The sequence below is a fragment of the Agrobacterium vacciniicorymbosi genome (genome assembly GCF_040427045.1).
Taxonomy (GTDB): Bacteria; Pseudomonadota; Alphaproteobacteria; order Rhizobiales; family Rhizobiaceae; genus Agrobacterium.
This window is the reverse complement of record NZ_JBETMF010000016.1, coordinates 1-57,671: the sequence shown is the minus strand read 5'-3', so window position 1 is coordinate 57,671 and position 57,671 is coordinate 1. Positions and strand designations below refer to the sequence as shown.

Here is a 57,671-nt window from a genome sequence, read left to right as displayed (position 1 = left end):
AAAAATCTCCGAAAGTTGGCTGATCTCTCCGAGCTCACAACCATTTTTATGACACAGGGTGGTTTTTCTGGCTATTTCGAATGGATTAAATCGAACTACAGTGGTTTTTCCGATGCGCAATACAGGCCCTATAACTGGAGTCCGGTGCAGTTCCTATCTAACAAAGATTCCGCGCTGCAAGGTCTCATAACATCCGAGCCCTATGAAGTCCGTAAAGCTATGGGTGTCGAACCGCAGGTATTCCTGCTGGCGGATGCTGGCTACAAGCCTTACGCGACCCTCATCACCACGAAACGAGACCTCATTGAAACAAAGCCCGAACTGGTGCAGCGCTTTATCGATGCTTCAATTGAAGGCTGGTACAACTATTTGTACGGCGATAACACTGTTGCCAACAGCCTGATAAAGGCAACTAATCCCGACATGACTGACGGGCATATTGAATATGCGACATCGAAGATCAAACAATTCGGTCTAGTCGATAGCGGTGAAGCTCTCGACAAAGGCATTGGTTGTCTAAGCAGCCAGCGATACACGCTTTTCTTTCAGGAGTTGGTTAAAGTTGGACTGGTGGAGGGGACACTCGACATAAGCCGTGCATTCGATACGCAATTCACGTGCAAGGGAGTAGGGTTGGCAACAAAGCAGGGGAGATAACAGACGCTAGCGCGTTGCTCTTAACCTGGCACTTCATGTGCGCGCTGTCGAGAAAAGCCCGATCGTGGCCTTTAGACTTATTCGACATCGTACCTGTCTATATAGCATTCGGCAAGTCTGCGATAACGCGGTCCAAGGGTTGACGAATCCGCGCTTTGCAAACGGTGAACACAATCTTTGCCATGATTGTGACGATCGTAGGGATCACCACAACGGGTTTGTCTTTTTCGATCAGATGGTTCCTGAGCTATACGAAACAGGGGCGCAGATGCTCGGTATCTGTTTGCGTATCAATGGCAAACATCGTTCGCCTTCTTAGTTGGAACTGCCACCTACCTTTCCTGCCTTTTTGAGATTACCTCAGAAAACAGCACGGCCTGTCGCTCGATTGCCTTTAGTTCGGTCCCATTCTCCCAGAAGTGGCGATCAGCACGAAATCCGCGATCGCTGGGCTTGTATAGCCCAAGGTACCCAAAATCGCTAGAAGTCCGTAGTTGATGGATCCAGTCTGAACGTTGATCGTAAGCAAGACCAAGGCAACCAAGCGCCACCGACAAAGCCGACAGCGTAAAGAATTTTGTCCATCAGAACCCTCTGTAAAGACAAAAGAGTGCCTTACCTCCCACCGCTGTCAAGTTCGAGCCGAAATTGTATTTGAAACTGAGGCACAGCCTTGCGTGGACAACTCTTCCAGAGCAACTGTCGGCCGGAACATCTCTGCTGCAGAAAAACCGGCCTGTGTTCTGTATGCAGAACAAGCCTTATCGTCATCGTACATGACGCTCGTAGTCTCGCTCGTTAAAAGTGCTCGGTTCTTGCGAAGGCTAGTACCCGCTATAGACTGACAATCTTATGAACACGTCAGGTGGCATGAAGTGGAGTTTAGGAATTGAGAGGATTAGAGGACGATGTCAGCAAAAAGCAGCAGCGGCGGCGCGCAATCTGGCCGTGGCTGGTATTGCTCGCTATCACGCTTATGACAATTTACGCCTACGGTCAGGCCATTGCCGCTTGGGAGGATTTGGTTAGGACGTGGGACGATCTCGTCCAGCTGTTTTGGCTCATTGTACCCGATGAACAGTTCAAAGGTTGAGGAAGGCATCGATACGAAAGTCTGTCGTTCGATATCGCGCAGGATGTGTTTTTCAAAGCCGCATCATCATTAGGCGCTACTGTCGTTCCTAGGCTTTCATGGATGACCGTTATGGCGCCGGTACCCTTTTGTGGCCTAGCAAGCTGCTGTGTGATCCAAGCCGTCCTCAGGTCGACCGGTTCGTATGCTTAGTGCGCAAGGATGCGACTAGGCGCCACATTGTGGTCGCGCTAATCGCAAGCGCACAAAGGCTGATCGAGATTGCAATACCGTTCAGGAGATAAAAACTTACTGAATCATGGTCCGCCGTCGCGTTGCCATCCGTCGCACTCATGCGACCCCACCACATCTGGATGCAGACAAGAACTACGACGCTCGGTCCTCCCAGCAAAAGGATCGCCTCGGCCACACGACGCTGGACTTTGTGAATGAAGCTAGACATGTCCTGAGAATCAATCATCCGTTTGATATATCAAAGTGATGGCCACGCGCAAACAAACTCACCTCGCTCTTTGCTTTCAGCCTACGAACGTCAGCCGACCGCCACCATGCAGGCATCGACTGATGTCACACAAACTTTATATATCTGGGGTCTCTTTAGCAACACGACCTTTCATCGGTTAGATTAACGAATATGTTCTCACTTTCCTGCGCATCAGAGCAAACGATCGTGCTATCTGATTTCAGGGTGACAGCTGCTTGGTCATCGCGTGCCAATGGCGAAGGACGATACGATCCGCAAAGGCCAGAGCTCCGATCACCGCAGAGCCCAAGAGTGCTAGCAGGACAATCGCTGCAAAGAGACGCGGCATATTCAATCGGTACTGTGCCTCGATCAGCCGAAACGCCAGACCTGCTTCCGGCCCCGCCGAGCCTGCCGTGAACTCTGCGACGATGGTACCGACAAGTGCTAGGCCGCCGCTTATCTTGAGGCCAGCGAAAAAGCCTGGAAGTGCGCTTGGAATCTGCAGAACGCGCATTATCGTTAGTCGCGACCCTGTGTAGAGGGAGACCATGTCATACTGGTCGCGATCTATCGATTTCAGGCCGCGAAGCGTGTTGGCGAATATTGGGAAGAAGGACACCAGAAAAGCACAGAACAGTTGCGCGCTTTTTTCGCTCGGAGCGTAAACAAGAATCAGTGGTGCAAGTGCCACAATTGGCGTCACCTGAAGACATATCAGTACTGGAGAAACGAACAACTCAAGTATCCGTGAACTTGCAACAAGGATTGCGACAACTACTCCTGCCAAGGCAGACAGACCAAGTGCACAAAGCGTATTTACGGCAGTGCGCGAGAGCGCTGGGAAAAGTACATCGCGATCAGCGATCAGCGTTTCAAAAACGGTTTGGGGACGTGGCAGGAAGTAGGGGGGTATTGCAAAACACTGAACAATCAGATGCCAAGTGCCTATGATGGCGAGCACACCCAGCAAAGGGATACTAAAGTCGCGTACAAATGATTTTTTTATCGATACGTAAAACGTCCATAGCCAACTACGCCTACCCAAACCTCACCTCTCGTTTAATCATACTCTTCTTAAAATTTTTAGTTGCGCCCAGTCTGTGGCAGGACGACCGAAGGACTGGTGCGCTTCAGTTGGGGGCAAATGCTTGCTCTCGGGATATTCGTCCGTGGTCGACCAAAATCATAATCCATGGCCTTGTTTCAGCAACCGGACAGTGGTTCTGCCGTCACAACGAAAAGATTGGTTAGGAACTGACAAAGAGGCGGCACATCGCAGGGTCAGGCCCGATAGCCACGTTAAAATTTAAATGTGTTGGCAGTCCAGTTGTCTAGAGTGAGAAAGCCCGCCGTTGTCAGCAGGACGGCGGGCTTTCGACCTGAACGGATTAGGCGGCCCGTTCAAGACGCTTTATATGCGCATTGTATTTAAGGCGATGGCACGTAGTTATCATTCGCCAGCGACTGTTTGGTGGCTTCGATCAAGTCGATCTCAAATTCGTCATCGACTTGGCGCGGATGCGGGCTGTTCATGTATCGCAAACCTGAGACTGTCGCAGCTTCAACAAACTTGACTAGTGCAAGCCTGTCGTCAATTTCTCCTCGCAGTGCCTTGGTGCAGATCAGAATTGCATCTTTATAGGCGCTGTCGAACTGCCCGGGCCATTGATCTACCAAATAAGATGCCGCATCCCTGCTCGTGGTAATGCGCGCGAAAGATCTTCGTTCGCCCTTCAGTTCTATCGTAACCGTACTGCCCCAAGTTCCCGCAACCATGTCTGCTCCCACTCTCATGAGCAAAAATCTACTCTTGAGTCCTTGTGCGGACCTTGCAGCCCATGGGTCTGCTGAGCCCGGCGGTGCTTTGTGTGTCTGAGTGACCAAATCCTAGTACGTAAATGACGACGTCAGACTTGGGCCAGAACCCGGGCTGGGCCACCATTGCCATCCCCATGGGGTGGGGCGCCGACGATGATAAAGGCGCCCCAAACTGCCAAGGCCTCAAGGTTATTCAACCCTTCGATCCATACCGTCCGGCTAGAAGGCATGATGCGTATTTCGGACGAGTGAGGCAGTCGGTTCAGTAAATCGCGGACAGTGGTTTCACTAGATCGGGAACAATATGAGGTGGTCGATTTTCGCCTGCCTGGTTAGGGAGAGCAGTTTTCAAACGCGGTCGAGATGATATGCTCGCTATGTTTTTTTGCGACCGCACTTAGTTGTGCATAGGTGTCCAGAAACGCTGTTCCTTCTCCAAAGTCAGAGATAATCAGGAGTCAAACCAGCCAGGAATTCATCGAAGTCCTTCGCGACTGTTCCGACTTGATCCCAACCATAACTGGCATCGCCGAAGGTCTTGGCTTTGACTACGATGTAAAGAATACGTCCATGGGTATCTGCGTTCAGATCGAGTAGGCAGTGGCCATAACCGCTATCGAATGTGAGCGGGTAAAGCCCTGTAGGCGGTCGTTCACCGGAGTTTCCATGTAGCGGATCAATGTAACGTTGACGCGCGTCGATCATTTTGCCGGGACTGGCGATCGCATTGACGTCGGCTTTCTTCTTTTGTCCATCTGGGAAAATGACTTGCGTCTTGAAAGCAAAAATCTTCTTGCTGTTAAGGTCGCGACTTCCGTACTTTAACCAGAAACTTCTAAGCGAATCTGGAAGGGTGACGCCTTCAGAGCGTTTAAATTCTTCGATCTCTGTATTCGCCACTGGCTTTTCCGGACGACCCATTTCATCGGGCTTGTCCAGCATATCCTTCAGTGCTGCATCCATTTTTCTAAGACCCTCCAATTTGATCCAGAGCCACGCCCGCGACTATGCGTGCGATAATGTCTTGCTCAATACCCATGAGCCGGGCCTGATCGACACTGACCGAAATGCTCCCCGGCGCGACGCCTATCCGCAGACGTGGGAGGATTACGATCGCACGCTCAACTAAATGGGGCGCGCAGGCCAGCCTAAGGAGATGGCAGGTTCTGCAATTTTCCTATTGTCGCAAGCTTGCAGCTTTATGACCGGAGGAAGTATTTTCCTGACGGGAGGATATTGAGCTTTGCTTTAAGAGAGATGCGACGAGCGTTTACCAACCTGGCCGCATTTGTTGATGGTTCACTGGCACGGCAACGCAATCCTTCGCACAATGCCAAAGCCCTCCTCAACGCTGTGCCTGCGTGATGTCCTACAAGTGGCTGATAAGCCGCCGGTATTCTTCCTCAGCTGGTCCGTATGTGCCACCCGCAAAACTCTTGAGTCCGTCTCTATTTAAGATTCGTATCTGGTTTCGTTCAGCATAAATCAGATGCTGGCCCTCAAGGACATGCAGCGCGGTGGTCACGCTTTGTCGCCTGACCGCGAGGATTTCCGAAATAAATGCGTGTGTGAGAGTGACTACCTCTCCGTCTGATCTGTCGTCGCACATTAAGAGCCAACGCGCCAGTCGCTGCTCGATGTTGTCGGTGGCGTTGGAGAGCGCCGTAAAGGACGTCTGTACAGACACGACCTGTGCGAAACGCAAAAGCAATGAGCGCAGGTCAAAACTCTGTTCAGCGGCATGCAAAAGATGGGCGGTTAGGATCCTGTAGCCAGTTCCAGCCACCTGCATAAAGGCAAAATACGGAACAGTGGGAACATGCATGATGGGCGAGGTTGGAAACATTCCCTCACAACCGTATATGGCTACGTCCGCCTGCCTGCCGCCGTCGACCCTTGCAACGACGGAGGCTACGCCTCGCTCAAAAAAATAGCAATAATTCGCAATTTTGCCTGGAGAAGACAATTCAAAACGCCGCGGCAGTTCCAACCACTCTAGGTGCACGGCAAGACGTGCAAAATCAGCGGGAGTCAGCGCTGAAAGCAACCTATTCGCAATCGATGATTGGTGGGGAATGCTCATGCTCATTACCTCAGTGAGGGCAAGAGCAATGACGATCTCCTAGCCGTTCGCGCCACGGAGTTGCGAACGATGAGTCGTTGTCTGCCATTGGCGTGGCGGATGTATGGCCGTCAGAGCTTCCTGTAAGCAAGGGCCGGGCAGGGGGTGTCCGAAAGCGGACGCGATGATGGGCATTTGCCGTCAGCCAGTTAGTGTAGTGAACCTGCTGAGATAGGAGGGCAGGCGGGTTTTATTAGGAGACCTCGATAAGTGAAAAGAGGCAAAAGTAGCGGATCTTAAGGTCCGGCTTACGCTTTAACCTTAACCAGCACCGCCATACGGCAGATATAGCGAAGCGGAATGACAAAAGTCAGGTACGGAGCGGAAGCCAGGCGCAGCGAGCTCCATCGGTCGTATGTCCGTAATCGGACATTTCTGTCAGTGTTGCTCGTTGATGGCCGCATTTTGAAATCGATGGGATACAGACTGTACGCTTGTGATCCTAATTCAATTTTTTGAAAGTCTGGGACCAGGGAACCTCCGGTCGCCCGTTACAATTCCTGAAATGCCTTTGTCGACTACTTACCGGCGATAACAGAAGCATAATAGCGGGACATTGCCCGGCCTAGGCAACAGCGATATTTGCTGTCGGACCATTGGGCATCTCAAAAATATCGTTAATGCTTGCGAGCAGCTGGATCGCAGCCGATGAAGTGCAGGAGTAGTAAATAGTCTGGGCATCACGTCGTGTCGTCACGAGCTTGGCGTTTCGAAGCTTTGACAGGTGCTGAGACAGGGCAGATTGACTGAGGTTAACCATCTCGGCCAATTGGCCAACGGGCATCTCAGCTTGGACAATAATCCCAAGTATGTGAAGACGTTTTGCATTTGCCATGGCAGACAAAAAGTCTGCAGCCTGTGTGGCTGTACGGTCACTTGATAGCTCGGTTTTCATTTGGTTTTCCAGTCGCAAGCGTGTTCGGTAAAAAACACCGGTATGGATTATAAGCCGCTAGTCGCCAAAGTCCCCAATGCAAACAGAATGGATTGCGGCAACGCCGATCGTGTCATCTTCCAGACATTCATGCAATTTAATAAACATAAAATGTGTCCGATATCGGACATATAACGTGGTTCTGTAGCAACTATTAAGGGCGCGTATGTGTGCGACTGGTAAAACTTCGATCAAGAGCCGACCAATGGTTGGCCCTTAGAACTTCATTTAGATCACCCCTAGACTTTTCGGGCGAGTAAATGACAGATTATCCGAACAAAAAAGCCCGGCTTTTGAGCCGGGCTTTTCCACCGATCAAAACTGATCAGCTTAGAACGTACGCTGGAGGCGAACGAAACCTGTGACTTCATCACCACGATTGTCTTCGTCGTAGTAGTTGGCAGTGAGCTTTGTGGTCAGGCCTTCGGTGATTTTGTAGTCAACCGTCAGGCCGGCGGTCCATGCATCGTTGTTGGTGAAATCAGCGTTCGGAGATATGCCTGCGCCGAAGACATCACCATCCACGCCGCGAGGACCGACGTTGCCAAGGTACTGCGCAGCTGGCGTAATCGTCAGCTTTTCGGTCGCCTTGATAGCATATTCGGCTGCAACAGCCCATTCGGACACGGCGTAGTAAGCGTTGGCTCCCGATGCCCACACACCGGAAAGACCGAGCGTACCTGGACCAACGTCAGCAAAGAGAATACCGCGAACGGCGCCATCTTCCAGATCGGTGTCGTAGCTGCCAACGATTGTTGCAGTTACAGCGCCTAGTTTCGCACCGATAACACCGGTCACACCGACATTGTTATCGCTTGTCGTGTAGGTGCCTTCAAGTTCATCAACAGAAAGCGTGGCATAGAACGAACCAGCGTCATAGGTGTAGGCAATGGAGTTGAAGAGAGTGTTCGATGACAGGATATCTGTCTCGCCGTTCAGATCATTGTCCCACTCGCTATAGAATTTGCCGACCTTCAAACCGCCAAACTCGATAAAGGCCTGCTGCACGTTAAGTCCACGATCTGCATCATTGTCAGCGTCCCCGCGAAATTCGATGAAGCCACGGACGGTGCCGAGTTCGGTGTCCGTCTTGGTGTCAACGTTGAACTGGGCGCGTGTGAAGCTGTTCCAATCCGATGTGCCTGAGCGATCGCGACCAAACTCTGTCTGGAAACGAACGTAGCCGGAAAACTTCAGGCAGGTTTCGGAGCCTGGGATGTAGAAGAAGCCGGTGCCGAAGGCGTCGCAAACACGGACGTATTCCAAAGGCTCAGGTTCAGCAGCCACGATAGCGTCTGCAGCTTGTGCGCATGTGACGCTTGCGAGAGCTGCGGCGGTGCCAATGAGAAGGCCTTTGATGTTCATGATGAAATCCTTTGAACTCGAACTACGAAACGGCGGTGGGAGGCGCCGGGATTGGTGTCTTCAATATCGTACGTGTACTTGGCACCAGCCCGCCGTCGGAGGCAAACTTTTATCTGTTTTTAGATGCCTGATCGGCTCATCGAGACGCTCAGTGTTGCAGATCGAACACGCTCTGGTGGCGTTCTCTTGGCCATACATTCCTGAGTTAAATAAACGTAAAGAACGTGGTTTGCGCATCGTGACACCTTGAAATATATTTCTGCGCAGAAGGAGAAGAAGGGACCGCATGCGTCGACGTTGCTTATGGAAATGGAAGAATCCTTGATGTGTGACAATTCATAAAGTCGCGATCCGATGAATTGTATGATCTATCGTGTCGGTTGAATATGTGAAAAAAGAAATCCGTGAGATACTGTAAGAACTGGTGCGCGCTTCTGAAATTACAGGTTGATCGATGGATTAGTATGTTGCATTCAGGCGTTAAGAGATTGTGTGATGGATCTGTGAATGTCAGTTGAGATTATCGGCCGCTCCGTTCGAACGCCGTCTGCGCGGAATGTCGAAGAGCTCTTTCAGTTGCTGAAAGACGAGCGCTCTGTGGTCACTACGGTGCCGGAGGAAAGATGGGGGCATGCGCGCTTCTGGCACCCAGTCCCAGGCATTCCCGGCAAGGCTTATACCTTTGCGTCAGGCATAGTAGACGACATTCATGACTTTGATCCGGCAGTCTTCGGCCTCGCTGTGCGAGAAGCGACGTTTATGGATCCTCAGCAGCGCCTTTTGTTGCAGCTTGTCTGGCGTGCCCTAGAGGACGCCTCGATCAGTCTACAGATGATTCAGAAGGAGCGTGTAGGCGTTTATATTGGGGCATCCAGTCTTGATACCGGAAATACCTATATGGAGGATCCTGCCGCCGGCGGTCCTTACTTTATGACGGGTAACACGCTTTCCATTATATCTAACCGTATCTCGCATGTTTTCGGTCTGAACGGACCCAGTCTGACAATTGATACGGCCTGTTCGTCGTCTCTCGTCGCGCTCGATCAGGCGGTGCGCGCCCTTCAAAGCGGTGAAATAGACACGGCGATTGTCGGTGGCGTCAATATTCTTGCGCATCCTTTTTCGTTCATCGGTTTTTCGCAAGCCCGTATGCTATCTCCGGAAGGTTTGTGTCGAGCCTACGGCGAGGGCGGACAAGGATATGTAAGGTCCGAGGGCGGTGGGGTCGTCGTTCTTCGGACGACTGAAAATTCTGTGGTCAAAAACGATCGCAGTTACGCCACGATAGTTGCTAGCGGCCTAAACTCGTCGGGCCGTACTAACGGCATTTCTCTTCCTTCACGGGAGATGCAAGCCGAACTGTTACGTTGGATCTACAGCCAACATCGTCTTGATCCTAATGATCTCGCATTTATTGAGGGTCATGGCACTGGGACCAAGGTTGGCGACCCGGCGGAGCTTTGGGCAATCGGAACCGAATTGGGGCAAAAGCGCGATACCAGATTACTGGTTGGATCCGTCAAGTCCAATCTTGGGCACTCTGAACCGGCGTCAGGCATGTTCGGATTGATCAAAGCAATGCTTTCTTTACAACACGACTTCATTCCAGCATCTCTGCACGCAGAGATACTAAATCCAGATATTGATTTCGAAAACCTCAACGTTGAGGTCAACCGATCCGGCTACGATATCCCGCGTGGTGACAGACGGCGCCTAGCTGGCATCAATTCCTTCGGCTTCGGCGGCACCAACGCTCATGTGGTAATTTCAGACCCCGCCTATCGCGTGGAAGACGCCCTTTTTGCACATGGTCCGTTCATGGTCAGTGCGCACACGAAAACTGCGCTCCGGTCGTTGCTGGAAAGCTATGTCCGCGAGTTGAAAGGCGACAGGCCCGACCTTGATCAACTCGTTGTCGCCTCCGCTATCAATCGTACCCATCACAAATTCCGTTTTGCTGTTGATAGTGCTGCGCCAGAGACGGTGCGCAAGGGTATCGAAGAGCATTTGGCTGGTCTGCCATCGGCATTGGGCCAGGGGGGTGAGGCACCAACAGGTGAAACGCGCACTGCTTTTGTATTCGCCGGTAATGGCAGCCAGTGGGCCGGCATGGCTTTGGATGCCTATCAGCACGATGCGGCATTCGCGCACCGCTTTACCGAGATTTGTTCGGCGTTCAAGCCTTGGCTCGATACCGATCTCTTGTCGCTGCTGACAGCGGAAAGCCTCAAAATCGAACTGGCCGATACAAGGGTGGGACAGGCCCTTCTCTTCGCAATTCAGGCTAGCCTTTCTGATGTCCTGATTAGCAGAAATATCAGACCAACCCATGTTTTCGGTCACTCTGTCGGTGAAATCGCTGCCGCATATTGCGCTGGAATTTTGTCGCTGGATCACGCCGTTGCCATCGTGGCTGTCCGCTCCCGCCACCAACATGCATTGGCTGGCGAAGGCAAAATGGCAGCCGTAGCCATTTCAGCAGACAAAGCCATGGCGCTCGCGCATAAGCACCGCCTGCTCGGCATTGAGCTTGCTGCCGTCAACACTTTAGCGTCCGCCACGGTTTCTGGGCCAGCCGTTGAAATCCAGGCGTATAGGGAATTTGCCCGTAAAATCCATGTGCCGGTTCACATTCTGGATATTGACTATCCATTCCATCATTCCGCAATTGATCGGGAGAAGAGTGCGTTTCTCGTTAAACTGCCGCCCTATGAGGCAAAGACTGGCGACATCAATTTTATTTCCAGCGTAACCGGCCAGGTTGTGACCGGCGACAAGCTCGATAGTGCCTATTGGTGGAATAATGTCCGAGAGGTCGTTCGCTTCAGCGATGCTACCGCCACCGCAATCAACGAAGGCTGCAATCTCTTCATCGAGGTTTCGCCGAGGTCCATCCTCTCTGCCTATTTGATGGAAAATTCCCGCCAGAGCGGCGCGGCCATCACTGTCGTCCCAACGCTGACCCGGCCTTCGCGCAAAGATAATCCGCTGTCGCATATCGTCGCCGCCGCCGTTGCCAATGGCGTATCTCCATGGCCTGCAGATGCGGGCGCACAGCGTTTTGCTGGTGTGGCATTGCCACCCCTCCCATTCGAAAACGAACCATTGCGCGCTGCCGAAACATCGGACAGCGTCAATCTGTTCGGCCGTGGGCAGAATGCCAAAAAATATACTTTACTTGGATGGCGCACCGATCCAAAATCGACATCTTGGAAAAACCATATCGATGCCAACCTGTTTCCGGATATCGCCGAACACGTCGTCGATGGGAAATCAATCCTGCCAGGCAGCGCATTCATCGAAATCGTTATTGCCGCGGCGAGTGAGCTCTACAGTGCATCAGACGTCGAACTGATGAATCTCGAAATCATTCGACCACTGGAATTGCACACCAGCAGGCTAATGGAGCTTTCTACTATCGTCTCGTCTGAAACCGGTCAGGTCGAAATACGCTCACGCGAATATCTGAGCGAAGACGACTGGAGTATTCACGCGGTTGCGAGAATTCGTAAGCCAGTGAAGGCGATGATTAGTCGCATAGGACTCGTTCACGCTGATAAGTCTGCCGTACCGAAGATTTGCAAGGTTGATGCTTACGAAACAGCAAGACAGTTTGGTCTTGATTACGGGGCATCTTTCAACCTACTTGAAAGCGTCCAGATTTCGTCTTCGCAGCAGATCTTGCTAATGGAACTGTCTCCAGCCGCTAGACCTGCACATCCTTATCTCTCATACAATCTCAATCCGATTTCGGTCGATGCCGCGTTCCACGGACTGGTCGCACTTTTCTCGACATTGACAGGAGATGTATCGGGCGCACCCTATATTCCAGTGAGATTTGGGGCCGTTCGCTATCGCGCGAACGCCGGCAACATTCGTTCCGCTCGCATTGATATCCAAAAATTTTCGCCGCACTCTCTCAAAATTCGCGTCGAACTTTTTGACGCGGATGGCGAGCTCGTTGCTGTTTTGGATGATTGTCGTTTTAGGAGAACATTCCTTAAGCTCCACCATAGTTTGGAGACGATTTCCTATCACTTTGAAAAAGTGACGAGCCGGTCCTCAGGCGCCGTTGCTAGAATTTTGCCAGATATCCTTCCGTCGTATGAAAGCATCGAGCCGGGCTCGGAGACGCTAATTCACGACGCCTCCGTCTATCGCGCTTGTTATGATATCGCATCGAAAGTGCTTAAGGCGTTCGGCGGCATCGATCACCCAGTTTTGGCGTCGCGTTCTGAGCTGAAATCATATCTGGCCAATTGCTTCATCGTCCTTGAGGATTATGGCCTAGCTCAGTTTGAAGCGGGACTTTGGCAGATTGCGCCAGATTCGGGCCTCCCGTCTTTCGATGAGATAATCCGGGAAGTGATTGCAGAGTTCCCCGCGAGCAGCGCTACCGCAATACTCGTGAATGACAATTATCACTTTGTTTTAAGAGCGCTTGAAACGCTGGCTGCTGACGGTGAAGCTACCTGTCTCTCGGCATACCGCGACTCTGAAACGACACTCGATCATTTCCGCAACAGTCTTGAGATTGCGCGCAGGCGCGTGGATGAGACCTGCCATCTCACGCAGGCCTTTCTGGCAAAGGCATCGGCTGAAAAGCCCGGTTTTGTCATCGTAGAAATCGGAGCGACATCTGTTGCCGTCAGTTTAAAACTTGCATCACTTGCGGAACAGTATGACGCGCGGCTTTTCATCCTTGAGGATGACGAAAATCTCAGGAGTACTTTGAGCACCGCTTTTGCTCGCAATCCGCATGTGAGCGTGGTTGATTTGGACGAGGCGGAGTTACCTCACCATATTGATCTCGCAGTCAGCGCCAACGGCTTTTTCTACTCACGCCTGCAAGACAGCGAGGTCTTGAGATCATCACTAAAGCACATTGCTGCGGCTGGAGCAGAACTGCTGGTCGTGGAACACCAATATGGTGTGCTTGCAGATTTTCTGTTCGGATTGCAGACCGGGTGGTTTGCGCAGGCCGCGACCTCGGATTTCCCAATCGGGAAAACGCTTTCGGCTCACGGAATGATGAAATTGTCAGCGCAGCTCGGCTTTGAGGATGCATCGGTCGTTCCGAAGGATTTTGCGGAGGGCTCTCTGTCTGTTGTGATCGCGCGTGGACATCAGGCTCCAATCCACAAGGCTGAACATCCACTGCGGCCACTTCTGACGATCGGGTGGAACGGCGCTGGTGCGCTCGACATGGGTGGCGCCGCATACGTTCATATCGATGTCGCTTCCGTCGATGACAGTGCTGATATCGATGCGGCGATCCGCCGCGTCTCGGGCGGAGCGTTAGACATTATCTATGCAGTGGATGAGTCGTCGGCAGATCACTCTCAGACCATTCAGAACCACGTCAATCTCCTTGGCCGTCTTGCTGAGGCTCTGCGCCAATCTGTTGGTTCCAATGTCGGCTCAAAACCTCGACTTTTCGTTATCGCGCCGGGCGGTGCCAGCATTACGGGAGCGGAAGTCAATCCGGTTTCGAGTGGTGTCTGGGCTTTCGCGCGCGCGCTCCAGAACGAATATGACGAAATCGACGTAGTTTCTGTCGACATGGCAAGCGCACTTCTGTCGCATGAAGCGTTGCAGCAAATCGTCAGTCTTCACGCGGAAGGCGAAAGCGAGCTTTGCTTTGATGCTGAAAGCGGCACCTTCCAGTTCCTGAGAGCCGTGCCGGGTCCATTCGGGCGCGCTGAACAACTCACGCTCTCGTACGAAGCGGCATCGATTATCCAGAAGTCGCCGGGACGGATCGAAACGATCATCTGGCAGCAGAACCTGTTACGGTCCCCTGCTGCTGATGAAGTGGTCGTCGAGATTGCTGCCACCGGCCTGAATTTCCGGGATGTGATGTGGGCCATGGGCATGCTTCCAGAGGAGGCCTTGGAAGATGGCTTTGCCGGTGCGACCATCGGCATGGAGTTTTCTGGCACGGTTCTTTCCGTTGGCGAGAATGTCGAACATCTGCAACCGGGCAACCGCGTTATGGGCATCGGGCCTGACGCGTTCTCCACTCACGTCATCGTCGCGGCTGAAGGGGTAACGCGCGTTCCCGACAATATGGGTTTGGTCGAGGCGGCTACGGTGCCCGTGACCTTCCTCACCGCATATTATGCGCTTGTTGATTTGGGCAGACTTCGCGCCGGAGAGACAGTTCTCATTCACGGGGCCGCGGGCGGGGTTGGCCTTGCCGCGCTGCAAATCGCCAAGCTCACAGGCGCGACTGTCATTGCGACCGCCGGGACCGATGAAAAGCGCAATCTGGTGAAGACACTCGGTGCTGATCACGTTTTCGATTCCCGTTCGCTCCATTTCGTCAACGACATCATGGATGTGACCGATGGCGTGGGCGTCGATGTCGTCATTAATTCGCTGTTCCAGGAAGCGATGGAGCGTAGCCTTGAACTGGTGAAACCATTCGGTCGTTTTCTGGAATTGGGGAAACGAGACTACTATGCGGACAGCAAGATAGGTCTTCGGCCGTTCCGCAAGAACATTTCCTATTTCGGCATCGATGCTGACCAGCTTCTGGTCGAAGCGCCCGCGACGGCAAAGCGGATATTCGAAGAGATCGCTCGACTTTTTGCCGAGAACCTCCTGAAGCCGCTGGCATATCGTGCATTCGCCTATGATGAAATTTCTGCTGCTTTCCGTCTGATGCAAAGCTCCGGGCACATCGGCAAGATCATCGTTACCCCACCCCAGAAGGGGAAGGATTCCGTTCTGCCTCAGAGCCGAGGCGCCTTGCAGCTTTCAGCAGGCGTCTATCTCGTCGTCGGCGGTATTGGCGGTTTCGGTCTGGAGGCAGGCAGCTGGCTTGCGGAAAAAGGGGCCTCTCATATCGCGCTCGCCACCCGTAGCGGAATGACCGACCTCGCAACCCAGAACGCAATAGAACTTTGGCAGCGCAATGGTGTGAAGGCGTCGGTCCATGCCTGTGACGTGACCGATGAGCATCAACTGGCAAGCCTTCTCACCGACTTGCGTCAGATCGGACCGATCAAGGGTGTTCTCCATGCCGCCATGGTGCTAGACGACGCCCTGATCGCCAACCTTACGCCCGAGCGCAATCGACCTGTCATACACACCAAGGTCGAGGGTGCGGCACTTCTGGATCGGCTGACGGACCAAGACGATCTCGATCTGTTTCTTCTCTTCTCATCAGCAACAACGATGGTCGGTAATCCCGGTCAGTCTAATTACGTTGCAGCGAATGGATATCTCGAGGGTCTAGCTTGCGCGCGTCGTCAACGCGGAAAGCCCGCTCTCGCCGTTGGGTTCGGTGCCATTGCCGACACCGGTTTTCTGGCCCGCAATGCCGATGTCAACGAACTCCTGTCCAAGCGCATCGGCAAGACGGCGATGAAGGCGCGCGATGCTCTTCGTTTTGTCGAGGAATATATTTCGACGGTACCAGCCACGATAAACGGCGGATCAGTGATCATTGCCGATATCGACTGGTCTGCCGCTGCCGGTTTGACGATTGTGAAGAAACCGCTCTTTTCGACAATCGGCACGAGCCCGACGGCCCAACAGGCTGCCGCCGGCGAGCAGCTGGACCTCTATGCCATGATCGACGGAAAGTCGGTCGATGAGATGGACGAGGTTCTGCACACCCTCATCGCCGCAGAACTCTCTTCGATCCTGCAAATGGCTGAAACAAACATCACACGCGAAAAAGTACTAAGAGACATCGGGCTGGACAGTCTGATGGCGATGGAGCTTGGCACCAGTTTCGAGCAGAAGACCGGCATCGACCTGCCACTCAGCGCGATTTCAGATGGGACAACTGTCGGTGACATTGTTGTCAAATTGCGTGAAAAGCTTCACAATCGACAATCTCTGGATGGCGCGCAGAATGGGGTCGAAGATTTGCTCTCCGGTCTAACACTGAAACATGTCGATGCAAAAACGCTGGCGGATGTCGCATGAACGAAGGCGATAGACCGGGCGGGAAGCCAGCAGGAACGCTTTTATCGTCGGGGATGATGGAGCGGCTGAAGCAGCAGCGCGGTCAAGCAACCGAAAAACGAAGTGAGAGGGTTTCAGCTCCTACTCATCGGCCCAAAGCAACACGCTTCGAAGATTTACCGTCCTATAAGACACTGCAGCTCCAGAAAGCAATCGCAGGCTTTGCTGGAGTGGAAAACCCCTTCTACCGCGCCCACGCATGTGCGGCGGGCGCTGAAACATTGATCGACGGGCGCAAACTCATCAACTTCGCGTCTTACGATTATCTGGCAACCAACACCGATCCAGATGTCCACGCTGCTGCGAAGGCGGCCATAGACCGCTACGGCATCTCCGCGTCGGCCAGCAGGCTGGTCGCGGGCGAGCGTCCGTTACATCTGGAGCTGGAAAACAACATCGCCGAAAACTATGGTGTCGAGGCTGCGGTCTGTTTCGTCAGTGGCTATCTCACCAACCTCACGGCGATCAGCTGCCTCATGGGCCCGCAGGATCTGGTCATACACGATGAATTCATCCACAATAGCGCGCTTGCCGGTACGCAGCTGTCTGGCGCAAAACGGTTGAGCTTTAAACACAATGACGCTCGTGATCTCGAGCGTGTCCTCACCAATGCCAAAAGTGCCTATCGGAATATCCTCGTCATCGTCGAGGGTATCTATTCGATGGACGGTGATGTGGCCGATCTTCGCGCCATTCTCGATCTTCGCAAAAATCACTCGTTCTGGCTGATGGTGGATGAGGCTCATGCTTTGGGCGTACTTGGGCCAACGGGCAGAGGAACGTTTGAGCATCTCGGTATTGATCCGAGCGAGATCGATATCTGGATGGGCACGCTCTCCAAGACGTCATCGAGCTGTGGCGGCTATATCGCTGGCAGTGCAGCGCTGGTTGAAATCCTCAAAGCCAATGCCGGCGGTTTTGTCTATAGCGTCGGCCTTGCTCCGCCGCTTGCCGCTGCGGCAATGGCCAGCTTTTCCGTGCTGCGCAACAACCCGGATCGTGTCACGAAGCTGAATGATAACGGCCTCCTCTTCCTTGAGAAAGCGCGGGTGAAGGGTCTCGATACGGGCACAAGTGCCGGTCATTCCGTGGTGCCCGTAATCGTCGGAGATTCCCTTCGCGCAGTTGAACTCAGCAATCGTCTTTTTGCTGCAGGTATTAACGCTTTGCCGATCATTCATCCGGCGGTACCTGAACGGCTGGCCCGCATTCGTTTCTTTCTGACCTGTGGTCATACGGAGGAGCAAATCGAACTAGCGGTCGAGACAACGGCGGCCCTTCTTAAGGAACTGGTCGAGCAAAAAGTCGGCGCCGCCTCGCTCGATCTCGATGCGCTGCAACGCGCCATTGTTGCTGGCTGATGGCAGCCATGCACGTCATCATCACCGGGGGGTCGAGTGGTATTGGTCTGGCCGTGGCCCGATTGGCCGTGGCAGAGGGACACAAGGTTTCGATCATTGCCCGAAATCCGGATCGTCTCAGAGACGCTCTCAAGGCGCTGGACAATAGTGCGCATACGCAAGCCGTCTGTGCAGATGTCAAAGATGCCATCGCAATCGATAATGCGATCCGAACGTGCATGGAAAAGTTCGGAGATTGCGATGTGCTGGTCACGTCTGCCGGCATCGTTGAGCCAGCGTTGTTTAACGAACTCACTGAAGCTCAATTCAACGAGCAATTTGAAACGAATTTTTTGGGCACCGTAAATGCTGTCCGGGCTGTCTATCCGCTGATGAAAACGCGAGGTAACGGTAGTATCATGATGATCGCGTCTGGTGCCGCGCTTATCGGTATTCCAGGTTACACCGCCTATTGCGCCTCTAAAGCCGCGCTGGCGTCTTTTGCGGAAAGCCTTCGCAGCGAGGTGGGGCAAGACGTCCACGTCGGCATCAGCTTTCCGCCCGATACGCTGACACCACAGCTTGCTGTCGAACTCCCTAAACGACCGGTTGCGGCACAAGCTCTCATGGGCTCTCACAAAGCCTGGCCTGTGGAAAAAGTTGCTGAAGGTGTGTTCAATGGAATACGCCGCCGAAAAAAACAGGTGCACTTTGGCTGGGAGCTTGAAGCTCTTGCTTGGTTGGGGCCATTCATAAAACCTTTTATTTACAAGAAAGTACGACGCTAAATTAGAGTTTTGTCTATGCGCGATCGCATTGGCTTGGCATGAAAACGAAAAGCCAATTACTTTCTGTAGTTGCATGTTTCGACGCACACGATATTAAAACTGGATGCCAAACGCTTTTATGCTCCACGACTATCCTGTCGAGCTGACACTTCTGTGTTTTCTGCTGACAACAGTTTTCGTGTATGCGACGGATATGTTTGCGCTTCCGAAAGAAGCTCGTGAAAAATACGCTCAGCCGCGAAGTGTTGCGCGAGCACTCGTGGAATATAGCGCACGCATCCCTGTCATTGCATTTGTATTTCTCTTTTTCTTCGTCATTTCGTGGCGATCTATGTATGCCGCGCAGGCGACCGCGAGCTTTTTTGTGATATTTACTGCAATATCGCGCGTGAAGTTTATATTCATCCGTGAGCCATTGCTGTTTTCCGACATAGCGCTGGTCGTCGATGTCTTCAAATACAAGACGATTTTTTACGCGACAAAATTCAACATTCTCTTCTGGGTACTGGCCCTGTCCTACGTGTTTGGGGTATCGGCCCTTTACATGGTCGTCGAGCCGCATATTCTCCCGCAAAATGCTGAACCGCTCTGGATATTGCTCGGGCTTGCGGCGTTCCTAACGCCCATTGCCTGTATTTTTGTGAAGCCCATCAACCAGTTTGTCGCGAGGCTTTCAGAGCGTCTTTTGAAGACGCTGAAGGTCAGGCCCAACACCGTCAGGTTTGGGACATTCACCTCTGTCACGCTTCATTTCCTGGTTTGGCTTGGCAAAAACCGTGACCATGTGGTGAATGAGATCACTCACGGGCTCCACCGCGCGATCCATGACTTGATCGACGGCGAAGACAACGATGCGCCGTTGATCGTTGTCTGGCAGTCTGAGTCCTTTTACGACCTTCGCCATATGGGCGACAACGCCCTGCATTTGCCGACCATCGACCGGTTGAAGCAGAACGCTGTTCAATGGGGACGCCTGACAAATGTGTTTGAAGGCGGATACACATTGCGCACTGAATTTGCGGTTCTTAGTGGGTTGAAGCCGGATGAGGTGCATGTGGATGCGTCTTATCCTTATCTGCGCGCGGGGCATTATTCTGAGATCGTCTGGCCCAACAAATTGCTGCGGAATGGTTGGCACACGCACTTCGTTCACCCATATGATCGCACTTTCTTCATGCGTCACAAGGCGCTTCCGTTGCTCGGTTTTGAGCACATGACCATGCTGGACGAATTTGAGCATCAGCCGACTGCGGCCAACCCTTATGTCTCGGATGCTGATCTGACTGAAAAGGCGTTGGGAATCATTGAGAAGGTGGGCGCAAACAAACCGTCCTTCGTCTTTGTTGCATCCATGGCCAATCACGGCCCTTGGGAGGCTGGTCGTACCGAGGGCTTGACGGAGCCGGTCGAAATTTATCGGGAGCTGCTGCAAAAAGCCGACGCTGCGCTCGCAACATTGATCGATGCGCTGGATAAATCAGGGCGGCCCGTGTGGTTGGCATTTTACGGCGATCATGCGCCATTGCTCAAGTCATATGCCGATCCATTTCCAGATCCCCGCACAGACTACTTTGTTGTCCCGCTCGGCACTGCCAAGCCGCATGCCCCGCTACAGGTTCACGCGCGGGAAGAGGCCCCATGGAACCTGTTCGAGACGATACTGCTTCATGCAAAACTTTATAAGGAGCGCTTTGCATGAGCCCCGTCGCCGCACCGGCGGCGCATCGCGTTTTTCTCTTTCTACAGGGGCCGTCTTCTTCGCTGTTTTACAAGATTGCAGCCCACCTGGAGGCCGCTGGCCATACGTGTTTGAGGGTCAACCTCAATGCAGGCGACTGGCTGTTTTGGCGTCGCCGCGGTGGCTTGAATTATCATGGTCGCTTTTCGGATTGGCCAGTATACATTGAGGGGCTTCTGATTTCCCGCCACGTAACCGACCTCCTTCTTCTGGGAGAGGAGCGCCCTTACCACCGCGTTGCCGTGGACTTGGCCAAAGCGCACGGTATTGCGGTCACGGTCATCGAAATGGGATATTTACGTCCGGACTGGATCACCGTGGAGCGGGACGGCATGTCTTCAAACTCCCGTTTCCCGAATGATCCTGAGCAGATACGAAGTGCAGCCGCGTCTCTCGCGACCCCTTCTATGGAACCGGTTTATAAGCAGAGCTTTCTAATGGAGGCGTTGCTCGATCTTTCATACAATATTCCCAATGTCTTTCTTAAGCCGCTGTTTCCGCGCTATCGCCGCCACGCACTTTTCCATCCTCTTGTGGAGTATGCCGGGTGGATAATGCGTCTGTCGAATTCGAGACGGAACCTGAAAAAAGCGAATGCCACGATCAACGCGCTCATAATTTCGGGGCAGCCATTCTTTGTGTATCCGCTTCAGCTTGAAACGGATTATCAGCTGCGTTCTCATTCGCCGTATTGTCGCCAGGCCGAGGCGATTGAAGAGATTTTGAGGTCATTTGCAGAGCATTCCTCACCAGACACCGCGCTAGTCGTCAAACTTCATCCCCTCGATAACGGGCTGATCGATTGGCAGCGAGACATCGAAAGTCTGGTAGGTTTTCTGGGCTTAGAAGGGCGGGTTTATTTTGTTGATGGCGGCGATCTCAACGTTCTGACGCGCCGCTGCCGAGGGATGGTAACGGTGAATTCCACTGCCGTTCTCCCAGGCCTTCGATTTGGCGTGCCCGCAAAGGTTCTCGGTTGTGCGATTTATGATGTTTTGGGCATGACACATCAGGGGAATTTGGACACGTTCTGGATGGCGCCCGAAAGACCAGATGATGTATTGACCGCGAGTTTCTTTAAACTGCTTGCCCATGCCATCCACGTCAGAGGAAATTTTTACTCGCGGGTCGGCACAAACGCTGGAGCCTACGCTATCGCTCAGAAGTTGCTTTTGAACGCTGTTAACGCTCCAGGCGCCGACTGTGAAGTTCCTCCTCGTGAAAAGCCCTACAAAAAGTTTACACAGAGGAATGAAACCTGTGCGTGATAAGTTTGGCACAGTGATTGATAAAGAATTTTCTGTGTACAGTTGGGCGTCTTTTTTGTTCTTCATTAAGAAGCTGTTGAGAGTAAAACGTGCATTCGTCTAAGACGGGGCTCGTTGCTCCGATTGTTAAGAGTAAGCAGCTTGTGTCGGGTATCGGGGAATAGGATTTGCGTCGTTTGTTGGGTCCGAAAACTTTCCGCAGCGTGGTGATGGTTGCCTGCGCTGGTGTTGCCGGTTGCGAGGCTTTGCCCAGTGCAGGCCCAAGCGCGATGCAAATCAACGCGCAGGCCGGGAAACCCGCGGTGGTTGCTGGCGATTCCATCTCGACGGTTTTTGATGTTGTGGATGTCAGCCACCGATCTGCCCAAATGGTTGCCAATTTCTCCACAACAACACTTCATCGCCGGTTTGGTATTGGCGGTGCCGCGAAGCGTGTCGTGATCGGTGTAGGTGATCAACTTAAGGTCACTGTCTTCGAAGCCGGTGCTGATGGGCTCTTCTCGACCTCCGAGAGCAAGCAGACAGCGCTCGATGTCGTTGTTCAGCCCGATGGTAGCGCAGCTATCCCCTACGTCGGGACTGTGAAATTTGCAGGGAAGACCCTCGAACAGGTACGTCAAACCATTCTGGCTGGGCTGAGAGGCAAAGCAGTCGAGCCAGACGTCTTGGTGACAAGCACCGGCACAAGCTCCCGTAATGTAACGGTGTCTGGCGCTGTTGGACGCCCGGCCTTGGTGCCACTCGGCTTGACGGGTGAAACGATTGCTGAGGTCGTTGCCAAGGCAGGTGGTCCAAGCGCCCAACCTTATGAATCCTACGTCACGCTTGTTCGTGGTCGGCAAACCGGAACAGCGCTCCTCAAGACAATCATCGAAAACCCGGTCGAAAACATTCACGTCGAGCCCGGCGACCAGATTTTCGTCGCCAAAGATCCGCGCACCTTTACGGTGCTGGGTGAGGTTTCCAAAAACAGTCGTATCGAATTTGGCGCAAACGAACTCAACGTTCTCGAAGCTGTAGCTCTTGCTGGTGGCGGCGCGTCGGATCGCTCAAATGCTGCTGGTTACTTCGTATTCCGCTATGAAGAGCCAGAGATTGTTGCAGACCTCCTAGGCGGTGAACGTTTCCGCCAGTTGCGCGACAAAGGTATGACCTCGAATCGCGATGGTCGTTTCCCCATCGTTTATCGTCTGGACATGACGCGACCGGATAGCCTCGTCGTTGGCCAGACCTTCCCGATCAAGAGCCGGGACGTAATCTATGTATCGCGCCACCCTGCAGTAGATATTGACCGCTTCCTCCAACTGGTTGGACGACCGATTGGTACCGCATATCAGATCAAAAACTTCGCGGATTGATGCTGCGTTTGGCACTTTGCTGTTGATTGGTGCGTAAAGCTCTTGGTAGACTATCGCTGTGGCAGAAGCTTTCGGTAAGAGGCATTTGTATTATCTGAAAACCCATATCCGTGTCGTAGCCGCTTTGCTCGTTCGTGAAATGTCGGCGCGTTTCGGCAGCAAACCTGGCGGTTATATTTGGGCTATCGTTGATCCCGCAGCGCATATTGCCTTTATGTCTCTTATTTTTATGGCGGTTACGCATACACCAGCTTTGGGCAAGAGCTTCCCGCTCTTCTTCGCTACGGGTTATCTCGCGTTCCAGTTCTATCAGGCCATGGCTGGCTATCTTAACGGTGCCATCAAATCTAATCGGACACTGTTGAGCTACCCAAATGTTGCGCCTATCGATACGATTGTTTCCAGATACATATTGCAGGTAGGAACAACCTCGGTCGTCGCCCTCTGTGTGCTCGGCGTAATTCTAATGACGGTCACTCAGCCGGTTAATCTCAACTGGCCTGCGATTATCGAAGCCGCTTTCGCCGCAACCTTGCTTGGCCTGGGCGTTGGTATCTTCAACAATGTCGTGGCACTGCGCTTTCCACTCTATGAGCAGATATTCAACATTATCAACCGTCCCCTATTCCTGATTTCCGGTGTCTTCTTCCTGCCGGATGCCCTGCCTGCGCCGATCCGGGATATCGTACTGCTAAATCCGCTTGTGCATGTCGTGATGCTATTTCGCAAAGGTTTTTACCGAGAATATCGTGCGGTTGAAATGGATATGTTCTATCTCTACTCTTTCGCCTTCACGATTATATTCGTTGGGCTGGTACTATTCACCAGCTCCGTATCAGTGTTGAGGAGCCGATGATCAGGCTGGAGCATGCGACCAAATATGTTCGCACAAAAGGCATCAAGAAGCCGATCATCGAGAATGCGTCGCTGGCCATTAATCGTGGCCGAAGCGTAGGGTTGCTTGGCCGTAACGGAGCGGGCAAATCGACGCTCCTGCAATTGATCGCCGGATCCTTGCAGCTAGATCGCGGCCGGATCGTGCGTCACGGCAAGATTTCCTGGCCGCTAGGTTTTCAGGGCAGTTTTCAGCCCAGCATGTCGGGAGAGCAAAACGTCCGCTTTGTCGCACGCATCTACGGTGTCGATACGGCTGAGCTGGTTGCCTATGTCGATGAGTTTGCCGAACTCGGCGCCTTTTACCGCGCTCCGGTCGGCACCTACTCATCGGGCATGAAGGCGAGGCTGGCCTTTGGTGTCAGTATGGGTGTGAAATTTGACTATTACCTGGTGGATGAGATAACAGCTGTAGGGGACGCCAATTTCAAGAAGAAATGCCACGACGTATTCAAACATCGCTTGCAGGATTCCGACGTGATAATGGTATCCCACAGTACCGGGACGATCCGCGACTACTGCGAGACCGGCGTTGTTCTTGAGAACGGCAAGCTGACATATTTCGATGACGTCGAGGATGCGATCCGAGTTCATGACCGCAATATGAAGGAAAGCGAGAAATGAGCGTCGAGAGCCAAGGCCCAGACAAGAGGGTGGAAGAGGTGAAGGTTCCGGCCAAGCGCGCCAACCTAACCGTGTTCGATAACCTCCTCAAACTCGATATCAAGCCAGAACGCGAGGGCCTACAAACCGCCAGCCCACAGAAGCGTAAGAAATTGCGCGGCCTCAAGCTTCGTCATGTCGTTATCGCCGCAGGGTTTGCCATCTTTGTCGCGGTTCCGACGGCGCTGGCGGGCGTCTACATGGCGTTCATCGCTGCGGATCAGTATCACTCTTCGTCCGCCTTTGCGGTGCGCAGCATCGATGGCAAGGCGGGTGGTGATTTGCTCGGCATGTTTACGCAAAGCACCGGCGGCAGTACCACTGGCTCGGATTCCTACATGCTACTGGATTTTATCCGCAGCGAACGCATGATCGAAGCAGTGTCGGAAACGGTTGAACTGGAGCAGGCTTTTGCCCGCCGAGGAGCTGACTTCTTCTATGCCATGGCCCCAGGCCTGCCGATCGAGGATCGGCTGGAATACTGGAAGGATATGGTTAGCGTCAATTATGACCACACTTCGTCCATCCTCAACCTTCAGGTTAAGGCGTTCGATCCGCAAACCGCACAGGCCATTACCTCGGCCATCATCGTGGAGAGCGAACGCCTTATCAACAACCTGTCGCTGGAAGCGCGCAATGGCGTGCTGAAAGCCTCGCAGGAAGAGGTGGCGCTGGCGGAAGGAAGGCTGTCGGCGGCCCGTGTGGCACTAAGAAACTTCCGCGATATCTCGCAGGAAGCGGACCCGGTCGAAGCGGCAAAGCTCGCGGCCCAGCTCGTCGGCTCGCTGGAGCAGCAGCTTACCCAGTTGAAGGCGGAACTCACGGCTGCCCAAACCCGCATGACGGCGAATTCCCCGCGCATCCGTGTCATCACGACGCGTATTAGCAGCCTTGAGAAGCAGTTGGAAGAAGAGCGCCAGCGCTTCGGCAGCGGCACCACCGGTCACGCGCAGGGCGATGATGTCGCCACACGCATCCTGAACTTCGAGCAGCTGGAAACCGAGCGTGAATTCGCTGAAAAGGCCTACACCGCTGCCCTCGGCGGTCTTGAAAGGGCGCGCAGAGATGCCATTAATCAGCAGCGATACCTCGCCACCTTCATCCAGCCCACGCAGTCGCAATTAGCGCAATATCCCTCCCGCGTCATGAATGTGGCGCTGGTGTTCCTCGGCTGCTTAATGGCTTGGGGCGTAGCCACCATGTCATACTATAATATCCGCGACCGAAACTGATTGATGCCGAAAACTCAAAACACCGCCCGCGATCTTCTGAGTGCCCGCACACAGGCGCTCGCAGAAGCCGGAACAGTCGTTGCCTTTCACATGAAGGCCTGGAAACACCCCTTCCTGCAGGAGTTCTTCCCGCATAAGCACTTCCACTTCGCGCCCTTCCAGCTCACGCCGCGCAGTTTTGAGAATAACGTGCTGCCGCTTCTGGAAGCGAAGGAAAAGCCGCTCGTCTTCGTCTGGAGCAATAACCTGCCAGCTTTCGCCGCGCAGCACATAGCCCGCCTCGGCCTCCAAATCTGGCATATGGAAGATGGCTTCATTCGCTCGCTGGAAGCCCACGCCGGTTACTCCGTGCCGCTTTCCCTCACGCTGGATGCGGGAAGACCTTTTTTCGATAGCCGCGGCCAGAGCGACCTGGAACACCTGCTCGCGCATTATGATTTCGATGGCGATGAAGCCCTCATGCAGCGCACAAGAGAGGGCATGAAGGCAGTACTCCAACAGCGCCTCACGAAATACAACGGACGGCTCGCCAGCCTCAGCGCGCCTCCCGTACAAACCGGCACGCTGAAAAAACAGGTGCTGGTCATCGGCCAGGTGGAGGAAGACGCCTCCATTCTCTATGGCTGCGACCGCCCCTTTACGAATAATGATCTGGTGCGAACAGCCGCGGCGGAAAACCCAGATGCCGATATAACCTATAAGCCGCACCCGGATGTGCTCAGCCGAATGCGCCGGGAAGTCTCAAACCCGGATGACGTCGCCCACCTCTGCACCATCATGCAGGAAAAAATTTCCCTGCCAGATGCGCTGGATGCCGCAGATCACGTTTATACCATTTCCTCACTGGCTGGCTTCGAAGCTCTTATGCGCGGAAGAAAGGTCACGGCCATGGGCGCACCATTTTATGCTGGCTGGGGACTAACGGATGACAGGCAGCAAACCCCACGTCGTCGCAGAACCCTCAGCGTAGAAGCCCTCTTCGCAGCGTCGTATATCCTTTACCCATTTTATTTTAATCCAGCTAATGGCTCCCCAAGTACGTTTGAACAAACCATAGCCAGACTCATAGACCCGCAGACGATGCCCCGCATGTCATCGGCCGGGCGAGTAAAGTGGAAGCCCTATGGCACTTATGGCCTTCTCGGTTGGCGTCATTTGTTGACGCCAATCGTTGCACGGGTGGTGGCGAGGGTGGGGAATGAGCGGGATGCGCTGCAGTACCGTAGTAACCCCGCTGGTTTTTTTAACGAGCTTTCCGACAGACGGCTTAGAATTATCGGGAAGATTTTGTATTCGGGTTGGTAACAAACTATCGTTTTTCTCGTAGAAAGAAAATTTTGCCTATACTTCTGTAGATCGGATTGCGTAGTCTGGAAAAAAACAATCTCGGATTATCGTGAAGCTTCTTCACGTCATTCTTGTTTCCTAATGCCTTTACAAATGGCGTAAGGATAGCAACTCGGATAGAATGACGCTTTACAGTCTTCTGTCGGAAGTTATTTGCCGAATTCGAAATAGTAAAAATCTTGTTAGAAATCTTTCGTTTCGGCTCGGAAATTATTTCGGGTTGATGCGGGTATCTCTCTTCGATCGCGGCTACCGTCCGTGCGCAATTCAGCCCGTCCCTCAGGGGGAGGGTACTCCTCATCCTTTGAAGATAGATTGGATCAACGGCGCACTCGTTTTGAAGCAATATCTCAAGCTGTCTTAACAAACTACTTTCGTTCTCCACAACTGGTCCAAAACCATCACTTTTAAAATCTAGATATCCGAGTCTTGACGGGTGTTTTCCACCATACATCTCATCGAAATCAAATTGGTAGTGTATGACTGGCCGCTCAAGAATTCCGAATTCGAAAAATACCGAGGAATAGTCGGTAATCATTACAGCTGAACGGGCGTAAAGCTTTTGTAAGATTGGATCAGTTGCATGAGTTCGTGTTTCGATCCAGTCTGGTGCAGAAAACCACTCAGTATAAATCTGCATATTTTTGTGTGGAAAGAAAACTACTTTGTAGCCGCTGCGCTCGCAGATTGATTTGAATGCCTGAGAATGTAGGAGAGACTTCCACGTTTGAGCGTATTTGGAACTATAGAAATTTTCATTTGTTCTGCGGCCGCTCTTTGCGTTGTCATATCCCCCTACCAGCCACTCCCTCCAAGTTGGCATAATTAGTATGGTACGTTCCTTTGCATCCGCCATTTTTATCAAACGATCATGTCTAGCGAGGCCGACCATTTGCACTTCTCTGCTCGTGTAATGATAACCGGTACCGCTTCCTACGATAGAGGACGTTTCTTCAGGCGATGTAGTAACAAATAAATCAATACTCTTGGTGTTTAGCCAAGTCGATATATCGTCACGGATCACACCATGCTGCAAAAATATTACTTTATGTTCTGTCTCACGTGCATAAAACTTATCAGGGAAAGGTCCGAGGACATACTGATCAACGTGTGATGAAATCAAAAATCTAGCGTTAAGCTTCAGAAGGAGGTGCCTAAGTGACCCATGCGGAACCATCTTAAAACCTTCTGACTTAAGCCTAGAATAGTCATTGGCATTTTTTTTAAGAACAAAGTAAGACTTTATGTCCGGCCGCGTTGTTTTAAGATATCTGTAAAGGTGTTCGGCATTGTCATCTGCTTGGCCATCCCTATCCATTACTAGCCAAGCGCCAGCGTATAGTTTTTTTACTAACCGCATTCTTGCTATCGTTATCGACCATTTTATTATGTTTGGAAGCTTTTTTGCTGGTGCAGCTGTCCCTTGCCAAACAGCTTCCTTGGTTGGTATATCGTGATAACCTCGACCAGATACCCAAACCTTTGCTGGCATATCGTCAATTTCTATTCTAAGAAAGCTCTTACCTTTGGTTGAAACCCAAACGACGTGCTCTTGGAATTTTTTTCCGAAAACTTCAAATGAAGCAATTTTTTCGTGGGTAGGATGCACAATCTGTCTGTCTGCTTTGATTACCAACGGGGAGTAATTGAAACAAATAGATCTAATGCGTGCTTGTCCCGTGTACCGATCAAAGCGATCAAGCACAGCGTGTTTATAACTTTTCCCATGCTTGACACCAAGCAGCCAGGCTTTGTGCTCTCCACTTAAAATATGGCTCTTAACATCGTGAATTACGTCGTCGTCGATTTTCGCAATACATTTTAAAAAAAGTGCCCAGAAATGAACCTCTACATCTCTTTGGGCAAAGACTGCTGGCTTCGCCTTACGCCAGTATGCCCTGATATACCAAGACAAATCATACATAACCTGTTTTTGGGCCAGTTTCGATATGTGGCGAGGGCCATTTTGGCAATCTTCAAGAAGCGGAAGATATCCACTTTCGAAGAGTTCTTTAAATTTTTCCGTTTTGTTCCATACTGACGATAAAGTACTTGCTAATCTTTTTCGATAATAATACTTTGCGTCTGAAATATAGATAGCATAACCGTCCCCGACATGCATTAGATATCTTATTGTAAAATCACCGTCTTCGAAATTGGGGCGAATTCTCTTATTATACTTAATATTTGAATTCGTTAGCAAATCGCGACGAAACATGCTGACAGTCGCAGAGGAAGGCATATAGTTAATATCTTTGACAGATAAATGTCGTGTGCCGTTGTCAAAGCGATGCGCGAGCGGGTGGCGCTGTTTTCTATTTGTCCCATCCTCACATAGAATAACATTGGCGTGAATGATCGAGTAGGACAACTTGTCTTTACTTAATGCCACCATGACGCTTTCAAAGAAAGTGTCATTGATTGTGTCGTCCGGGTCAATAAACGCTATCCACTCGCCTTTGACTAACCGAAGTCCTCGGTTTCTCGCGACTGACTGTCCCTGATTTTTCTGTTTAATATAAAAAATGTTTCTCGGATATTTAGCTTGCCACGTCCTAATCTTCTTGGCGCTACCGTCTCTAGACCCGTCATCCACTAAAATGATTTGGATTTGCGAAACATCAAAATTCCTCTGTTCTAACACAGATTTTAGAAACTCGTCGATGTAGGCTTCGACACCATAGACTGCCGACACAATCGAGAACATGAAATTTTCTGATGGTGAAAGTGAAAGATTGTTATTCGTCATTTGCTGTGTCATGGGCTTTATTTCCGACGGTATGTTGAGAATTAATGCCTTACCGCCTTGTTCGTAGGCTCAAATTTAATCTTGTTGCTCGTCAACTGTGTCACTACAGTATTGGAGAAAAAGCTAGAGTTCTCATTAAATTTTGCTTTGTATAAAGTTCTGAATATAACCTTTTCAGAAGATTTTCCAAATTTACGTTTTATTCTTTCATAATATTCTGAATCTTCTCCTATAGAAGTTCTACGGAAGTAGCCGACTGCATCTATAATATCTTCTCTCGGAAACATCATTGATATGATGCATTTCATCACGCGTCTATCATTTAATTCTAATACCTCGCCGCTGTCATTTATTCTTACATAGTTACATAAGCAGAGTTTTATCGTCTCGTTTCGAAATGCTTGAACTTGGCAGCTGATTCGACTAGGCAAACTGTAGTCATCACCATCTTGAAATGTGATGTATTTTCCCGTCGCAACTCTCAGTCCGGTATTCCGGCTCTCACCTATTCCGAGACGTTGTTTGTTTGTAAGGATTTTAATCCTTTCGTCAGTTTTAGCAAAAGAACGAATAATTTGGAGCGAGCCATCGTCACTTGCATCGTCGACGATTATCATTTCGATATTTCGATAGTCCTGATTAACTAAGCTTTTTATCGCGCATTCGATTGTTTTTTCATTATTTCTTGTAGCTATAATGACACTGACTTTAGGTGGTGAGCCTACACTGTAAATACATGGGAGTCGAACAACGCAACGTATTGCTGTCCACGGATCTGCAATAATGTTTGACAGTGAGCCACGTACGTCTACAGCGCTGTATAATTTGGCCATTATTGACCCTACTATGCCAGTATTTGTCGCTAGCTCTTTAGCTGGGTAACGGCGAAATCTTTTCAATGAAAATGACATAAGAGGCTTCCGAATTATGAACCTTTTGTGTCATACTTTATCATAGCTTTAAATTTCAATCCCTAATTATAAAATTTCGAATATCTTAACCTGTTAAATTGTTGTGTTACAGTTCTCGTATCGCTGTAGTCGATAGATTGAGCCAACTCGGCAATCTGAATTCGGATTGTTGCCAATTCCTAGAATCTTACTCACTGGCTTTTATTTGGTTAAGAAATCGTTGGCGTAGTATTTTAGGCAATTTGCCAGAGGTTCGTTACTGGCCACAATTTCGCTAAATGTTTTTTTCTTAAAATCCTGTGGAGTCCAGCTGTTATGAAGACATATAAGTCCAGAAGACTGTGATAAGATATTTGGGTCAAACGTGGGATTGCTGAACCAAAAATCTTTATACGGTTGCACACCATAACCGGGACCAAATGAAACTTCTGCGATATATTTATGTGCTCTGTAATCTAGAATTCCGACATTCTGTTCGCCGTGCATGTCGCGTTTAATTGCCTCATAAAATGGCCCCGCCGCATAATCCCACTTTATTTGTGCTGGAAGTGGTTTACTTATTTTATCCAGTATCTCATCTAAGCAACCTCCTAGAAAATCGTTATCTGGGTTTGAAGTGCATATAAAATTGTTAAACGCGTTTTTCCCTGGATTTCCGAACAAAGATATCCCGTGTGAAAATGCTTCTTCGAAAACGGCATCGGTATTGGCTGTGACAAGCATATCAGCGTCCATCCATACGCCTTGATTACTTATAAGTACAGCCATTCGAATTATGTCAGCTTGCTGCGGCAGAGGAAGTTTAAACGTATTATCTGGTAATTTTATTTTGGTGTGCTCTTTGATGGAGTTGTAGTCCAAAATAATTATTTGAGCATTTTGTATCGAACCCCAAGTGCTCATGCAGGCCGAAAGGTAGGGGTACATTTTTCCAGCGGGTTCCCAAAACGTGAAGATTGGAAATGTTTGGTGTTTAAGTGAACGATTTATGAAGAAATTTTTCATTTGAAGTAGTCCTTCGTGCGCCGGTACGTTATAGTTGGTTAGCGATATCCTGCACAATAGCAATATGATAATTACGGTAGGTGGCATTTTTGACGTTGCCCCCAAGTTTTATCCAGTTTTGAGTTCGCTCCAGCGGTTTTGTGACGTGCTCCCCGATTTTGGGCCAGCGGGAGCTGGAATTTTCCGGGGTTATGGCTCATGTCGGCGCTGGTGCCGATGAGCCGTTCATGAGCGAAATCGGCACTTTGTTGCCGATCGCGCTGTGTGGCCGGAACTCATTATAGTCTCTACGCCAATCCTCCATCTTTGCCCGCGCGTCGTCAAGGCTCATGAACCAGTGAGCGTTCAGGCACTCGGCGCGGAACTTGCCATTAAAACTCTCGATGTAGCTGTTGTCGGTCGGTTTGCCTGGCCGCGAGAAGTCAAGCACGACGCCTTTGTGATAGGCCCAGAGGTCAAGGTCTCGGGAGATGAATTCGCTGCCATAACACCTTCGGAAGTTTGCGTTGAATGATGCTTTGACCATTTGCGTAGCCCCCATCAGGCGAAGCAGGTGGTCATAGCTGGGCCTCAGGTCTCACAATGGTTTTGCAAAGCCACACTGTAAAAGGAGACCCGCTATGACCGTTCACGACATTACCGCATCCGCTCCCGTTCTGGCAGCTATCGATATCTCCAAAGAACGCCACGAGGTGCTGATCGAAGCACCGGACAAAAAGCGCCGGCGTCGGGTGAGCGTGCTCAACAATCTCGATGAGTTCGATCGCCTCATCGGCCTGCTGCGTAGCTATCAGCGCCCCGTCCGCGTCGCCTTCGAGGCAACGGGAAACTATCATCGCGCGTTGGCATATCGGCTCGGCTCAGCCGGATTCGAGATCAAATTGATCTCGTCCATAGCGCTGGCTCGGACCAGAGAAGCGTTGCACAATTCCTGGGATAAAAATGATCCAAAGGATGCCCAGGTTATCCTCCACATGATGACCATCGGTGCCGAACAGTTCTACCATGATCCGTTAATCCGCGGCACCAACGACATTCAGGAGCTGTCGAAGACGCACGACATGGTCTCGAGGTCGAAGACCGAACTGTGGCATCGGATACTGACGCATTACCTGCCACTGTATTTCCCTGAAGCGGATCGTTTCCACCGCAGTTCGCGCAGCGACTGGTTCTTTGCCTTTCTCGAGCTTTTCCCGTCCCCGCACTTCATCGCAGCCATGGACAAGGACGCTTTCATCGAAGCTGCCTGGGATGTGGTTGGCCGCAAAGTTGGCAAAGAGCGTTTGTTGGCAGACATTTACGCCACGTCCATCCATTCAATCGGACTTCCAGTCGCGCCGGACTCCGACGCAATCTGCATGTTTCGTATGATCTTGGCCGAGGGCAGAAGCCTGATCTCCCAACGTAATCAGATCGAGGCGCGTGCGGTTGCGATGCTGAAGGACAACGTCGATTATCAGCTCTTATGCACAATCCCCGGTATCGGACCTATCAATGCACTGACAATCCTGGCAGAAGCCGGAGACCTGCGCCGTTTTCAGCACCATCGCCAGTTCCTGAAGTTTTGCGGAATGGACCTCGCAACGATCCAGTCAGGAATGTTCAGGGGTCAAACAAAACTCTCAAAATACGGCAATGCACGACTGAGGCGGACTTTATGGATGGCAGCCCAGGTCGCGATATTGCAGCGTGCCAACAGCTTCCGCGACAAGTTCGAGCGATACATCACCAAGGACCGCCACAACACCCATTTACGTCGCAAGGCGTCAACAGCAATCGCCGCCAAAATGGCCCGCACCGTACACGCGGTTATTAAAAGCGGTGAACCTTATCGCCCCTTCTTTGAAGGGACGATCCACAGCGGAAGGACCCTTCTCTGACAGTGCCGTGGAGGCGTTGAGCTACTCAACGACCTCGTAGATAATGTTCAGGCCTTCCGCTCGACGGCAAGAGGATCTCGTCTTAAGGACGGTGAGAGCCGCGATCATGCGTACTCTGTGTTTGTTATGGGAGAGACCGTTCGTTGACGATCGGCCGGGCCTACATCATAATCCAAACGCATCGGGAGACCGATGCGATAACGACCTGCTGCCAAAACGACAATTCATTCCGAATATAGGACGTTATCCACACGTATGGTCGCCGGATATCCGATCTGTCGGCAGACCCGCTACAGTGTCTAAACGACATCCTCGCCTTTGTAGCTAAAGCGAGCATCCACCACTGGCGAGAAGCGAGAGAAGGTATCAACAACCGTCAGAACCCTGATCTTGCGACCAGTGGCCAGTTGGTCATGAACGAAATCCATCGCCCAAACATGGTTGGAACGGGTCGGCTACGTGCGGTCAGCCCGCAGCTTCGCCTTGACCCGGCGCTTGGGAACCTTGTTGCGGAGCTGGAGGTCCATCTCCTTGTAAAGACGATAGATTCGCTTCGGGTTCACGGACCAGCCTTCACGCTTGATAAGGATATGCACACGCCTGTAACCGTAGCGTACCCGCGTCTGGCAGATGTCCTTGATCTTCAGCTTTAACTCGGACTGCTCGCCACGCCTGGACTTGTAGACATAGAGCGACCGGTCGACTTTCAACACCGAGCATGCACGCCGGATCGAAACCTTCCAGTCCGCCTTGATCGTGTCGACAAGCTTGCGCTTGCGGGCAGGCCTTAAAGCTTTTTTGAAAGCACATCCTGCAGCATGGCCTTGTCCAGCGACAGGTCGGCAACAATCCGCTTCAGCTTAGCATTCTCCTCCTCAAGCTGTCGTAGCCGCTTCATCTCCGAGGGCATCAAACCCGCGTATTTTTTGCGCCAATTGTAAAACGTCGCGTCCGAAATTCCCGCCTTGCGGCAGACCTCGCCGATTGGCGTTCCATCCTCTGCCTGCTTCAAAACAAACGCGATCTGCGCTTCCGAAAACTTCGAGGCCTTCATCGAATTCTCCTCTTCTTCCTACAAGGAATAATAAGTGGAAAATTCCAGTTCTGAATGGCCTAATTTAACGGGGGCACGTCATCAGCAGATTCTTCTGTACGCATTGCTCGATAGAAAGCCTTCTGCCGTACTGAAGCGTCTCGCCACCTGGGTCTCGCTCGCAATATTCTAGAAGGTCAGGTTGTGTAGTTTGTCCCGGCTCTCAAAGTTATGGTAGCATTTCATCCCTTGCACGATGAATTGGAAAACTCGCGGCTAAAGCTGACGTACTCAACGAAACAAAGCCGACGATCAAGTCGAGATATGATCTCAATTGCATACTCCATTTCGAAAGCCCGCGGGGCGTGAGTTGGGATGAAGAGGGTCGGACCACGTGCTCCAATTGAAAACGGTGACGTAGTGCGCCCGGCGAACGGTACCTCGACTATTTCGTCAAGCGATATACAACCTCACCACCACGTGGCTTGCCCTCGATATTCTGTGCTGCACCATTTCGAAGAAGAAGATAAGTTGTGGGACGATCTTCCACTTGCGCAACCAAAACAGCGAAGCCGTCGTATTTCAGCAGAGCGGCTGTACCTACCATTTTTGAGAAAACGTCTTTCATGCCGTTCGACGTTCGGAGAAAAATCATAAGATCGGAGGCGTTGTTGCCCCCGCCGACTATGCTTCGCTCCTTACCTATCCCGATACAATAAGCATGATTGCCGTCGACAAGGATGTCGAGCGTACCATCCCCATCATAATCCTTTCTACTGACGTAAACGCTGTCTATTGCAGCATCATCATAACCGGATTCTCTGCAGGCTTTCTGATAACCGACCAGCTTTGACAGAACGGGTTTCGGAAAGGTCTTTATTGCAGCCTGCAACTCGGGGCCACTCAGTAGCTGGGGGTCAGAATCGACGCGGTCGCCGAGCACTTGAGCTAAACCTGCGGCTTGGGAAGAACCGGGTGTTGCCGCCGCCTGAGCGGCTGCTGAAACACCGTTACCCTCGGCCAAAGAAGCTACGACAAATGTCGGTGCCTTGAATTTTTCAACCGTGACTTCCTCAAATCGACGGCAATTGCCTCCTTCGTCGACGAACACCTGCGACCAAAGAGCCGATGTGCCCTTTCTCTTAACTGCGAGCCAGCCACCACGTTCGATCATTTTCAAGATGACTTGTCTCACCGGACCAACTGGATAACCGTTTCGAAAGCCTACCTCAAATGTTTCTTTTGCAGTTTGTCCAGCAGGAGGGGATGCAAGTAGAACTTCGATCTTGCCTTCAATGGTAGCGGCAGGGGCGGGAGCCGCGCGACCGACGAATGAAGGAACACCCATGGTGAACAACGTGATGTCTGCTTTGCACGAACCATCTAACCAATCCTGCGCGTACGACGTGGCGGTTGACGACAAAATTCCGAGAACGATGCTAGCGATGAGAAGTGTGAAGCGGAGCATCTTATTTCCTCATCTCAAAAACGACTTGCCCACCCGGCGGCACTCGATTTATGGGAGTTATGGTTGTGCCGCGCATTTGTAGTTTCTGGCCGTCGTCGAATGATATAGTCGCAAAGTTCGCATGCCGTCTTATAACCCCGACGTCCTGGCTGATCTGATCAACCATTTTGGGACCGGATGGCGTATCGATGATGATCCAGAGTGGAAAGCCGTACGGCCCTTCGACGCCCGGCGACTTTTTGCCCTCCTTCGAACACCATATCTCATGCCCGTCGAGCACCCAGTCTGTTTTGCCGTCACCATTAACGTCGACCTCCTTCACAAAGGTCCCGCTCATTTCAGTTTCATTTGCGCCATTCCATCCGCACTGCTCATGGATTTGGGCGATCTTCTCAAGTACGGGTACTGGAAGGGTGCTCTTTGGAGCTCCTTCAGAGTCCGTCGTTCTATCGAGGGCAGTCGACGACGACCTGAGAGCAGACAATTCTGTGTCTGATTGATTTTGGTCTGTGCTGGGCCTTGCGTCTCCAAACAACGCAGCCAGCAGAGACTTTTGCTGCTGTATCTCGATATCGAGAGCGCTTCTGACGAACCGGTCCACTTCGTCTGGAAGCTCGTCCTTACCTGCCTCAGACGTTGGCCCTTTAAAACGGCATCGTCCTCCCTCTATATAGAACAGGCGTTGATCGTAGCCAGGGTTCTTCGCATCTCCGTCTGCTTTAAAAACAACCCATGATCCACGTTCAAGAGATTTGTAGAACGAGGACCGGCTTTTGGGTGACGCATCCCTGATGTTGATGAGCCAATCTGCATACTTACCTTGCTGTCCTGGCGCGTTTGGATCGCCAATCTCTGCTATCACTTCGGATTTGCCTGATCCGTTGCGCGGTCTAGTTCTGTAAATGTCATGAATCTTAGACTTGGCGATGAACGCTTTGACTTCCGGAGAGCACCGCGATGTGCTCCAATCGAGCGGCCACTCGTCTCCGGAAAAAGCGAGTCCAGCAACGAGCAAAAACGAAGCGAGCCAAGCTGCGTGAAGGACAGGACGCATAGTCACCATCCCATTGCACAAGAGCGTGGATTCATGGACATGTAATCAACACCAACGCATGGATCACGACGAAGCCCTGGAGCTTGGCGACTTGGGGAAGTGTCAAATGACCGTTGTACTCTGTGTTCCTGTCTTGGACTTTGTAGCTGCGAGTTGGAGGCGGCGCGCCGGCTGTTCCGATATTGAGTCTGATCAGAAAAACCGCGGGTGCTAGGTGATGGATCAGCTTGCGCACCTCGACCGGCGGAATTCACCACACTAGAAGGGACCCGCCCTTCCATGACGTCGTTCTTGCTAGGCTCTCGGTCCCAACTCTCTCGCAGATTTGGTCGGCGCTGCGGCTTTGGCTTTCGCCCAGAAACTTCGGAGTTCGTCTTTTTGAGCGCATCGGCCGCGAGCGATCCTATACCTGAACCGCTTTCTGCCGCTCTTGCTGGTAACGCCACAATAGCTACGATGAACGCCACCGTTGTAAATATTCTTAGAAAAAATAGATACATGCTCTGACCCCCACATGTGCATTGGAACCTGAGCACATTGGTTTCATATCATGTAGATTTTCGCAATAGTTCTTGAGGTTTCAATCGAGCGATTTATAAATCGATCCTCTTCATTGCTTGCTTCAAATATAACGTCGAATGTCGTTTACTCTTCAGTCTATGTGGCCAGCATCTCGAAGAAGAACAATTTCCAGCTCTGTTTTCGGCGCAAATGAAACGAACTCGTCGGCGGTGACTGGGCCAAGGCCAAGTTGATCGATCAAGGCGCGATCACGTTGCCCCCAAAGCAAAGCGATGCCTTTCGGTGCGAGAATGTCTCTTGCACCGCCCTTTCGCCGGATACGTGTCATGTAATCATGCTGCTGGGCAAGTGCGCTGACCTGCTGACGCGAGATTGGCTTCCCTTGGATTTTTTCGAACAGTGCCGCAATGCGGTTGGTGCCACCTTTAGACGTCATGATCTGGTAACGGTCCTCAATCGACAACACCTCCCAGAAATTAGGGGGATAAGCGCTCGGCGTGGCCAGAGAGTAAACGGGCGATCCGTCTGGCAGAGGTGGCCGAGATCATCCCCAGCGGGATCCGGATCGGGGTTCGCCCTATTCGAAGGTGGAGATCAACGGGGACGGCGATCTGGAAGCGGACGCCGGATTTTCGGTAGCTGAGATACATGATTCGTCGGGTATTTTCGTGGGTAGAAACATCCCGAAAACGGAGAATTGATCCTTAAAATCACTGTGTCAATAGTGAGGGAGAGGGTGGGATTTGAATCCACCATACCCTTGTAGGTATGCCGCACTTCGGGTGCGGTTCACTCGATCGAAAGTTTAATGTCCAAGCGAGCTGTCAGTGCCCGGAAAACGGCATCGGTTGCTGGATCTTTTGAATAGGCACTGTCGGCTTTCAACGGCTGTCGATGGTATCGACCGCTTGGCCTGATGACGTTATAGTTTCAGGCCCAGTCCCTGTCTCAAGGACTGCTTGAGCTCGTGTCGGTGAATAAGCTCAGTCCGTTGTACCCGCTCAACGATGCGGGCAACTTGTTTGATCTGATCGAGTTTATTTGCAATGTCGGGCCCCAACCGTAATTGGTCTGGTTTCAGGTTTCGGAGGTCGGTGCTGCCAAAGCGCTGCTCGAGAGCGCTTGCGATTGTCTGTGCTTCGGTGATGGCCTGCTTGCCCTCTGGCGTGGCGAGAAGATGCGCCAGAAAGGTTTGCCTGTCTTCAAGAGCCAGGCTGTTAAATTGCTGCAGCAGTGATTGACTGCGTTCTGTAAGGCCGGGAACTTCGACAATGTCTCGGTGCTCACGTTTCCAGATTTCTGATTTGCGCTCTGCCTCCAGGCGACGCTGCCAGGTTTTTGCTGCGATTAAGACGTGGTTGCCGAGGGCCGGAGCATAATGGCGCGCAAGCTTTCGCTCCTTGTTGTCCCCGAGCAGGCCAGCCTTTCCGCGCAAGGGTCCGAACTGTTCGGGGTTCTCAACGAGTGATCTGGCAAGAACCTGCCCGTCTCCACCGGTGTCGACGATAGCGGCACTGAGCGTTGCTGCAGCCCGGTCGGGATCGATGTAGACCTCTCGAGCAACAGACCGCACGGCCTGCATATCTCTTGCCAGATTGGGCAAGGCCTTTTCACGGGCAATGTCTTCGACGGTGCGATCATAATGGCTGATGGCAGGGATAAGCGGGGCGGGGACTTGCGCCCGATCCAGGAGCGGTTCCGTCGCGTTGAGGCCGGACCGCTCGGCAACATTTTTCCGATCGCGTATGCGAGCAGGACCGGCCAGATCAAAGGCTGGCTCCTCGTAAGCCTGCCTGCGATCGTGTAGCCGATCCTGCCCTGCCCATTGATGCCCTTTGGTCGCGAGAGCTTCAAGCTTGATCTCGTCGGTTTCGTTCAACTTTGATGTCAGCCCACGCCGTTCGGCAAAGGTTTTCTCGTAATCGAGCGTGGTCTCCTTGATGCCGGAGCGGCTCATGCTGGCGACCATCTCCTGCCTGTTTTTAAGATCGTCACGACCGGCGTAAAGCGTGACTGCATTTCGATGTCGGGTCATGGCCACATAGGTCAGGTGCCGATCCATGGTCGACGATGCCATGACGAAGGCACGGTCGACGGTTGCCCCTTGCGCCTTGTGAATGGTGGTCGCGTAGCCATGATCAAAGGATTGGTAATCTTTAACGGGGAGGGACAGATGGCGGGCATCGTTTTGTCCACCTGAAGATCCGTCGAGCCGCAGATGTATTGCGTTCGGCTCGACGGCTTCCACTGTTCCCAGCATACCATTCTTGACGCCGAGATCGCGATTGTTTTCGAGCAGAAGGATGCGGTCGCCCTGTGCAAAGGAGCGCTGTCCGTTGATGGTCTGATAGACGAGTTCGCGATCCGTGTGACCGACAAGGTCAGGCCTGAGTTCGACCGTAGACGCGTCGTCATGACCAATCGTGGTTCCGTCGCCTTTCGCCAACCGTCCGTCTGCCTGAAGCGTTTCTCGGATCCCGTCATTGATGGCACGGACATCCAGGCGACGATGGGCAAGGGCAATGCGCGAGGCGGATGGGTTCTGGTTGAGATCGACGAGATAATCCTGCACCAGTTCCTGTCGAGCCGTCTCCCGGTCATCGGCAAAAACAACATGGCCACGATCCGCATAATCTTGCAGTCCATCCCCGGTGCGATGGGTGGCAAAAGCAATCGATGCCTGTCGCTGCCAGTGCTGTGTCTGGCGACGGATGTCTGTAAGCTCGACCGAACCGATCCGCTCTGCAATGGCCCGGAAGGGGGAGCCCGCACCGATAGCCTGCAACTGCTCATGATCGCCGACCAGAACGAGCTTGGCGCCACGCGCTTCGACCTCGGTTATGACCCGTGCCAGTTGGCGGCTTGCGATCATGCCTGCCTCGTCGATGACAAAAATGTCGCCCCGCTGAAGCTCGCCTTTTCCGCGTTGCCAGCCATACTCCCATGACGCCAATGTGCGCGCGGCGATGCCCGACGATTGTGTCAATCCTTCCGCAGCCTTGCCGGCAAGCGCTGCTCCATGGACACGATAACCTTGTGCTTCCCAGGCGTTGCGTGCGGCGGCCAGCATGGTGGACTTGCCGGCCCCGGCAAAGCCGATCACGGTGGCGATCTGCTGGCTTGAGGTGATGTGACGTACAGCCGTCCGTTGCTCGTCACTGAGCACACTTCCCTTCAAGAGGGCATCCTGATGATCGAGCGCATATTCGACACGATCTGCTCTCACACCATGGCCCTTGCGATCTGCCATACGCAATGCACTGGCCGCCATGGAGCGTTCGATGCCGACCATCTCCCGTGTTGAGTAGCGCGCCAGTTCGTCGTCCTGCCCGGGCTGCAACTTAACCAATTGCGGTGAGGCCATGACGGCGGCAAGCGCGCGTTGGAAGCTGTCATTGTCGTTAATGTAACGATGAAGCGTGCGGGCGATATCGTGGTGATCAAACACGCTTTTCTCATCCGTCAGAAGACGCAAGACCTCGTCCGGTTTTTCGGCGATGAGATCGGCGTTTCGTATCGCAGCCTGCTCTTCGATGCGGGCTCGCGAGACCTGCAGGCCGCGCTGCTGCATCTGGCTGGCATGCACCCCCATATGCTCGGTTGGTTCAATCGACAGGCCGCGCTCAAGATGCGAGCGATGGTCGACGCGCAGATCCAAACCGGCCCGCATCAGATGCCGGTTGGTGTGTTCTGCAAAGGCTTGGCGGATGTCACGGATCTGTTTGTGAGAGGTTGGCAGGTCTTGGGCGATGAGCCATTTGTTCTCGCGCTCGATCAGCGTCTTTTCGCCAAAACCATTCGGTGTGACTTCGCGGGTGGTCATCGTCACATGAGCGTGGATATTGCGAATGTCGCTTTTGCCCTGGGGCACGTGAATGGCAAAGTCGACTACCGCACGATAACGGTTGGCGAGATCTGTCGCAAAGGTTTGGGCCAGCGACAGGCGCTCGTCGCTGCTGAGCTCATGGGGGAGGGCGATTTCAAACTCACGGGCTACGCGCGCATCGCAACGTTTCTCTGCGGCCTCCGCTGCATTCCACAGCGCCGATCGATCCAGCGCCCAGTCGGCATCGACACCGTCGGGAAGAACAATCTGGCAGTAGAGCACACCCTGCTTGGCGGTAAAATCATGCACGAGCCCATCGCGCTCGTTCACCAGCAGACTTGCGGTGCGATAGGCAATCGAAGCCACGGCACTTCTGCCGCCTGATCTGGAAATTGGCTTGCTGCTGCAATGGTAAATCGCCACCGGCACCTGTCCTTTGCCAAATCGACAAACGGCTGCGTCAAGCACGCTGCAACTCGTAAGTGCGCCCTTGTTGCTTTGTTCAAGCACGGCTAACACCGGCACGCCGTGCTGGCGACGTGCAGATCTGCACGTTGCAAGACCCGAGAGATTGCGGTTCCGATAGCGCCATTGCCAGACTGTCAAAGGATGATACCGCTATGAGAAAGCCGATCGCGCAACGCATCAAAGAGCTCGAAGAGCGCAAACGCGCCTTGCAATCGCGACTGGGCAAACAGGAGCGCGCGCAGGAAACCCGGCGCAAGATCTTGCTCGGTTCGTTTGTGCTGGAGAGCCTGGCGAAGGATGACGATACCAGCGATCCGTTTGATCTGAGGCAATGGCTTGCAACAGAGCTGCCGACCTTTCTGGATCGCGATGCCGATCGTGCCTTGTTTGCGGACCTGATCGAGGACTGCCGGATGGATCAAGGCCGCGGTTTGGAAGACGGCACCGCGCAGCAACGCAATGGGAGCGATCAGCACGCCGATAGCCGTCAAGCTGATGTGATCGGGGGCGATGAACCATGATGGTGCTCGATGTCACAAGGACCGCCCTGCAGGCAGGCTTGCGCAGCCGTATGGTTTCGCGAGCACAGAGTCATTGAGAGGGATTGGGGGGTGAGCCTGTCCTGACGGGAACGCGCTCCCAATAGCGCCGTAGTGAGCGGCAGGACGGGCGTGCGTCTGGCACCATTGGGTGAGGGGAACGCAGTCCAGGATCCGACGATCGCTTTTGGTCAAACCCCTCGGTTGCGCTCTGCGTCAGCGGCAGCTAGAGGCAGGCAATGATGAAGAAGGAATTTCGCATGTGGCTGGATACACCGGAGCGTTACGGATTGGTCAGCCGGTTGCTGCACTGGACGATGGCGTATCTGCTGATCTGGCAGTTTATCGTCATTCTGACGTGGCGATTGTTCGGGGATACGGAATGGGTCAGAACAGTCACGTCGCTTGGACCTGGCCACGGCACCGTTGGCCTTGTGGTGATCGTGCTTGTCATCATTCGCGCGATCTGGTGGACCGTCAATCGCAACCGGCGCCCGGTTCAATCGACAACCGTAACCGGTCGGGCAGCCGTTGTTGTTCACGCCAGCTTCTATCTTCTGATGTTTAGCATTCCGGCACTGGCGCTGTTGCGCGCCTATGGCAGCGGCAAGGGGTGGGAGCCGTGGATCCCGGCAAGCGGAGTGGAGATAGTTTGGATGATAAAGCCTGCCGATCTTCTTCACGGTTTCCTGGCATGGGGTCTATTGGTTCTGATCGCAGGCCACGTCGTCATAGCGCTCGTTCACCGCGTCGCGCTGAATGACCAGACGCTTGAACGCATGGCGGGAAAATTGGGAAACGGCAGCGGCCGATGAGAGATTGCTTAAGGTCGAAACATCCACGCCTGTGATTGGACGACCGCATAGAAGAAGGCTGACCGATCACCATGGTTGCCTTTGTGCAAACCATGTCAACGCTCTACCGGGCTTTCCTGCAGTTGTTGTTTGGGTTGAACTCTGTATGGTTCTCCCGTACCACCTTCCGCAAGCCGACATCGTTACCGTCAGACAACAAGAACCTGTTACCATGATGAAGTCGTCCATCGATCATATCCCGCCACGCAAGCAACGCGAGCTCGCCCGTGTTTTGGAAATCCTGCACGAGGAGTTCGAGGATGCTCTGGGTGAAGGCACAGCCGACTTCAAAAAGCGCGGACGCATTCTCAAAATCATCCTGTTTGGCTCTTATGCCCGCGGCACCTTCGTTGACGAGCCCCACACGATGAAGGGGTATCGCTCGGACTTCGATCTTCTGGTGATCGTCAACAATCGCAAGCTGACCGACTTTGCCGAATACTGGTATAAGGCAGCCGACCGTTTGATCCGCGACAGCTTTATCGAAACACCGGCGCAGTTCATCGTGCATTCGCTGCGCGAGGTAAACACACAGCTGAAGGAAGGCCATTACTTCTTCTCGGACATTCGCAAGGAAGGCATCGTTCTTTACGAGCTTGATGACGTGCCATTGGCGGAGCCGAAGCCGTTGACTGCGGAAGAGCGGTTGAGAGTGGCGCGGGACTCATTTGAGAGCCGTACGCATCTACTTCGTCAGTTTTCGGAAGGGGCCACCTTTCACATCAGCCGAGGTAACCGCGATCTGGCGGCTTTTGACCTACATCAGACAATCGAGCAAGCTTACACCTGCGTTTTGTTGACGCTGACCAACTACGCGCCACCTTCTCACAATCTTAAGTTCTTGCGTTCGCTTGCGGAAGAGCAGGACCTGCGCTTGGTCGAAGCCTTTCCACGCGACCACCATCGTGAGCGGGCCTGGTTCAACACGATCAACGAAGCCTATGTGAAGGCTCGCTACTCAAAGCATTTCGAGATCAGCGAAGAAGCGCTTGTCTGGCTCGGTGAGCGGACGGCGCATCTGTTGGAACGGGTGAAGATCGTCTGTGACGAGCATATCGAAACGCTGGAACGCGATGTGGTGCCGGGTAAAGGATAGGCACGTGCAGGGACCTGAAACTCGCTGCTTCAACGTATGGTCTTGCGATTTTACAATGGACGACCAGTGACTGTTGGTCGTCGCAAAGCGTAACGTTTCGGAGCTGGAGCGTCTGAGCCGACTGCACGGTGTGTCGTCACGCCATCGTCGGTCCGACTTTCTAGATGTCTTTTCTCGACGTGCAAATCGGACGTATGGTCAAACGCAGTATCGATGACAACCCACGCGCTGAATTCAGCCTCTTTGCGCATTGCCGAGACATGACTGTTGGTGACGGTTCGATCGTCACGGCTCATCTAGCCGAGCGTTTCCCCGTCTTCCCATGATGCCGGGAGGGTCACCACCGCCTCAAATCCGTTCTCGATATTTTTGAGCAAAACCGTTCCGCCATAGAGCTCGGTAATTTCCTTTGCAATTCCCAGACCAAATCCGCTTCCCGTCACCCGTTCATCCAGTCTCAAGCCGGGACGGAAGGCCAATTCTATCTTGTCTTCGGATATGCCAGGACCATCGTCTCTGATTTTGATTTCGATGAATTGTCCTTTTTGCTCTGCAAAAACAGTGATCGTTGTTGCAGCCCATTTGAATGCGTTATCGAGAAGGTTGCCGAGAACCTCGTCCAGGTCTTCCGGGTCGCAGCGAACACCGATGTCACCCTCGACGTCGCAGCGAAGGGAAAGGTCTTTGGCTCGATAGACATTTGACAGAACGAGAAGGAGATCGTTGAGATGCGAACGGACGATGGTGTGCTGATCGGCTAGCTCGGCAACCGCGGCCTTGCGCGCGTCCGCTAGATGGTGGCGAATTCGCCGGTCAATGCGATGAACAAGATCCCTTAAGCCGCCGTCCGGGTCGTTTTTTTCATTCAGACCAATCGTCAGGCTGGCAACGGGTGTTTTCAGGCCATGAGCCATGTTGGCGAAATGGATGCGCGTGTCCTCCAGACGCCGGGTGTTCAATGCAATCAGGCGATTGATCTCGATAGACACCGGCTTCAATTCGTCGACACCGGCATCCGGCAGGCTCGCTTTGTTTCCACTTGAGACCGCGCCAATATCGGTTGCAAGGCGAATGAGCGGCTTGAGGCCAAAGCGCACTTGAAAATATGTCCCTATGAGAAGACTAACGCCTAAGAGCAGCATGGCAGGCACCAGCCACATCAGTGAGCGCAAGGCCGGATCGGTCAACGCCGATTGCGGTGCAGAGACCGTGATCTGTACTGATTGATCGCCAACTTGCGCCTGCAACGTTCTGACATAGAGCGCTTTGCCGTGCGCATCTCCGGCCTCGCTCGGTCGGGGCCTGCTCGTTCCAAGGTCACGCCAGTCTGGGCGGCGGCGTGGCTCAAGACGATCGGTCTGCAAAGAGCGAGAGGACAAGCTGAGATTTTGGGATGTCACCTGCCAGTACCATCCAGATCCCGGCCGATCAAAAGGTGGCCCGTTCAACTGAGCATCAAGTCTCACTGAGCCGTCTTCACTGAGGCCAAGCGCGCTTCGCAAACCTTCGATCTGGGTGTCGAGCCGTTGATCGATTTGCTCGCGAACGACGCTTGCAACGATAAACCAGAGGATCACGGATGCAACAAGGACAGCGCCTGCCACAAATGCGATGGAAAACGCAATCAGGCGCCCGGCAATCGACCGTGGTTGTTGGCGGCGCCAGAACCTCATGATGATGCTGCCGTCAACATGTAGCCTCTGCCGCGAACCGTTTCTATGAACTCAGCGCCAATCTTTCGGCGCAGTCGCGCAACGATGACTTCGATTGAGTTTGATTCCACGTCGGCGTCGCCATCATAGACCCGCTCCATCAGTTCGCTCCGATCCACGATCACTTCTTTGCGCAGGATGAGACATGAGAGCACGCGCCATTCAAGGGCCGTCAGTTTTAACGGCACACCGTCTTTTTCAAAGGTGCCCAGCTGGGCATTGAACACAATCGAACCGCAGGTAACGATCGCGCTTGCATGATTGTTGGCCCGCCGAACGAGAGCCCGAAGCCGCAACACGAGCTCCTCGACCCTGAAGGGTTTGGCCAGGAAGTCGTCAGCGCCGGCTTTGAAGCTTGCAACCTTGTCAGGCCAACCATCGCGCGCGGTCAGAACCAGCACCGGAAAGGTGCGGCCCGCTTCGCGCCACGAGGATAAAACCGCGACACCATCGATCTTCGGCAGCCCCAGATCGAGGACAGCGACATCGAAGGCTTCGGTCAGGCCTGCATGCTGCCCATCTTCACCATTGCGCGCGATATCAACCACGAAGTTTTCGTTTCGCAGGCTGCTGGCAATGCGGCTGGACAGGTCGCCGTCGTCTTCGACAAGGAGTACACGCATAGGAAAATTTTACTCCGAATGACGAGGCTTTTTATGATGCTCACGCTTAACTCAAGCTGAACCAGATGGTTCAGCCTGCTGGCGGCACCGTCTTGCTAAAAAAGGTCATCCACAAACAAAGGAGACCTGAAATGTCGATCACATCTGGACCGGAAACCACGCAGAGCCAAGGCGAAACCCATAAGCCACATCCTCAGCCAAAAAAGAGACACGCAGCTGCCGTGGCGCTCGGTGCTTTTGCAATCCTCGCCGTTGGCATTGCAGGCGGCGCTGGCGCCATGAAGCTCACACGCCCGTCCGCTGAACTTGCACCGCTTGCTCCGACCGCAATTTCTGCCATGTCGGAAGACAGCTTGATCAGTATCAAAGGCAAGGTCGCGGAGATATTTGGCAACAAGTTTATCGTCCAGGACGATAGCGGGCGGGCTCTGGTTGAAACCGGACCTGACGGTGAGGGCGGAAGGATCGTCAAGCCGGATGAGGTCGTTACTGTCCAAGGCCGTTTCGATAACGGTTTTCTGCATGGTAGCTACATCGTTCACGAGGATGGCAAGACAGACGAGCTCGGGCCTGCGGGCAAACCTCCGCGCGGCCCTGGACACGGCCCGCTCAAGCACCTTTTGCCGTAAGTGTGCCGTCAAGCAGATGAGAAAGAGCGTCCGGCATTTTCCGGGCGCTCGTTCACGCTTCCGGTGGAGTTGGTAGAAGGGAGGCGTGGTCTGGCGTGCTCTTGCGGATTTCGTTCTCGCGCAATTTAGCTTTTGCATCAACCGCTTTTGGGTACGAAACCGATTCCGAACCCGAAAAGCCTGCCGATCTTTTCTAATGTTTCGAGCGTCGGGTTCCCTGTTCCTGTTTCGATCTCAGCGACTTGGCGCCGGGTAAGCGATAGCGTCCTGGCGAACTCTTCTTGCGTCATACCGAACCCTTTACGGATTTCTAGCACAGCACTTGGCAGCCTTAAGTCCCCAGTTCGAGCGCGCTCCGCCAGTGTTCGCCGGTTCTCAAGAATTTCCTCTTTTGTGGGTTTTTTCCAACGAGCCATCACCTGTTCCCCGCCATCACTGGCATGTCTCTAAAACACTGTCTGCGATTTCGATACAGCGTCCCATTGCACGCCCTAGAATCTCCGGAGATGCTCCCAGATCTTTTGCTATGGCAGGAACTTGGCGCAGATGTTCGGCAAACTTGGCGAGTGCAGTTGCTAGCACCTTCTGCTCGGCAGGATCAGGTGCCAATTCACCGCAAATGCTTCTCCAATCGGGACGATGATCGCGACCGCTTTCACGCATAGTTGCCCATCGTGTGGAGCGAACAATCCCCTCCCTGGCCAGCCGCATAGGGGCGAAATCGAAGAGCGGAGACAAACGTATCGTGCCCTCCTGGTGTTTGCTTAGCGCACTATTGCGGCCGTGATTATCAGGATTGCCAAGGGCTTGGTTTGCAATGTCGCGCTTCAAGTATTCAACTATGTCCGAGAAAGGATCAGCCGAATATCGACGTAGAACGTCGATATAGGCCTCATGTGTGCCGATATGTCCGAAATCGGCCACGCCAATCGCTGAAACGAGACTCTCTTGCCCCAACCGCACAGTGCCACCGCCTTTTCTCTTTTTCCTGTCGAAACGGGGAATGATCAAGACGCCTTCGGCATAGGTCGACGGCTCGTGGACATTAAGGCCGATCTCGCGAGCAATCCGCGAATAGAGAGCTTCTCCTTCGAGTATAAGGCGATCCACAGGTTCGTTGCTGCGCACCAGTTTGACGATGATATGGCGCACAGCCTCTTCATCCCCCACGAAGCTGTCAGGATAATAGAGCCCGTTATCTGCCTGGGTCATTGAGACCTTCGGCCACTCGCCTTGCAAGCCACTGGAGCCTGAGGCGAGCATGCCGAAGCGGTCGGCTACTTCCATGAAGCGATCCGACCGTTCACGGATTTCCACTTCTGTTACCCCTTGGCGCTCAACACCGCGTAGCCGCTCTGTTTCTTCGTCTGACGCTTCTTTGATCCGAATATTGCCTATACCGCCTGTTGCCGATCGTAACAGCAGCGGGAGATCGGAGGCGCGCGAACTTTCAGCAAGGCTAAGGTGCTCCGCAAGCTTTCGCCTTGCGTGCCCCTGCGGCATAAGATCCAGGAGGAAAGGCGGCCAGTTGCCGCTATATCGATTTTCTAAATCAACAGGATAACAGACAGATAAGGCGTGACGGTCGCGGACGGTTTTTCCGGCTGCGAATTCCGCCGATGCCACATTGACGAAATAGTCGATATCGTAATCGACAATAGACGCGCCCCGGAAGCCGGCGTCGTCGTCTTTCAGTTCTAGCGTTGCCGCACGGTGCCACGCGTCGTCAAAATGGGTTTGGAGCGTGAAGCGCATTGATTGACCCTCTTAGTGGGACAAGTAATGCGATTTACGAATTTATTCAACCCATTTTAATGGGTAAATATCAACACATCAATCGGTGATGACTGGAACGGCGACAAGTTGGGTGCTTATTCCGACATTCGTTCCCACGGGAGTTCTTCGATGGTATCTACGCTCCGAATGGCGCGATAAGAGCAATTTGAGCAAACGCAAATCTCACACCGTGCCTGGCGCGCGACGATAATCAGGTCCGCCACGCATTTCTTTTGGCTGCCGGTATAATCCGGGACCTGCACATTGTCCTCGATAGCAAAACAAGAGTATCCGTCGTTACAAACCGCAATGTCTCGTTGTAACTGAGACTTGGCCTATGCCGGCTGTCGGCTCAATCCTCGCTGTCGCGCCGGGCCAACATTTGGATCCTCAGACAATCGTTGATCCGCTCCTGCCAGCCCGGTCCATCTTCCTGGAAATATGCCAGGACGTCACTGTCGATCTTTAAGGAAACGAGCTCCTTGGTCGTTGGGATAGCGCGTTTCTCCACGGCGGGTGCCGCAGCCTTTTTGGGAGCGGCAAACAGAGCTTCGGCGGCATCTCTTGGATCGAGCGGTCTGCGGGGCTTTTGTGCCATGATGTGCTTTCTAACGGCCAGTGCACGCAAGCGAGCGCCATGGACAAATGAGAGATCGTTCAGATGAACAATTGAAGGACTGAAATGCCCAATATGCAGTGTAAGGTGTATCAGGCCCGATGTCGATTGGTCGGTCAGTGAGGCTAGTCGCCAGTGACCACACTCAAGGAGTTCCTTCACCAGATCATCGACGGAACACCTCGACGGAGGCTGCCGCAATTTGATGGATCGTCACACCGGACTGGGCTAGTACAGATCATCAGCAGTATCGTGGTGACGTGCATGACAGGATCATTGGAAGCAAGGCCGCTTTTCGGCATCGGGCTGGCGGCCATGGGCTACTCTTGTTTTGCTTTACAGGATGCACTCGTCAAATGGCTTGTCGAAAGCTACGAGGTCCCGCAAATACTCTTCGTGCGAAGCGTCGTCATCGTGCTGATCACCGGCATACTGGCACATCGCTACCGCCACCCCTCCATCCTCAAGAGCAAATATCGCGGCACCGTCGTTCTTCGCGCAGCACTCATGCTCACCGCATGGATGCTGTTCTACAGTTCGGCGCGATATCTGGGGTTGGCGGAACTCACCACCCTCTATTTCTCCGCGCCCATCATGGTCATGGTCCTCTCCATCTTCGTGCTGAAGGAAAAAGTCGGCGCTGGCCGCTGGATAGCGTGCGCGGTGGGCTTCGTCGGAGTCGTCGTGGCCGCCAATCCGGCCAACTCTCCAAACTGGCTCCCAGCAACACTCTGCATCGTCGCAGGCTTCTGCTGGGCGTGGAGCACCATCCTCATTCGCCTCGTCAGCAAAAGCGAAACGACACTGACGCAAATGTATGCCACAAGCGCATTGTTCGGCATCGCCTGCGCACTGTCCTTGCCCTGGCTCTGGAAAAACCCGGATGCGCAAGGCTGGCTTCTCATGATCGGGGTCGGGCTAGTCTCGACATTAGGGCAATATCTTCTCTACGAAGGCTTCAGACACGCGCCCGCATCATCGCTCGCGTCAGTCGAGTATACCGGCATGATCTGGGCGTTCATCTATGGTTACGCCATCTGGACGGAAGTGCCCGCAATCAACGTCTTCATCGGCGCAGTTCTTATCGTCGCGGCAAGCCTTGTGCTTGTCGGGTGGGAACGGCGGAATATGAGGACGGCAAAGGAGCGGATTAGCTGATTGCTGCGAAGGTGATGCTAACACGCAGCAACCGATATTAGAGCCTCAACGGTCCCAATACCTATTCTGTCATCAGCTTCGTTAGCCGCTTCTCCAGCAACGCAATCAATGGGTTCAGATTGTCGGCAAGGAAACCTGCCTCTGCTGCCGCGTACCATTCCCGTTGGTCTTCAGCGCGAAGATCGAGATCATAGCCCGCGTTCTCGGCAATCATTTGCAAGAACAATCGCTGTACGCGCCCGTTGCCTTCTATAAATGGATGCGCCGCATTTATTTCGTTGAAGAAACTCGCGGCGTTTTCCGCAAACTGTCGTTTTTCGAGCCCGCAATAGTAATTCGAGCTTTTCAGATGCTCGAATTGTTTTTGAATCCATGAAGCTATGTATGCAGGCTTGGCGAACGCGGCATTTGGATTCCTGCTCGTCGTGTAAGTTCGCTCCATCCCCGCCCATTCATAAATATCCTGAAAGAGATGGCGGTGAAGTGCTTTCAGTCCATCATACGAAAGCTCCATGGCGTGCGGAGGGATGGTCTTCACCCTTATCGCAACGATCTGCGCTTCAAACCGGCTGAGTTCTTCCCCGTTTCTCGCACCCAATAAATTGATTGGAACCCTCGGCTCAGAGCCGGGATACATATATCGCTCGTAAATAGCCTTTTCGTTCACGTAGCTCTTCGCTTTAAATAAAAAACGCCCCCAAAATGAGAGCGTTCACAATATCCGTAGACGTTTATTAAGCAGCAGCGCGATTGCGTTGTTTTGCCATCTGCACGAGCCGAGCAATCTGCTCATCATCAGCAACACCAGCCGCATTCCATTCTTCAACTAAAGCGGCGAGCGCTTCATCCTTCTGAACGCCCTCAATCGCATTGTTGGCGTGCATCTGGTCGATGCGCCATGCAACGTCTTTGGCTTCGTTCGAGGAAAAGCGGTTCATATAGTGTGCCTCCACTGTTTCTAACAGCGCGATTTCGATACAATTCGCGCTTACAATGTCCTCAAACTTTAGAGGATTCCCGTGAAACTCGCAACGTGAAATAGGTGGTGGCGACCAGAGTGAGCATGCCGGAAGCTAAATTCTCCTAGCATGGGTGCATTATGCGGTTGTCGGTACATCAAATTGGATGCGGGAATATCCCAAAACTTGTTTTTGACACAATTAATGATTGTTTTTAGCCTGCAGTTTGAAGTTAGATTGTTATTTAAAGACTTGTGTAGAGGTTCTTAGATGACCGAGCAGCCATCGTCCGCCGATTTTATCCAGGCCAGCCGTGTTTTGAAGGTCAAGTCGCCGCTTGGCGAAGATCAATTGCTGCCAGAGCGGATGGAGATCAGCGAAGGCGTATCGCAACTCTTCGAGATACAGCTGAATGTTCGCGCCAAGAAGGAAGCGGTCAAGCCGGAAGAGCTGATCGGCAGGCTGGTCGATGTCTCGATTGAAGTAAGCCAGGGCGAAGGCGAAGATGGCGGTGGCCGCCGTCCGTTCAATGGTCTAGTGACGGAACTGCATGAAGGCCCGCCCATCACCCGTGGCCTGCGCTCATACTCGATGACCATCCGTCCGCAAATGTGGTTGCTATCGCGCCGCTCCGATTGCCGCATCTGGATGGACAAGACATCGATCGAGATTGCCGAAACACTGTTTTCCGAACACGGCATTCCAGCCCCTGATACATCCGGCATCATTTCTCCGCCACCGCCGCAGCACTACAGCGTCCAGTTCAACGAACGAGACCTTGACTACCTCCTGCGCCGTTTCGAGGAGGACGGTCTTTTCTACTGGTTCAGCCACGAAGACGGTTCTCACAAGCTGCATGTGGCCGATAGCGCCAATGGTTGGCTTGGACCATCATCGTCTGCACAGGGCGAAGGCAAGGTGCGACTGGCACAGGGCTCATCGGACCGCAACCACATCAACGACTGGGCCCGCCGCTTTTCCTATGTGCCGGGCCAGCGCGCCGGTGCCGACTGGAATTTCGAGACACCGGGCATGGTACCGGGCACGATGACACCATCGCTGGTGCAGATGCCGGATGCAACCAAGCGCGAGCTTTACGAATATCCCGCCCGTATCAAGACCGTAAAAGAAGCAGAGCGAGCGCAAAAACTGCGCACTCAATCGTCAGAAGCCGACCACGACCGCGTCTTCGGTGCCTCCACCTCCCGCATTCTGGAAGCCGGCCGTCGCTTTACCCCTTACGAGGTCGCGCATCCCGAACATGAATACGAAGAGCATGTGATCATCAGGGCAAGCCACACCATCGTGGACCGGTCATACGAAACCAATAGCAACGAACCGGAATACCGCAACGCCTTCGAGGCGATCCCCGCGAGAGTACCGCTCACCCCGCACCGCTCGACCAGGCGTCCAAAGATCGAGGGTACACAGGTTGCGATTGTTGCAGGTCCCGAAGGTGAAGAAATCCACCCGGATCAATATGGCCGAATCAAGCTGTGGTTCCCGTGGGACCGCAAGGCCAAGAAGGATGGAACGGATACGTGCTGGGTCCGCGTAGCCCAGAACTGGGCAGGCTCCACCTGGGGCGGCCAGATCATCCCACGCATCGGCATGGAGGTGATGGTCGCATTTGTGGATGGCGATCCCGACAGGCCTTTGGTGACGGGGGTGGTGCCAAACCCGGCGAATGCAGTGCCCTATGACCTACCGGCCAACAAAACGAAGAGTACGTTCCGAACCAACACGCATAAGGGTGTTGGGTTTAACGAACTGTCTTTTGAAGACGACAAGGGACGTGAAGAAATCTATGTCCACGCCCAAAAAGATCGCAACGAGAAGATTCGTAACAATCATACAGAGCAGATCGACAACAACTGGGTGCAATCTGTCGGGCACAACAAGTCAATTGAGGTTCGCAATAACCACCATGAAGTTGTTGGTGGGAATATGATGGTGACTGTGGGACCGAGCGGCATTGGAAGGATTGTAAACTCACTTCTCGCGTCACTGGTATCGGGTATCGGCGATGTTGCCAGAAATCTCGGTTTCCCAGGACTGCTTAACCCCGGGGAAGGCAACTTTTCGCTTATTGTTGAAAAGAACAAAACTGAAAGCGTCGGGATGTTCAATGCGATCAATGCGGGGGTTGGGATGGCCACAAACGTCGGTATGTCATACAGCGTCAATGCCGGTACTCGTGTAAATCTTATGAGCAACGATACCATGTCGTTCACCGCTCAAAATAGTACAACGGTGCATAGCGGCGGAGAGCTCCATCTTACCTGCGGAAAAGCCAATGTCCTTATGCATGAAGACGGCACGGTGGCAATCAGCGGTAGTAAACTGTTTCTTGATTTCGATGAGATTGAAATCAATGGAGATCAGCGTATCGTAATCAACGGCGGAAGGATCGACCTCAATTGACTATGCGGAAAATGAAAATTCTTGCTGTAGCTTGCGCGGCACTCACGGCCTTCACTTCGTCTTCATACGCGCTAACCTGTGAAGTAGATCCGGCGAATTTCGAATTTACCTCAGATAGTCCCTCTACCTTTAATATTGGAATGAAAGAGGACGTCGATAAGGCGTATAACGCGCTCTCTAACTCTATTGAATCCTTAGAGAGCTATCAGAAAACGCAGATTTTTTATTCCAAAGGCTACGAGCGCATCGCTCAATACGAGTGCAGCGAGGATAAGTGCCGTTCGTCTGAAATTTTGCAAGGTTTGCAGAAATGCAATGCTGGCGGAATGAGCAAAGCCGACGCATGCTATCCCTTGGCAGTTGTGTATCACAAAAAGCTTTATTGTCTGCTGTTCCCAGGACAAACAAATTTCGATCCGTCAAAGCCGTTCATTCCATACATTCCCTTCAAAACAAACCAAGGCGTCCAATGAGTAACGCTTCTTTTCCCTACGGCAACGACCTGTCTAATCCGACGGGATGGGCAGGTCTGTACAGCACTAAGTCTCAATCATGGCTGATTGGATATGACAGCGGCGCTTCCTTGATTCTCGGTGCGCATACATTCCTTCTGTTCGGAAGAGAGAATTTATGTGCCTGTGTCGCTTCATTTTATGGCGCGGGCTTAACGGCTGGTTACGGCATGTCAAAGGCTGCAAAAAAGATCGAGAGAAGTGGCGGCCAGTCGAACAGGCTGGGGCAATCAGGCGGCGCATCCGAGCAACTTGAACGGTTGGAGAAGGTGAAAGACTACAAAGACCTTTCCGAAATCCCTCAGGCTGGCGACGAGTTCGATTCGGCTCAAAAAATCTACCGATCATTGGCCGCACAACACAACGGGATGAGCGCTCTGAAACCCTTCTCGCTATATGATCTTGACTACACCTTCGGTTGGGTGTCGGGCGCGTCCGTGGACGTTGCTGTCGGCACAGGCACATACTATCTGGCGGATGCGCGCAATCTCTTCAAAGGGGCAACAGCGTTGAATATAAAGGGCGGTGCGACATTGATCGGCGCGTCCCTCGGATCGATGATGGGGTTCTGGAGGATCAAAAAATGGTACTCACTGTGGAACGAACTTTATCAGTCGAGACAGGAAGAATATCCGTTCCAAGCATACAATGTTCATCCGTATTTTCGGGAATGGAAGTCGGAGGAATACACGTACCAAAAGCAAATGGAAATCATCCAGCAGCAAGATAAAATCATCAACTCCATTACATCGGACATGCTGCAGCGACCTCAGCATTACGGTTTCCCCGATTCCAATTATGCGCTCCAGCGTTCCGTTGAGATGACCGAACAATTTTATGCGGGACAACGGGCACCTGGGACAAACCCATTCCTTCCTTGGGTTAATAGGGATCAGCAGCATATATTCTACGAGGGACGATAAGAATGCTCTCGACCCCGGTCACATTTTCTGACGGATCCAACCCTCTTGGCGTCTGGCTGGAGCTCCATTCGACCGCTAGGCAGTGGAAGAGCACCTACGTCGATTTTCTGGGTGATACCAGATTGAACTACGAGATTGCTCTACGCGCCATAGCGTCTCAACATAAGGTGCTGTCAAATCTTTTGGAATTTCCTGCTGAGCGTTGGCGAATGATATGCGATGGTCAGGGGTGGACGCCCGTTGGCTGCTCGGCACTTTCCTGGTGCCAAGGTGAAGTATCTCTCGGCGAGATTGTGGGAAGGGCCAAAAGTATTGGCTGGGAGATTAGTCCCGAGTTCTGCGGCGATTTTGCAGCGCTAATGATCAATCCCGCGAAGATCCCGGATGGTAGTCTGTCGCCGCTACTGCGAGCCGGGTGGGAAGACTTTGCTGTTGCCCTTGTCATCGCATCGCGACCGACGCAGCAATCGCCCAAAATTGATGAACCTGATGAAAATCTTGTTGGTCCCATTTCTCGCCAAGTTTTACGGTTCCGTGCAAAGTAAGAAGCGAGATATCGTAATTCCGTATGGAGGATATAAGTGGCTCAAGCTCATCGCCGGGCAGACATTGGCTCTGCGCACTCATGTCACTTCCCCCCTACACCGGCCACGGGTGGCAGCCGGGATGTCTTTGTAAATGACCAGCCACTAGTGGGGGTCGGTGACGCCTACGAACTCCACGGATGCCCGTCATGCCCCAAACCTTCCCATGCGCGGTCGCGTGCATCCGGTTCAGCCACAGTATTCATCAATGGGAAAGCTGCCGGACGGGTCGGAGATGCCATTGACTGCGGAGGCAATGCGCAGACAGGTTCTTTTAATGTATACAGTGGTGATGATAGTAGCTGTGCAAGACCAAACGATGGGACACCTTTCTAAGCAAGCATGGCAAAGTTTGCCGACAGTCCTCGAACCAGCTATTCCCGGTGAGTTTGGAGCTCTGGACCTGTAAGATGCATCTAGGGTGTAAACCTCAAGGCGGGGAGTGGTAGTTAGTGATTGTTTTGGAGCTTATTATTCGCTGCGCCGCGCTGGTTTCTGTGAGCCTTTTGATCGCCAATCAAGTCCTTGTTCAATGGAGAGAATATTTATTTTATAAAGCGAATGGATGGGACTTTTCGGTCGAAAGCGGACACGATAAATTAAAGGTCGATAAAAAAATACAAGTTTACGATTTGAGTTTAAACAATTGGCAGCGATTCTACATATTCCGCCCCGCATTCTTAATTTGCGTCATATTTTTTTTAGCTTTTATGATTTGGTCTTTATTGTAGATTTGTTTCGGCGAGGTACTTGACCGCGCGAAAGGCGGCGGAGAGTGACGCCAGCTGGACAGCAAAAGATTAATTCAGATCAGCATCTTACTTCGTGGCATCTGGGGTCATCCTTTCGCGCCGAAAGAGAGGTGGCACATATATACAGTTGCGAGGAGCTTTCAGCGCCCCGTTGAAATGGCTTGTTTTGCTTATGGTTTGACGAGCAACGAATGGTGATGACGCGAGCTCAATGAGTTGCGTGAACGAATAGGTGTTTCTCTTGTTGAAGGAAAGAGGTGGAACCGAAATATAAAACATAAATATATAAAATCGCTAAATTCATATACTACATATATATACTTACAGATCGAATTGTCGCGTTAATATATAAATTACCTGCAGTTGAACATGCGGATAATCTGGATAAGTGAGCGTATTTTTTGACGGAAACCAGACAGAAAGCTCGAAATCGACTGCAAATGAAGGGATTTGGCTGTGCGCACGAAAATGGAGGGAAAGCAGGAGGGTTTTCGGTACTCAATTGAGGCGGATGGAGATTATAATAACAGTATCA

At 52.6% G+C, this 57,671-nt stretch carries 43 protein-coding genes and 2 pseudogenes (1 of these 45 running past the window's edge); 23 read left to right on the top strand and 22 right to left on the bottom strand.

Going from position 1 to position 57,671, the window contains the following annotated elements:
* Positions 1 to 657, top strand: partial view of an ABC transporter substrate-binding protein gene (locus tag ABUK73_RS21100; protein WP_353578989.1) — the 3' portion only. The gene continues 282 nt to the left of window position 1, outside the view; the window shows 657 of its 939 coding nt (coding positions 283–939); its start codon lies off the left edge, out of view; the stop codon is at positions 655 to 657.
* A gap of 1,776 nt (positions 658 to 2,433) precedes the next feature.
* On the opposite strand, the gene ABUK73_RS21095 is transcribed toward ABUK73_RS21100, so the two are convergent.
* The 3 genes from ABUK73_RS21095 to ABUK73_RS21085 all read right to left on the bottom strand — a co-directional run bounded on the left by ABUK73_RS21095 (position 2,434) and on the right by ABUK73_RS21085 (position 4,997).
* Positions 2,434 to 3,177: an ABC transporter permease gene (locus ABUK73_RS21095; RefSeq protein ID WP_353579030.1), complete on the bottom strand. Its 744-nt coding sequence runs from the start codon at positions 3,175 to 3,177 to the stop codon at positions 2,434 to 2,436.
* Between the two features lie 467 nt (positions 3,178 to 3,644).
* Complete coding sequence (locus tag ABUK73_RS21090; RefSeq protein WP_353578988.1) at positions 3,645 to 3,992, bottom strand: DUF982 domain-containing protein; 348 nt, start codon at positions 3,990 to 3,992, stop codon at positions 3,645 to 3,647.
* Between the two features lie 483 nt (positions 3,993 to 4,475).
* The gene (locus tag ABUK73_RS21085) at positions 4,476 to 4,997 is read right to left on the bottom strand and encodes an SMI1/KNR4 family protein (protein WP_353578987.1); all 522 of its coding nucleotides are present in this window, start codon (positions 4,995 to 4,997) and stop codon (positions 4,476 to 4,478) included.
* A 166-nt stretch (positions 4,998 to 5,163) separates the two neighbouring features.
* On the opposite strand from ABUK73_RS21085, the gene ABUK73_RS23395 reads away from it, so the two are divergent.
* Positions 5,164 to 5,274, top strand: coding sequence for an SDR family oxidoreductase (locus tag ABUK73_RS23395; protein WP_454892403.1), 111 nt, complete (start codon positions 5,164 to 5,166; stop codon positions 5,272 to 5,274).
* Between the two features lie 129 nt (positions 5,275 to 5,403).
* Here ABUK73_RS23395 and ABUK73_RS21075 read toward each other — a convergent pair whose 3' ends face one another.
* The 3 genes from ABUK73_RS21075 to ABUK73_RS21065 form a co-directional block, all read right to left on the bottom strand.
* Positions 5,404 to 6,117, bottom strand: coding sequence for a Crp/Fnr family transcriptional regulator (locus ABUK73_RS21075; protein WP_353578986.1), 714 nt, complete (start codon positions 6,115 to 6,117; stop codon positions 5,404 to 5,406).
* 604 nt (positions 6,118 to 6,721) lie between these two features.
* The gene (locus ABUK73_RS21070; RefSeq protein WP_353578985.1) at positions 6,722 to 7,051 is read right to left on the bottom strand and encodes an ArsR/SmtB family transcription factor; all 330 of its coding nucleotides are present in this window, start codon (positions 7,049 to 7,051) and stop codon (positions 6,722 to 6,724) included.
* 369 nt (positions 7,052 to 7,420) lie between these two features.
* Complete coding sequence (locus ABUK73_RS21065) at positions 7,421 to 8,455, bottom strand: porin (RefSeq protein ID WP_353578984.1); 1,035 nt, start codon at positions 8,453 to 8,455, stop codon at positions 7,421 to 7,423.
* Positions 8,456 to 8,962: 507 nt separating this feature from the next.
* On the opposite strand from ABUK73_RS21065, the gene ABUK73_RS21060 reads away from it, so the two are divergent.
* From ABUK73_RS21060 to ABUK73_RS21015, 10 genes are all read left to right on the top strand, one after another.
* Complete coding sequence (locus ABUK73_RS21060; protein WP_353578983.1) at positions 8,963 to 16,396, top strand: SDR family NAD(P)-dependent oxidoreductase; 7,434 nt, start codon at positions 8,963 to 8,965, stop codon at positions 16,394 to 16,396.
* The gene (locus tag ABUK73_RS21055) at positions 16,393 to 17,796 is read left to right on the top strand and encodes an aminotransferase class I/II-fold pyridoxal phosphate-dependent enzyme (protein ID WP_353578982.1); all 1,404 of its coding nucleotides are present in this window, start codon (positions 16,393 to 16,395) and stop codon (positions 17,794 to 17,796) included. Before ABUK73_RS21060 ends, ABUK73_RS21055 begins: the two co-directional genes overlap by 4 nt.
* An 8-nt stretch (positions 17,797 to 17,804) precedes the next feature.
* Positions 17,805 to 18,563, top strand: coding sequence for an SDR family oxidoreductase (locus tag ABUK73_RS21050; RefSeq protein ID WP_353578981.1), 759 nt, complete (start codon positions 17,805 to 17,807; stop codon positions 18,561 to 18,563).
* A gap of 118 nt (positions 18,564 to 18,681) precedes the next feature.
* Entirely contained in the window at positions 18,682 to 20,262 is a 1,581-nt protein-coding gene (locus tag ABUK73_RS21045) for an LTA synthase family protein (RefSeq protein ID WP_353578980.1), read from the top strand.
* Positions 20,259 to 21,569, top strand: coding sequence for a capsule biosynthesis protein (locus tag ABUK73_RS21040; RefSeq protein ID WP_353578979.1), 1,311 nt, complete (start codon positions 20,259 to 20,261; stop codon positions 21,567 to 21,569). Before ABUK73_RS21045 ends, ABUK73_RS21040 begins: the two co-directional genes overlap by 4 nt.
* A 209-nt stretch (positions 21,570 to 21,778) precedes the next feature.
* Positions 21,779 to 22,927: a polysaccharide biosynthesis/export family protein gene (locus tag ABUK73_RS21035; protein ID WP_454892404.1), complete on the top strand. Its 1,149-nt coding sequence runs from the start codon at positions 21,779 to 21,781 to the stop codon at positions 22,925 to 22,927.
* Positions 22,928 to 23,012: 85 nt separating this feature from the next.
* On the top strand, positions 23,013 to 23,783 hold the full coding sequence (locus tag ABUK73_RS21030; RefSeq protein ID WP_353579029.1) for an ABC transporter permease: 771 nt from the start codon (positions 23,013 to 23,015) through the stop codon (positions 23,781 to 23,783).
* Positions 23,780 to 24,445 carry an ABC transporter ATP-binding protein gene (locus ABUK73_RS21025; RefSeq protein ID WP_353578977.1) on the top strand — a complete coding sequence of 222 codons (666 nt, stop codon included), beginning with the start codon at positions 23,780 to 23,782 and terminating at the stop codon, positions 24,443 to 24,445. The genes ABUK73_RS21030 and ABUK73_RS21025 overlap by 4 nt, the downstream gene beginning before the upstream one ends.
* A complete protein-coding gene (locus tag ABUK73_RS21020; protein WP_353578976.1) occupies positions 24,442 to 25,716 on the top strand; it encodes an RkpR, polysaccharide export protein in 1,275 nt (424 codons plus the stop codon). Before ABUK73_RS21025 ends, ABUK73_RS21020 begins: the two co-directional genes overlap by 4 nt.
* 90 nt (positions 25,717 to 25,806) lie before the next feature.
* Positions 25,807 to 27,021: a capsular polysaccharide export protein, LipB/KpsS family gene (locus tag ABUK73_RS21015; RefSeq protein ID WP_353578975.1), complete on the top strand. Its 1,215-nt coding sequence runs from the start codon at positions 25,807 to 25,809 to the stop codon at positions 27,019 to 27,021.
* A gap of 4 nt (positions 27,022 to 27,025) precedes the next feature.
* On the opposite strand, the gene ABUK73_RS21010 is transcribed toward ABUK73_RS21015, so the two are convergent.
* From ABUK73_RS21010 to ABUK73_RS20995, 4 genes and pseudogenes are all read right to left on the bottom strand, one after another.
* On the bottom strand, positions 27,026 to 29,824 hold the full coding sequence (locus tag ABUK73_RS21010; RefSeq protein ID WP_353578974.1) for a bifunctional glycosyltransferase/CDP-glycerol:glycerophosphate glycerophosphotransferase: 2,799 nt from the start codon (positions 29,822 to 29,824) through the stop codon (positions 27,026 to 27,028).
* Between the two features lie 29 nt (positions 29,825 to 29,853).
* Positions 29,854 to 30,723 carry a glycosyltransferase family 2 protein gene (locus tag ABUK73_RS21005; RefSeq protein ID WP_353578973.1) on the bottom strand — a complete coding sequence of 290 codons (870 nt, stop codon included), beginning with the start codon at positions 30,721 to 30,723 and terminating at the stop codon, positions 29,854 to 29,856.
* Between the two features lie 201 nt (positions 30,724 to 30,924).
* Complete coding sequence (locus ABUK73_RS21000; RefSeq protein ID WP_353578972.1) at positions 30,925 to 31,728, bottom strand: glycosyltransferase; 804 nt, start codon at positions 31,726 to 31,728, stop codon at positions 30,925 to 30,927.
* 196 nt (positions 31,729 to 31,924) lie between these two features.
* Positions 31,925 to 32,212: pseudogene (locus tag ABUK73_RS20995) on the bottom strand (integrase core domain-containing protein); the annotation flags it as partial.
* Positions 32,213 to 32,348: 136 nt separating this feature from the next.
* Here ABUK73_RS20995 and ABUK73_RS20990 point away from each other — a divergent pair.
* Positions 32,349 to 33,608 carry an IS110 family RNA-guided transposase gene (locus ABUK73_RS20990; RefSeq protein WP_353578971.1) on the top strand — a complete coding sequence of 420 codons (1,260 nt, stop codon included), beginning with the start codon at positions 32,349 to 32,351 and terminating at the stop codon, positions 33,606 to 33,608.
* Positions 33,609 to 33,910: 302 nt separating this feature from the next.
* Here ABUK73_RS20990 and ABUK73_RS20985 read toward each other — a convergent pair.
* From ABUK73_RS20985 to traA, 5 genes and pseudogenes are all read right to left on the bottom strand, one after another.
* Positions 33,911 to 34,662 (bottom strand): annotated as a pseudogene (locus ABUK73_RS20985) (IS3 family transposase); the annotation flags it as partial.
* 424 nt (positions 34,663 to 35,086) lie between these two features.
* Complete coding sequence (locus tag ABUK73_RS20980) at positions 35,087 to 36,109, bottom strand: hypothetical protein (RefSeq protein ID WP_353578970.1); 1,023 nt, start codon at positions 36,107 to 36,109, stop codon at positions 35,087 to 35,089.
* 1 nt (position 36,110) lies between these two features.
* Positions 36,111 to 37,163, bottom strand: a complete 1,053-nt coding sequence (locus tag ABUK73_RS20975; protein ID WP_353578969.1) for a hypothetical protein — start codon at positions 37,161 to 37,163, stop codon at positions 36,111 to 36,113.
* 652 nt (positions 37,164 to 37,815) lie between these two features.
* Positions 37,816 to 38,190 (bottom strand): NaeI family type II restriction endonuclease, encoded by a 375-nt coding sequence (locus ABUK73_RS20970; protein WP_353579028.1) that lies wholly within the window; start codon positions 38,188 to 38,190, stop codon positions 37,816 to 37,818.
* Positions 38,191 to 38,607: 417 nt separating this feature from the next.
* A complete protein-coding gene (gene traA / locus ABUK73_RS20965) occupies positions 38,608 to 41,934 on the bottom strand; it encodes a Ti-type conjugative transfer relaxase TraA (protein WP_353578968.1) in 3,327 nt (1,108 codons plus the stop codon).
* Positions 41,935 to 42,131: 197 nt separating this feature from the next.
* On the opposite strand from traA, the gene ABUK73_RS20960 reads away from it, so the two are divergent.
* The 3 genes from ABUK73_RS20960 to ABUK73_RS20950 all read left to right on the top strand — a co-directional run bounded on the left by ABUK73_RS20960 (position 42,132) and on the right by ABUK73_RS20950 (position 44,468).
* On the top strand, positions 42,132 to 42,500 hold the full coding sequence (locus ABUK73_RS20960; RefSeq protein WP_353578967.1) for a mobilization protein: 369 nt from the start codon (positions 42,132 to 42,134) through the stop codon (positions 42,498 to 42,500).
* 257 nt (positions 42,501 to 42,757) lie between these two features.
* Positions 42,758 to 43,333, top strand: coding sequence for a cytochrome b (locus ABUK73_RS20955; RefSeq protein WP_353578966.1), 576 nt, complete (start codon positions 42,758 to 42,760; stop codon positions 43,331 to 43,333).
* 211 nt (positions 43,334 to 43,544) lie between these two features.
* A complete protein-coding gene (locus ABUK73_RS20950) occupies positions 43,545 to 44,468 on the top strand; it encodes a nucleotidyltransferase and HEPN domain-containing protein (protein WP_353578965.1) in 924 nt (307 codons plus the stop codon).
* 296 nt (positions 44,469 to 44,764) lie between these two features.
* Here ABUK73_RS20950 and ABUK73_RS20945 read toward each other — a convergent pair whose 3' ends face one another.
* Both ABUK73_RS20945 and ABUK73_RS20940 read right to left on the bottom strand, forming a co-directional pair.
* On the bottom strand, positions 44,765 to 45,715 hold the full coding sequence (locus ABUK73_RS20945) for a sensor histidine kinase (protein ID WP_353578964.1): 951 nt from the start codon (positions 45,713 to 45,715) through the stop codon (positions 44,765 to 44,767).
* Between the two features lie 422 nt (positions 45,716 to 46,137).
* Positions 46,138 to 46,803: a response regulator transcription factor gene (locus ABUK73_RS20940; protein ID WP_353578963.1), complete on the bottom strand. Its 666-nt coding sequence runs from the start codon at positions 46,801 to 46,803 to the stop codon at positions 46,138 to 46,140.
* A 131-nt stretch (positions 46,804 to 46,934) separates the two neighbouring features.
* Between ABUK73_RS20940 and ABUK73_RS20935 the strand changes: the two genes are divergently transcribed.
* Positions 46,935 to 47,432 carry a hypothetical protein gene (locus ABUK73_RS20935; protein WP_353578962.1) on the top strand — a complete coding sequence of 166 codons (498 nt, stop codon included), beginning with the start codon at positions 46,935 to 46,937 and terminating at the stop codon, positions 47,430 to 47,432.
* 137 nt (positions 47,433 to 47,569) lie between these two features.
* On the opposite strand, the gene ABUK73_RS20930 is transcribed toward ABUK73_RS20935, so the two are convergent.
* From ABUK73_RS20930 to ABUK73_RS20920, 3 genes are all read right to left on the bottom strand, one after another.
* Positions 47,570 to 47,848, bottom strand: coding sequence for a helix-turn-helix transcriptional regulator (locus tag ABUK73_RS20930; RefSeq protein WP_353578961.1), 279 nt, complete (start codon positions 47,846 to 47,848; stop codon positions 47,570 to 47,572).
* Between the two features lie 16 nt (positions 47,849 to 47,864).
* Positions 47,865 to 49,187: a type II toxin-antitoxin system HipA family toxin gene (locus ABUK73_RS20925; protein ID WP_353578960.1), complete on the bottom strand. Its 1,323-nt coding sequence runs from the start codon at positions 49,185 to 49,187 to the stop codon at positions 47,865 to 47,867.
* Between the two features lie 373 nt (positions 49,188 to 49,560).
* Entirely contained in the window at positions 49,561 to 49,806 is a 246-nt protein-coding gene (locus tag ABUK73_RS20920; RefSeq protein ID WP_113089532.1) for a BrnA antitoxin family protein, read from the bottom strand.
* A gap of 282 nt (positions 49,807 to 50,088) precedes the next feature.
* Between ABUK73_RS20920 and ABUK73_RS20915 the strand changes: the two genes are divergently transcribed.
* Complete coding sequence (locus ABUK73_RS20915) at positions 50,089 to 50,982, top strand: DMT family transporter (RefSeq protein ID WP_353578959.1); 894 nt, start codon at positions 50,089 to 50,091, stop codon at positions 50,980 to 50,982.
* A gap of 61 nt (positions 50,983 to 51,043) precedes the next feature.
* On the opposite strand, the gene ABUK73_RS20910 is transcribed toward ABUK73_RS20915, so the two are convergent.
* Together ABUK73_RS20910 and ABUK73_RS20905 are read right to left on the bottom strand one after the other, a co-directional pair.
* The gene (locus ABUK73_RS20910) at positions 51,044 to 51,649 is read right to left on the bottom strand and encodes a Fic/DOC family protein (protein WP_353578958.1); all 606 of its coding nucleotides are present in this window, start codon (positions 51,647 to 51,649) and stop codon (positions 51,044 to 51,046) included.
* A 67-nt stretch (positions 51,650 to 51,716) separates the two neighbouring features.
* Complete coding sequence (locus ABUK73_RS20905; protein ID WP_353578957.1) at positions 51,717 to 51,920, bottom strand: hypothetical protein; 204 nt, start codon at positions 51,918 to 51,920, stop codon at positions 51,717 to 51,719.
* A gap of 291 nt (positions 51,921 to 52,211) precedes the next feature.
* On the opposite strand from ABUK73_RS20905, the gene tssI reads away from it, so the two are divergent.
* Genes tssI through ABUK73_RS20880 form a run of 5 tightly spaced genes read left to right on the top strand, consistent with a single transcriptional unit; the run spans position 52,212 to position 56,720 of the window.
* Positions 52,212 to 54,365, top strand: a complete 2,154-nt coding sequence (gene tssI / locus ABUK73_RS20900; protein ID WP_353578956.1) for a type VI secretion system tip protein TssI/VgrG — start codon at positions 52,212 to 52,214, stop codon at positions 54,363 to 54,365.
* A gap of 11 nt (positions 54,366 to 54,376) precedes the next feature.
* Positions 54,377 to 54,838 (top strand): hypothetical protein, encoded by a 462-nt coding sequence (locus ABUK73_RS20895; protein WP_353578955.1) that lies wholly within the window; start codon positions 54,377 to 54,379, stop codon positions 54,836 to 54,838.
* Positions 54,835 to 55,800, top strand: a complete 966-nt coding sequence (locus ABUK73_RS20890) for a hypothetical protein (RefSeq protein WP_353578954.1) — start codon at positions 54,835 to 54,837, stop codon at positions 55,798 to 55,800. Before ABUK73_RS20895 ends, ABUK73_RS20890 begins: the two co-directional genes overlap by 4 nt.
* A gap of 2 nt (positions 55,801 to 55,802) precedes the next feature.
* Positions 55,803 to 56,345 carry a hypothetical protein gene (locus tag ABUK73_RS20885; protein ID WP_353578953.1) on the top strand — a complete coding sequence of 181 codons (543 nt, stop codon included), beginning with the start codon at positions 55,803 to 55,805 and terminating at the stop codon, positions 56,343 to 56,345.
* Positions 56,346 to 56,381: 36 nt separating this feature from the next.
* Positions 56,382 to 56,720 carry a PAAR domain-containing protein gene (locus tag ABUK73_RS20880; protein ID WP_353578952.1) on the top strand — a complete coding sequence of 113 codons (339 nt, stop codon included), beginning with the start codon at positions 56,382 to 56,384 and terminating at the stop codon, positions 56,718 to 56,720.
* The last annotated feature ends 951 nt before the right edge of the window (positions 56,721 to 57,671 follow it).

Excerpts from the sequence above, each read along its gene's own strand:
- ABUK73_RS21090 (WP_353578988.1), bottom strand. The coding sequence starts at position 3,992 with ATGGTTGCGGGAACTTGGGGCAGTACGGTTACGATAGAACTGAAGGGC.
- ABUK73_RS21085 (WP_353578987.1), bottom strand. The coding sequence starts at position 4,997 with ATGGATGCAGCACTGAAGGATATGCTGGACAAGCCCGATGAAATGGGT.
- ABUK73_RS23395 (WP_454892403.1), top strand. The coding sequence starts at position 5,164 with ATGGGGCGCGCAGGCCAGCCTAAGGAGATGGCAGGTTCTGCAATTTTC.
- ABUK73_RS21075 (WP_353578986.1), bottom strand. The coding sequence starts at position 6,117 with ATGAGCATTCCCCACCAATCATCGATTGCGAATAGGTTGCTTTCAGCG.
- ABUK73_RS21070 (WP_353578985.1), bottom strand. The coding sequence starts at position 7,051 with ATGAAAACCGAGCTATCAAGTGACCGTACAGCCACACAGGCTGCAGAC.
- ABUK73_RS21065 (WP_353578984.1), bottom strand. The coding sequence starts at position 8,455 with ATGAACATCAAAGGCCTTCTCATTGGCACCGCCGCAGCTCTCGCAAGC.
- ABUK73_RS21060 (WP_353578983.1), top strand. The coding sequence starts at position 8,963 with ATGTCAGTTGAGATTATCGGCCGCTCCGTTCGAACGCCGTCTGCGCGG.
- ABUK73_RS21055 (WP_353578982.1), top strand. The coding sequence starts at position 16,393 with ATGAACGAAGGCGATAGACCGGGCGGGAAGCCAGCAGGAACGCTTTTA.
- ABUK73_RS21050 (WP_353578981.1), top strand. The coding sequence starts at position 17,805 with ATGCACGTCATCATCACCGGGGGGTCGAGTGGTATTGGTCTGGCCGTG.
- ABUK73_RS21045 (WP_353578980.1), top strand. The coding sequence starts at position 18,682 with ATGCTCCACGACTATCCTGTCGAGCTGACACTTCTGTGTTTTCTGCTG.
- ABUK73_RS21040 (WP_353578979.1), top strand. The coding sequence starts at position 20,259 with ATGAGCCCCGTCGCCGCACCGGCGGCGCATCGCGTTTTTCTCTTTCTA.
- ABUK73_RS21035 (WP_454892404.1), top strand. The coding sequence starts at position 21,779 with ATGGTTGCCTGCGCTGGTGTTGCCGGTTGCGAGGCTTTGCCCAGTGCA.
- ABUK73_RS21025 (WP_353578977.1), top strand. The coding sequence starts at position 23,780 with ATGATCAGGCTGGAGCATGCGACCAAATATGTTCGCACAAAAGGCATC.
- ABUK73_RS21020 (WP_353578976.1), top strand. The coding sequence starts at position 24,442 with ATGAGCGTCGAGAGCCAAGGCCCAGACAAGAGGGTGGAAGAGGTGAAG.
- ABUK73_RS21015 (WP_353578975.1), top strand. The coding sequence starts at position 25,807 with ATGAAGGCCTGGAAACACCCCTTCCTGCAGGAGTTCTTCCCGCATAAG.
- ABUK73_RS21010 (WP_353578974.1), bottom strand. The coding sequence starts at position 29,824 with ATGACACAGCAAATGACGAATAACAATCTTTCACTTTCACCATCAGAA.
- ABUK73_RS21005 (WP_353578973.1), bottom strand. The coding sequence starts at position 30,723 with ATGTCATTTTCATTGAAAAGATTTCGCCGTTACCCAGCTAAAGAGCTA.
- ABUK73_RS21000 (WP_353578972.1), bottom strand. The coding sequence starts at position 31,728 with ATGAAAAATTTCTTCATAAATCGTTCACTTAAACACCAAACATTTCCA.
- ABUK73_RS20990 (WP_353578971.1), top strand. The coding sequence starts at position 32,349 with ATGACCGTTCACGACATTACCGCATCCGCTCCCGTTCTGGCAGCTATC.
- ABUK73_RS20980 (WP_353578970.1), bottom strand. The coding sequence starts at position 36,109 with ATGCTCCGCTTCACACTTCTCATCGCTAGCATCGTTCTCGGAATTTTG.
- ABUK73_RS20975 (WP_353578969.1), bottom strand. The coding sequence starts at position 37,163 with ATGCGTCCTGTCCTTCACGCAGCTTGGCTCGCTTCGTTTTTGCTCGTT.
- ABUK73_RS20960 (WP_353578967.1), top strand. The coding sequence starts at position 42,132 with ATGAGAAAGCCGATCGCGCAACGCATCAAAGAGCTCGAAGAGCGCAAA.
- ABUK73_RS20955 (WP_353578966.1), top strand. The coding sequence starts at position 42,758 with ATGATGAAGAAGGAATTTCGCATGTGGCTGGATACACCGGAGCGTTAC.
- ABUK73_RS20950 (WP_353578965.1), top strand. The coding sequence starts at position 43,545 with ATGATGAAGTCGTCCATCGATCATATCCCGCCACGCAAGCAACGCGAG.
- ABUK73_RS20940 (WP_353578963.1), bottom strand. The coding sequence starts at position 46,803 with ATGCGTGTACTCCTTGTCGAAGACGACGGCGACCTGTCCAGCCGCATT.
- ABUK73_RS20935 (WP_353578962.1), top strand. The coding sequence starts at position 46,935 with ATGTCGATCACATCTGGACCGGAAACCACGCAGAGCCAAGGCGAAACC.
- ABUK73_RS20930 (WP_353578961.1), bottom strand. The coding sequence starts at position 47,848 with ATGGCTCGTTGGAAAAAACCCACAAAAGAGGAAATTCTTGAGAACCGG.
- ABUK73_RS20925 (WP_353578960.1), bottom strand. The coding sequence starts at position 49,187 with ATGCGCTTCACGCTCCAAACCCATTTTGACGACGCGTGGCACCGTGCG.
- ABUK73_RS20920 (WP_113089532.1), bottom strand. The coding sequence starts at position 49,806 with ATGGCACAAAAGCCCCGCAGACCGCTCGATCCAAGAGATGCCGCCGAA.
- ABUK73_RS20915 (WP_353578959.1), top strand. The coding sequence starts at position 50,089 with ATGACAGGATCATTGGAAGCAAGGCCGCTTTTCGGCATCGGGCTGGCG.
- ABUK73_RS20905 (WP_353578957.1), bottom strand. The coding sequence starts at position 51,920 with ATGAACCGCTTTTCCTCGAACGAAGCCAAAGACGTTGCATGGCGCATC.
- tssI (WP_353578956.1), top strand. The coding sequence starts at position 52,212 with ATGACCGAGCAGCCATCGTCCGCCGATTTTATCCAGGCCAGCCGTGTT.
- ABUK73_RS20895 (WP_353578955.1), top strand. The coding sequence starts at position 54,377 with ATGAAAATTCTTGCTGTAGCTTGCGCGGCACTCACGGCCTTCACTTCG.
- ABUK73_RS20890 (WP_353578954.1), top strand. The coding sequence starts at position 54,835 with ATGAGTAACGCTTCTTTTCCCTACGGCAACGACCTGTCTAATCCGACG.
- ABUK73_RS20885 (WP_353578953.1), top strand. The coding sequence starts at position 55,803 with ATGCTCTCGACCCCGGTCACATTTTCTGACGGATCCAACCCTCTTGGC.